The organism is Streptomyces sp. NPDC102462, assembly GCF_044765425.1.
Lineage (GTDB): Bacteria > Actinomycetota > Actinomycetes > Streptomycetales > Streptomycetaceae > Streptomyces.
Genome location: NZ_JBIWKB010000007.1, coordinates 1 through 55,617, shown reverse-complemented (window position 1 = coordinate 55,617; position 55,617 = coordinate 1). Strand labels below are relative to the sequence as shown.

Genomic DNA, 55,617 nt, shown 5'->3' with positions numbered 1-55,617 from the left:
CCGATGCGCCGTGGGCCGGGAGCCGGAGTGGCGCGGCTCCGCAACAGCCCCGGAACCGGAAGCCATGGCACCGCAATGACCCGGACCCGATGCGCCGTGGTCGACAGCCGCGGTACCGGTGCGCCGTGCCCCGGGTCTCCCCGGGCACCGTGGGCCGGGAGCCGGAGCGGCGCGGCTCCGCAACAACCCCGGAACACGAAGCCATGGCACCGCAATGACCCGGACCCGATGCGCCGTGGTCGACAGCCGCGGTACCGGTGCGCCGTGCCCCGGGTCTGCCCGGGCGGCGTGGCTCTGGAGCCTTTGGTGCATGTCGTCGCGCGGCTGGTGTCGTGGTCGGGTGGGCCGGGGGCGGGGCCTAACCGCGGGGGCGGCCGGTGGCCACCGCGTAGAAGGCCACCGCTGCCGCCGCGCCCACGTTCAGCGAGTCGACGCCGTGCGACATGGGGATGCGGACCCATGCGTCGGCGGCGACCAGGGCCTGGGTGGACAGTCCGTCGCCCTCGGCGCCGAGCATCAGGGCCACCCGCTCCATCCGGTGCGGGGCGGCCTCGTCGAGGGAGTCGGCCTTCTCGTCGGGGGTGAGCGCGAGGAGCGTGAAGCCCGCCTCGCGGACCGACTCCAGGCCCTTGGGCCAGGTGTCGAGGCGGGCGTACGGCACGGAGAACACCGCGCCCATGGAGACCTTGACGCTGCGGCGGTAGAGCGGGTCGGCGCAGTCCGGGGAAAGCAGGACGGCGTCCATGCCGAGGGCGGCGGCCGAGCGGAAGATCGCGCCGATGTTGGTGTGGTCGTTGACGGACTCCATGACCACCACCCGGCGTGCGGAGCGCAGGAGTTCGGCCGCCGTGGGCAGGGGCTTGCGCTGCATGGAGGCGAGGGCGCCGCGGTGCACGTGGTAGCCGGTGACCTGCTCGGCGAGTTCGGGGCTGACGGCGTAGACGGGGGCGGGCAGTTCGTCGATCACGTCGCGCATGACGTCGATCCACTTGGCCGAGAGCAGCATCGAGCGCATCTCGTAGCCCGCTTCCTTGGCCCGTCTGATGACCTTCTCGCCCTCGGCGATGAACAGTCCCTCGGCCGGCTCGCGCTTGCGGCGCAGTTCGACGTCGGTCAGGCCCGTGTAGTCGCTCAGGCGGGGGTCGTCGGGGTCCTCGACGGTGATGAGATCGGCCACAGAGTGATACTGCCTTGTCCTGGGTGCGCTGCCAACGGCTCGGGAAGGGTTCTGTTACCCGCGGTTACTCGGGAGGTGCGGTCACCGGGCGCCCGGGCTCACCCGGCGGGCTCCGCGGCGGGGCGCGGGCCGACGGCGACGACCTCGCCGATGACGATGACCGCCGGCGGCTTCACGTCCTCGGCGCGGACGGTCTCGGCGACGGTGGCGAGCGTCGCGTCGACCCGGCGCTGCGCGGCCGTCGTGCCCTCCTGGACCAGGGCGACCGGGGTGCGGGGGGACCTGCCGTGGGCGATGAGCGTCGCGGCGATCTGCCCGATCTTGTCGACGCCCATGAGGACCACGAGCGTGCCGGTGAGCCTCGCCAGCGCCGGCCAGTCGACCAGGGAGCGCTTGTCGTCCGGGGCGACATGGCCGCTGACCACGGTGAACTCATGGGCGACGCCCCGGTGGGTGACCGGGATGCCGGCCGCGCCGGGCACCGAGATCGAGCTGGAGATGCCGGGGACGACCGTGCAGGGGATGCCGGCCTCGGCGAGCGCCTGGACCTCCTCCATGCCGCGGCCGAAGACGAACGGGTCGCCGCCCTTGAGGCGGACCACCGACCTGCCCTGCCGGGCGTGCTGGATCAGGGCGTCGTTGATGGCCTCCTGGGCCATGGCGCGGCCGTAGGGGATCTTCGCCGCGTCGATCACCTCGACGTGCGGCGGGAGTTCGGCGAGCAGGTCGCGCGGGCCGAGACGGTCGGCGATGACCACGTCGGCCTCGGCGAGCAGCCGGCGCCCGCGCACGGTGATCAGGTCGGGGTCACCGGGTCCGCCGCCGACCAGGGCGACGCCCGGGACGCGGGTGCGGTGGTGCGGGGCGACCAGCGTGCCGTCGCGCAGGCCCTCGACGACCGCGTCGCGGATGGCGGCGGTGTGCCGGGGGTCGCGCCCGCGGGCGTCGGTGGTGAGGACCGCGACCGTGACGCCCGCACTGTGGCCGGTGGCCGGGGTCCAGGCGGTGGCGGCGTCCGCGTCGTCGGAACGGACGCACCAGACGCGGTGCCGCTCCGCCTCGGCAGAGGCTGCGGTGTTGGCCTCCGGGTCGCTGGTGGCGATGAGCGCGTACCAGGCGTCCGCGAGGTCACCCTCCTCGTAGCGGCGCCGCACCCAGGTGATCGTCCCGGCGTCCGCCATGGCCTCGACGGAAGGGGTCGCCTCGGGCGACACGAGGAGGACGTCCGCGCCCGCCGCGACGAGCGCCGGCAGCCGGCGCTGGGCGACCTGGCCGCCGCCGAGGGCGACCACGCGACGGCCGGCGAGGCGGAGTCCTACGGGATAGGCGGGGTGTTCGGCCATGAGGGGCGGCTCCTGGTGCGGGCGGTGCGGTGGGCGCGCTACGGCTCCGGAGCGACCCTGACGTGCGGATTTTAGGACGCGGACGGGGCAGGCCGCACGGGTGGTCCGGCAGCTGAACCCCGGACCACCGCGGTCGGCGGTGCCCGCCTCCCGGCCGTCCCCGCCGCGCCTACTTCTCGGTCACTCCGGCCGAGTCGAACGTCGCCACCTCGTGCATCGCCCGTGCCGTGCTCTGCACCAGCGGCAGGGCGAGCAGCGCACCCGTGCCCTCGCCGAGCCGCAGATCGAGGTCGACCAGGGGGCGCAGGCCCAGCTTGTTCAGGGCGGCCACATGGCCGGGCTCGGCGCTGCGGTGGCCCGCGATGCAGGCCGCAAGCACCTCCGGGGCGATGGCGCGGGCCACCAGGGCGGCGGCGCCCGCGCTGACCCCGTCCAGGATCACCGGCGTACGCAGCGAGGCGCCGCCGAGGAGCAGGCCGACCATGGCGGCGTGCTCCAGACCGCCGACCGCGGCGAGCACCCCGATCGGGTCGGCCGGGTCCGGCTGGTGCAGTTCCAGGGCGCGCCGGACGACCTCGGTCTTGCGGGCCAGCGTCTCGTCGTTGATGCCGGTGCCGCGGCCGGTCACCTCGGCGGGGTCGGCGCCGGTGAAGACGGCGATCAGGGCGGCGGACGCCGTGGTGTTGGCGATGCCCATCTCGCCGGTGAGCAGCGCCTTGTTGCCCGCCGCGACCAGGTCGCGGGCGGTTTCGATGCCGACCTCGATGGCCTGCTTGACCTCCTCGCGGCTCATCGCCGGGCCGGTGGTCATGTCGGACGTCCCGGCCCGTACCTTGCGGGGCAGCAGACCGGGGGTGGCCGGCAGGTCGGTGGCGACGCCCACGTCGACCACGCAGACCTCGGCGCCCACCTGGCCCGCGAACGCGTTGCAGACCGCTCCCCCGCCGAGGAAGTTGGCCACCATCTGAGCGGTGACCTCCTGCGGCCACGGGGTGACGCCCTGGGCGTGCACGCCGTGGTCACCGGCGAAGACCGCGACGGCGGCGGGTTCCGGGATCGGCGGGGGGCACTGCCGGGACAGGCCGGACAGCTGGGCCGAGATGATCTCCAGCATGCCGAGCGCGCCCGCGGGCTTGGTCATGCGCTTCTGCCGCTCCCATGCCTCGCCGAGCGCCTTGGCGTCCAGCGGGCGGATGCCGGCGACGGTCTCGGCGAGCAGGTCGTGCGGGTCCTCGCCGGGCAGCGCGCGACGGCCGTAGGTCTCCTCGTGCACGACCCAGGACAGCGGGCGGCGCTTGGACCAGCCGGCCTGCGCCAGTTCGGGCTCGTCCGGGAACTCGTCGACGTAGCCCACGCACAGGTAGGCGACGACCTCCAGGTGCTCGGGCAGGCCGAGGGCGCGGACCATCTCCCGCTCGTCGAAGAAGCTGACCCAGCCGACGCCCAGCCCCTCGGCCCGTGCGGCGAGCCACAGGTTCTCCACGGCGAGCGCGGAGGAGTACGGCGCCATCTGCGGCTGGGTGTGCCGGCCGAGGGTGTGCCGGCCGCCGCGGGTCGGGTCGGCGGTGACGACGATGTTCACCGGGGTGTCGAGGATGGCCTCGATCTTCAGTTCCTTGAACTGCTTCGCCCGGCCCTTGGGCAGCGACTTGGCGTAGGCGTCGCGCTGGCGCATGGCCAGTTCGTGCATGGTGCGGCGGGTCTCGGGGGACCGGATGACGACGAAGTCCCAGGGCTGTGAGTGGCCGACGGAGGGCGCGGTGTGGGCGGCCTCCAGGACCCGCAGCAGCACCTCGTGCGGGATGGGGTCGCTGCGGAAGCCGTTGCGGATGTCGCGCCGCTCGCGCATCACCTTGAGCACGGCCTCGCGTTCGGCGTCCTCGTAGCCGGGCGCGGCCGGTCCTGCGGGCCGCCGTGTCTCCTCGCCCGTGGCGTCCTCCTGGTCGGCGGCCCTGGTCTGCAGGTCCTCAGCCTGCTGGACGACGTCGGGGGCGTCCTGCGCGGGTTCGGCCTCCCGGGGCCCTGGGACCGTGGCGACGGGCTGCTGGGGGGCCGCCGGGGCGGGCTGCGGCTCGCCCTGGTCCTGTGCGGGCAGGACGAGGGGCTGGGGCGGGGTGGGGGCGAGGTGCGGGGTCGTGGGCACCGTGCCGTCGACCGGCACGAAGTGTCCCAGGGACTGGTCGCCGTCCGGGACGGCCACGACGGTGCCGGGCAGGGGGGTCTGCTCGCCGGGGGCGTCGCCCGCGGGCGTGACGGCGCCGGGAGCGTCGTCACCGGGAGCCCCTTCGACGGGAGTGCCCTCGGCAGGCGTGCCATCGGCGGGAATGCCTTCGGTGGGGGCAGCGCCGTCGGACGCGTCGATGCCGGGACCCACGGGGCCGGATGTGTCGTTGCCCGGGGTTAGGGCCGGCGCCTCCGCCGTGGGTGGTTCCTCCGGCCGGACGGCCTCGGCGGGCGCGGGCGCAGGTTCGGTGCCGGGCGCGGCCTGGGCGTCGGACAGGGCCACAGCGCCCGGCCCGGCCTTGGCGCCGGGCCCGTTCTGCGGCTCGGCGGTTTCGGGACGGTGCGGGGCGAACTGCGGCCCGGCGGCCTCGGCCGCCGCGGCGGCGGGCACGGACCCGTCGTCGGCCACCGAATCCTCCGGGGCGAGGTGTGCTCCCTCGACCGGTACGGCGGGGTCCGGCTCGGCGTACTGCGGGGCGGCGGGTGCCGGGGTGCCGGCCACGGGCGTCGGGGTGCCGTCGCCGGTGGATGCCGCCGGCACCGGGCCTGCCACGGACGGCGCGGGCTCGGCCGGCGGCACGGGGACGGCTCCTTGGGAACCGGCGGGGACCGCCTGCTGGAGCCCGTCGGGCCCGGGGAGGTGCGCGACCGGCTGGGCCGGGTCGCTGTGCGGGGCGCCCTCGGGCGCGAACCCGGCCTGCGGGGCGAGCGGCGCCTCGGGGGACGCGGCCTGCACGCCGTCCTCGGGCCCGGCCTGCGCTCCCAGGGCGCCCTCGGCGGTCGGCGTTCCCTCGGCGAGCGGCGCGTCCGGCGCCGTGAGGGCGGTCTGCGCACCGAGCGTCCCGTCCGCACCGGTGGCGGCCGTGCCGGTCGGCGCAGGGTCCGGCACCGGGCCGTCCTCCGGGTCGTATCCGCTCTCGGGGCCGCCCGGCGCCGCCGTGCCGTGGGGGGCTTCGACGGCCGGAGTGCCGGCCACCGCGTACGCCCCGTCGTGGCCGTGCCCGGGGTGCGTGTCCGCCGCTCCGTGCGGCTCCTGCCCGGTCTCCGGCTCCTGCGCGATCACCGGCTCCTGCGCCGTCGCCGGAGCCGCCGCCCGGGCCGCGTGGTCCGTCAGGTCGGTGCCGTCCGCCACGACCGCGCCCGGGGCGAGCCGGGGCACGACGCTCTGCGCGGCGCCGACGAGGCCGGGTCCGGCCGGAGCAACCGCTTCCGCGGTCGCGGGCAGGCCGACCGCCTGGGGCACCGGCATCTGGGGCGCGCCCCACGGCGCCGCGCTCTGCGGGGCCAGGTCGCGCAGCGGCTGGACGTCGAGGTATTCGGGGCCGGTCGTGGGCGGCCCCGGGTGCCGCACCGGGGCGCCCGCGGGACCGCGGTCGGCCAGGGAGCGGACCGGGCTGGCTGAGGCGTCCGGGATCGGCGGGCCGAGGTGCAGCGGCCGGCGCGGGGCCGCGGTCGCGGCCTGGTCGTGCGGGGCCGACAGGATGGGGGACGCGGCGGCGGACACGGGGGCGGGTTCGGGCGGCCGGACGCCGCTGAGGTCGACGGAGCCGCTGTCCCGGCCGGCCGTCTCGTGCGGGCCGGGTTCGTGGACGGCCTCGACGACGGGCTCCGGGGCGGGCGGGGGCACCTCGTTGCCCCAGGCGCCCTGGGCGCCCGGCAGCAGCAGCTCCTCGTCTTCGGCGGGGGCGTCGGAGAGGTAGTGGTACGCGCCGTGCGCGGGGACGCCCGGCTGCTCCACCATGCCTGCGCTCTCCGGCAGCCCCTCGCCCGGGACCTGGCCGGTGTCCGTCATGCGTACCCCTCGCCCATCGGTTAGTGCTCCTACGACCAGCTCGCCCGGAGCGGCGCACCGACCGCCCGCAGTGAAGAACGAGCGTGCGTGCCCAGCGGCACGAACGACCGCCCGGAAAAGGCGACAAAGCCATTCGGTGGCATTGTCCCGGCCGTTCCGCCGTCGCGACAGCGTGATCCGCGACAGCCCGCTGTGGACTGCGCCACGTTGCGCGTCCTCCGGTTCTGCCGTACCACACCCGCCCCAAAAGGGGCGTGTTTTCCGGACATTGACGAACGAATATCCGGGCCGCCCGGTGCGGTACAACGATCGGCCAGCCTACCGCGCGCAGTACGACAACAGGATCACGGGGCGCGACCGGCAGGGGTCGCGGGCCGTCTCTCAGCGCGGCGTTTCGCGCGCCGGAAGCTCCCCGGTGAGCAGGAACACGACGCTCCGTTCCGTCTCCGTCCAGGCCCTGGTGTCGAGTTCGACGGACTGCAGGAGGGCGCACCCGACCCGGTATCCGTGTTCGGTCAGGTCGCGGCCGACGAGTTCGGCGGCGTCCCGGGTCGCGGCGTGTGTGACGATGCGCTGCGGGCGGCGGTCGGCCACCGCCGAGACCACGGCGGCTCCGCCGCCGCCGACCCGTACGACGTCCGGTTCGGGAAGGTTCTCCAGGACGTGCGGGGCCGTGCCGTGCACGATCTGGAGCTGGACCCCGAAGGCGCGGGCGGCGTTCTCGGTGCGGGCGCACGCCCCGAGGTCCCGGTCGACGGCGATGACGGCGGCGCCGGCCCGCGCGGCCTCGGTGGCGAACGCCCCGCCGGCACAGCCGATGTCCCACACCAGGTCGCCGACGCGCGGTCCCAGACGGGCCAGTTGGGCGGCCCGGAGCAGATCGGTCTCGCCCTCGCCGAGTCCGCCGCCGTACGCCTCGTCGGGCTGGACCCAGCCGCGCGGGCCCTGGCCCGGGTCGCGGCCGGCGATCCAGCCGCCGCTGTCCGCGGCGCCGGCCGGTCCGGCCGGGCCGCCGATGACGATCACGAGGTTGGGGTCGCGCCAGGCGTGGTCGGCGGCCTTGTCGGAGGTGACGACGGTGACCCGCTCGCGTTCGGTGCCCAGTTCCTCGCAGATGACGAAGGTGCGGTGCACTCCGTCGAGCAGCAGGCCGAGTTCGGCGGGGCCCGCGCCGGGTGAGGTGAGCACGGCGACCTTGGTGTGGGCGCGGCATACGTTCACCGCGCGGCGCAGGGTGCGCCGGTGTGCGACGACCACCTGGGCGTCGTCCCAGGGCATGCCGGCGCGTGCGAAGGCCGCGGCCACCGCGGAGACGGCCGGGACGACCTCGACCTCAAGGCCGAACTCGGGGGCGCGCAGGGTCCGTACGACTCCGAAGAAGCCGGGGTCGCCGTCGGCGAGCACGACCGCGCTGCCGCGGTGCGCGGCGATGCGCCGGGCGGCCAGGGCGACGCTGCCGAGACGGATGCGTTCGGCGGTGGGCGGCACCTCGGGCAGGGCCAGGTGGTGGGCCGCGCCCGCGACGAGGGTGGCGGCGCCCAGCGCGGAGCGCGCCGCCGCGGTCAGCGGCGAGCCGTCCCAGCCGATCACCGTGACCCGGTCGGCCATCGTCGTCAGTCTCCAGAGTCTTCGCAGGTCGTCAGGGAGCGGGCGCCCGTACGGGGGCTTGGTGAGAGTACCCGGTGGCGCCGTCGGGCGCGCGAGGGGGCGCGGGCCGTGGTCCCGTGCGGGTCAGTTCCAGTCGGAGTACGACGTGAAACCGCCGGTGTCGGCCAGTTGCTCGCCCGTGCCCTCCAGGTCCTCCGGGAGGAGGCTCCACACGATGAAGTCGGTGCGCAGATCGGACCAGCCGCCGTCCTCGGCGCGGACCCGGGCTATGCAGGCGTTGCGCAGCACGCCCTCGCTGATGCAGCCGATCTTCTGGGCGACCTGCTGGGAGGCGGTGTTGCCGGCCGCGGTGCGCAGCTCGATCCGCTCGAACTCCTGGTCGCGGAAGAGCCATTGGGCGGTGGCCAGCGCGGCCTCGGCGGCATAGCCCTCGCCGCGCGCCCAGGGGGCGATGATGTACGACAGTTCGGTGGCCCGGATGCGCCAGTCGGTCCTGGTCAGCTGGATGACGCCGACCAGGCGCTGGGTGAGGAACTCGGTGACCGCGAAGTCGAGGCCGCGGCCGGCGGCCCGCTCGGTGGGCGCGTACTCGGTGATCCAGGTGCGGGCGCTGTCCTCGGTGAACGGCTGCGGGACGTCCGTCCAGGCCACGACCTGCTCGTCGTTCATCATCTCGGCAAGGGCGGGCACGTCGTCCTCGTCGAGGGGCCGCAGCACCAACCGCTCCGTGCTGATGGAGATGGTGGGGAAGGTGCCAGTCATGCGCCGCTCCGTAACCTTGGGACGAGCCCTCAGGGCCTGCTGAACTGCCCAGCATGCAGCATGCGGGCAGCGCGTCGCACCACGGGGTCCGCACCCGGTGCGGGTGCGGACCCCGTGCGGGGCGAAACGCCGTGTACGCGCCCTCAGCCGGAGCCGGCCGGCAGCACCGAGCCCTGGTACTTGTCCTCAATGAACTTCTTCACGTCCGAGGAGACGAGGAGCCCCGCCAGCTTGCGCACCCGGGGGTCGTCCTCGTTGCCGCGTTTGACGGCGAGGATGTTGGCGTAGGGGTTGTCCCGGGCCGACTCCAGGAGGATGGCGTCCCTGGTGGGGCTGAGGCCCGCGTCCTGGGCGTAGTTGTTGTTGATGACGGCCGCGGCGACGTCGTCGAGGGAGCGCGGCAGTTGAGCGGCCTCCAGTTCCCTGAACCGGAGGTGTTTCGGGTTGGCCGTGACGTCCTGCGGGGACGCGTCGGTGCCCGCTCCCTCCTTGAGCGTGATGACACCCTTGGCGGCGAGGAGTTTGAGGGCGCGCCCCTCGTTGGTGGTGTCGTTGGGCACGGCGACGGTGGCTCCGTCGGCGAGCTCGGTGACGTCGTCGGTCTTCTTCGAGTAGACGCCCATGGGCGGCAGATAGGCCCGCACGACCGGCACCAGGTCGGTGCCCTTGGACGCGTTGAAGTCGTCGAGGTAGGGCTGGTTCTGGTACAGGTTCGCGTCGAGCGAGCCCTCCTGGAGCGCGGTGTTCGGCAGGACGTAGTCCGTGAACTCCTTGATCTCCAGCTTGAGGCCGGCGTCGGCGGCGAGGTGGTCCTTGATGTACGTCAGGACCTCGCCGGCCGGGACGGCGGTGGCGCCGACGACGAGGGTGTCGCCGTGGCCGCCGCCCGCGGCGGAGCCGGAGCCCGAACCACAGGCGGTCAGGGCGAGGCCGAGGGCCGCGGCGGTGGCCGCCGCGGCGAGGGTGGACGTGCGCATCGGTTCGCTTCCCGGTCCGGCTCAGAAGGACGGGATGACGGAGCCCTGGTACTTGTCCTCGATGAACTTCTTGACCTCGGGCGAGGTGAGGAGCTTGGCGAGCTTCAGCACCCGCGGGTCCTTCTCGTTGCCCTCCTTGACGGCGAGGAAGTTGCCGTACGGGCTGTTCGTCGCGGACTCCAGGACGAGGGCGTCCCCGGCGGGCTTGAGGCCGGCGGAGATGGCGTAGTTGCCGTTGATGACCGCGGCGTCCACGTCGTCCAGGGAGCGCGGGGTCTGGGCCGCCTCGACCTCCTTGAACTTGAGGTTCTTGGGGTTGTCGGCGATGTCCTGCGGGGTGGCCTCGCTGCCGGTGCCGTCCTTGAGGGTGATGAGCTTGTTGGCGGCGAGCAGCTTCAGGGCGCGGGCCTCGTTGACGGCGTCGTTCGGGACGGCGACGGTCGCACCGCTCTTGAGGGCGTCGGCGCTCTTGACCTTGTGGGAGTAGAGGCCGAGCGGTTCCAGGTGCACCGTGACGACGGGCACGATGTGGGTGCCGCGCTTCTTGTTGAAGTCGTCGAGGTAGGGCTGGTTCTGGAAGTAGTTGGCGTCCACCGAGCCGTCCTCGGTCGCGGTGTTCGGGACGATGTAGTCCTGGAACTCCTTGACCTCCAGGTCGAGTCCGGCCTTCTTCGCCAGGTTGTCCTTGACGAAGTTCAGGATCTCGGCGTGCGGGGTCGGGCTCGCGGCGACGATCAGCGGCTTGCCGGTGTCGGCGGAGGACGTGGAGTCGTCCTTGTCGGAGCCGCAGGCGGTGAGCCCGAGGGTGAGGGCTGCGGCGGCGAGGACGGCGGCGGTGGTCTTGGCGGTGTTACGCACGAAAAGTGCCTTTCCTTAAGGGCGGAGCGGTCCCGCGGTCGGTGGTGCGGGAGTTCTGGGGATGCGGGGTGCGGTCAGGCGGCCTTGCCGGTGGGCGTGGACGCCTTGAGCAGCCGCAGCCTGGGGGCCGGCCCGGACCGGCCGGCGCGCCGGTGCAGGGCGCGGGCCGCGTAGTCGCCGGCGAACTGGATGACCGAGATGACGACGGCGAGGACGCCGACCGTGATCCACATCAGCTCGGTCTCGAAGCGCTGGTAGCCGTAGCGGATGGCGATGTCGCCGAGGCCGCCGGCGCCGACCGTGCCGGCCATGGCGGAGTAGCCGATGAGGGCGACGATCGTGGTGGTGGTGCTGGAGATGAGCGAGGGCAGGGACTCGGGCACGAGGACCTTGCGCACGACGGTCCAGGTGTTGCCGCCCATCGACTGCACGGCCTCGACCAGTCCGCCGTCCACTTCGCGGACGGCCGTCTCGACGAGGCGGGCGAAGAACGGGATCGCGCCGATGGCCAGCGGCACGATGGCGGCCTCGCGGCCGATGGTCGTGCCGGTGATCCAGCGGGTGAAGCCCATCAGCGCGACCATCAGGATGATGAAGGGCATGGAGCGTGCGATGTTCACGATCTGCCCGATCACCTTGTTGGCGACGACGTTCTGCAGCAGTCCGCCGCGGTCGGTGAGGACGAGCAGCACGCCGAGCGGAAGCCCGCCGACGACGGCGATGAGCGTGGACCAGCCGACCATGTAGAGGGTGTCCCAACACGCCTGGGACAGCAGGGGCTGCATCGCAGACCAATCAGACCAGGTCACTTGGCACCGTCCTTCACCAGCGCGGACTCTTCGGCGGGGCCGGCGGGCCGGCCGACGACGTCGATCTGCAGGCCCTGTTCGCGCAGGAAGCCGATCGGTACGACGTTGTCCTCGTAGCGGCCGGGCAGTTCGATGCGCATCCGGCCGATCTGGAGGCCGCCGACGGTGTCGATGGCGGCGCCGAGGATCGAGATGTCGATGTTGTAGGTGCGCGACAGCTGGGAGACGACGGGCTGGGTGGCGGCCTCGCCGTGGAAGGTGACGTCGAGCACGGTGCGGTCGCTGCCGGATGCCTCCCCACCCACCGGGAAGAGCGCGGCGGCCAGTTCGGAGCCCGGCGTCGCCAGGATCTCGCTGACCGTGCCGGACTCGACGATGCGGCCCCGGTCCATGAGGGCGGCCGAGTCGCAGATCGACTTGACGACGTCCATCTCGTGGGTGATGAGCAGGACGGTGAGGCCGAGCTGCTGGTTCAGGTCGCGCAGCAGGTGCAGGATCGAGCGCGTGGTCTCCGGGTCGAGGGCGCTGGTGGCCTCGTCGGACAGCAGCACCTTGGGGTCGCCGGCCAGGGCGCGGGCGATGCCGACGCGCTGCTTCTGGCCACCGGAGAGCTGGGCGGGGTAGGCCCCGGCCTTGTCGGCGAGGCCGACCAGGTCGAGCAGTCCGAGCGCCTTGCGGGAACGTTCTTTCCCTGACATGCCGAGGATTTCCAGCGGCAGCTCGACGTTGTCCTTGACGGTTCGTGAGGACAGCAGGTTGAAGTGCTGGAAGACCATGCCGATCCGGCTGCGTGCCCGGCGCAGTTCCTTGCCGGCGCGGGAGCCGCGCCCCGCCAGGGCGGTGAGGTCCTGTCCGGCGACGGTGACCGTTCCGGATGTCGGACGCTCCAGCAGGTTGACGCAGCGGATGAGCGAGGACTTGCCGGCGCCGGACTGGCCGATGACGCCGTACACCTCGCCCTCGCGGACGTGGAGATCGACGCCGTCGAGGGCGGTGACCTCGCGGCCGCGGGTGCGGTAGACCTTGGTCAGGCCCGATGTGGTGATCACGTGGGTTTCCGTCACTGTCGGGGGGTGGGCGCGGGTGTGCCCGGCGGATGCGTTCGGGCGGGGCGCGGCACGGTTCTCGCGGTGGCGTGGTGACCGGGAGGAACGGGATGCGGGGCCGGCGTCGGTCGCGTGGGTCGCGCGGCGGCGCACGGACATGCCGCGACGTCTCGCTTCGGGGCGCGGGACTCAGGCGGTGCGGGGGCCCTCTAGCAGGCGCACATTCGACACATACAACGAGCACCGGGCGTCATGGTCGCCTCGGTCGCAAGGGCGCGGCTGCTCGTCGTGGTCATGCGGTCAGTAAACCAGACGTACGGTGCTGACAGACCGTCGCTGTCCGCATGCTGGACAGCGACGGACAGGGTTCAGCCGCGGACGGAGATCTCCACTCCCCCGTCGGTGACCAGCGCCGACAGGGCCGAGAGGTCCTTGACCACCAGGTCGGCGACCAGCTCGTGCGCCGGATGGGTTGTGGCCAACGCCACGGTGGCCGTGCCGGCGGCGCGGCCCGCCCGCAGCCCCGCCGGCGCGTCCTCGAAGACGACGCAGCGGGCCGGGTCGACGCCCAGGCGCCGGGCGGCGAGCAGATAGGGCTCGGGGTCGGGCTTGCCGCGCGTGACGTCGTCGGCGGTCATCAGCGTCTTGGGCCGGATGCCGACGGCGTCGAGCCGGGCCTCGGCGAGCCGCCGGGTGGCGGAGGTCACCACCGCCCACCGGTCGGCCGGCAGCGAGTCGAGGAAGTCGCGGGTCCCGGGCAGCAGTCGTACCCCTCCCCCGGTCACGTCCTCGACTTCCAGCTGCTCGATGCGGGCGACGGCCGCGGGCACCGTCTCGGCGGGCAGCAGATCGGCGACGATCTCCGCGGCGGTCCGCCCGTGCAGTTCCACCCGCCCGAACTCCGCCTCCGTCAGCCCGTACTCCCGCGCCCAGCGCGTCCAGCAGCGCCGGACGGATTCGAGCGAGGAGACGAGGGTGCCGTCGTTGTCGAACAGGAGGGCTTGTGCACGGATCGTCATGGCCTCGACCCTACGGCGCCGGGCCCGGACGCGGCCGGGCACCCCGGGCGTAATAGGGTCACCGCATGCTCAATCCCCTGACGCTGGTGACCGGGGTCGCCGCGCTGCTGCTCGCCGCCTGGTGCGGCTGGGCGGCCCGTCGTGACCAGCCCACCAAGGACTGGCACTTCATCGGGATGGCCGTGGTGTCGCTGCTGGCCGTCGTGCAGTTGGCGGTCGGCATCGTGCGGCTGGCCCGGGGCGAGGACCCGGAACAGGGGAAGACGATCTTCGTGGCCTATCTGCTGGGCGCGTTCGCGTGCATTCCGGCGGCGGGCTTCATGTCGCTGGCCGAGCGCACCCGGTGGGGCTCGGTGACGGTCGCCGCGGGCGGCGTCGTCCTCGCCGTCCTGGAGGTGCGGCTCTATGACATCTGGGGAGGGTGAGGTGACCACCACGGAGGGCGGGCCGCCGCGGACCCGGCTGATCGGCGGTCCCGGGATGCTGCTCGTCTGGCTCTACGGCGTGATGGTCGTCGGGGCCGTGTCGCGGTCCGTCTACCAGATCGCGACCGAGTTCGACCGGGCGCCGCTCGCCTACTCGCTGTCGGCGGTGGCCGGCGTCGTCTACGGGTTCATCACGTACTCGCTGGTGCGCGGCGGCGAACGGGCCCGCAGGGCGGCGCTGGTGTGCTGCGCCGCCGAACTCGCGGGTGTCCTCGTCGTCGGGACCTGGACGCTGGTCGAACCGTCCGCCTTCCCGGACTCGACGGTCTGGTCCGACTACGGCATGGGGTACGTCTTCATCCCCGTGCTGCTGCCCGTGACGGCGCTGTACTGGCTGCGCCGGGGCCGGGCCGGCGTCACGCCGTAGCCGCGTACGTCCCGGCCGCCTTCTCCAGGACGATCATGGGGACGCCGTCCTCGCCCTCCAAGGTGCCCACCGTCTGGTAGCCGACCCGGCGGTACAGCCGCAGGTTGCCCTCGCTGCGGCGGCCGGTGCGCAGCCGGAAGGTGGTGGCGCCGCGCTCCTCGGCGAGCGCGGCCTCGGCGGCGCGCAGCAGCCGGGCGCCGATGCCGTGCCCCTGCAGCCGCGGGTGGACGCAGAGTTTGCCGATGGATGCCGCGCCGTCCTCGGTGACCGTGCCGCGGACGGAGCCGACCACCTCGTCGCCGAGCCGGGCGACGAAGACGCAGTCGGCCGCGACCTCCGCGCGGACCGAGTCGAGGCTCTGGACGAGCGGATCGATGCGGTAGTTGCCGTACAGCGCCGCCTCGCTCTGGAAGCACAGGTACTGAAGCCTGAAGATCTGCTCCGCATCCTGTTCGGTCGCCGCCGAGATGGTCACGCTCATGCCCATGTGCGCATGCCTCCCGCTCACCTGATCGCCTGTGGTTCCTCACTCCTATCCCCGCGCTCAGCCGGCCGCAACCTCCGCCGCCAGCAATCGCCGTAGACATCCCAGACATTTGGAGCGTTCCGGCCCGAGACTGCCCTGTGAGATACCCAACTCCCCCGCGATTTCCCGATAGGTGAGGTCCCTCGGGGACAACAGCGCCTCCAGCAGCCGCGGACAGCGGCCCGGCAGCCGGCGCACCGCCTCACGCAGCGCCCGCTGCCGCGCCGCGGCCAGCACGGCCTGTTCGGGCCCGCGGCCCCCGTCGTCGGCGGGCTCGGTCTCGTACGGCCGCTCGGTGCGGGCCCGGCGCCGGCTGCGCCGGGCCTCGGCGCGCACCGCACGGCGCAGCCAGCCCTCCGGGTCGGCCGGCGGGCCCGCCGTGGCCAGGCGCTCCAGGAGGCGCAGCCAGACCGCCTGCTCCAGATCGGCCGGTTCGGCCCCCGCGGCATGCGCCTCGGCGCCCGCCTCGGCGGTGAGCAGCGGGCGCAGGGCGGCAACAAGGTCGTGCGTCATATGCCGAACGACGTGGCCGCCCCGGCGCGGGTTGCCGGGGCGGCCATGTCTCAACCCGAACGGGCGTGGGGCACTCAGCCGTTGACGAAGTCCTCACGGGCGAGCAGACCGGTGTCCGTGTTGTCGGTGAACACGCCGTCGATGCCGGTCGCGAAGTACGCCCGGAACGCGCCGAAGGCGTCCCCGTAGGCGTCCGCGTCGGTGCCCTTGCGGAACTCCTTCGGCAGGAAGGGGTTCTCGTTGCGCATGGTGTAGGGGTGCAGGATCAGGCCCACCTTGTGCGCGTCCGCGACGAGCGTGGTCGGCGCGTCCAGGCTGCCGTCGGCCTTTTTCGTGATGACGAGGTCGAGGGTGGGCCCGATGCCCTGCGCGTAACCGGCGATCTCCCGCAGGCCCTTGGGCGTGATGAGGTCGGCCACGGTGCGCGGGTCGCCCGCCTCGACGAAGTCCCAGGGGCGGGTGCCGGCCGAGGAGAGCAGGACGACCAGCGGGTTGTCGACCAGCGTGTTCAGCCGCTGGATGCTGCCCGGCTCGAAGGACTGCAGGATGACCGGCGAGTTCCGCTTGTCCTTGCCGTACTTGCGCAGCAGCTTGGCGACCCGCTCCTCCAGGCCCAGGCCGAGCTTGCGGAAGTACGTGGGGTGCTTGGTCTCCGGGTAGATCCAGACCTGCTTGCCGCGCTTGCGGGTCTGCTCGTCCTGCCACTTCAGGACCTCTTCGAACGTGGGGATCTCCCAGCGTCCGTTGTAGAGGTTGTTGTGCGGGCGGTTGGCCGGGATGCGCTCGACGGCACGCAGGGTCTTCAGCTCGGCGAGCGTGAAGTCCTCGGTGAACCAGCCGGTCGTGGAGACGCCGTCGAGGACCTTGGTCGTCCTGCGGGACGCGAACTCGGGGTGGTCCGCGACATCGGTGGTGCCGCCGATCTCCGGCTCGTGCCGGCACACCAGGTGGCCGTCCCTGGTCGGCACCAGGTCACCGGCCTCGACGATGTCGGCGCCCATGTCGAGAGCCAGCTGGTAGGAGCCGAAGGTGTGCTCGGGGCGGTAGCCGCTGGCGCCCCGGTGGCCGATGATCGTCGGCACGGGCAGGCTCTTCAGACCGCCGCCGCCCTGCCCCTTCGACCGGGACTCCGCAGCCCGTGCGGCGCCGGGCAGTCCGAGGACCGCTCCGCCCGCGCCGAGCACCGCGGCGCCGAGGAGCGCCCGCCGTCCGGTTCCCTGCGTCTGCTCGTTCGACTCGTGCCTGTCCATGAGGGCCTTCCTGCCATCCGGCCGCCGTGCCCGGCGCCCCCTCCGGGCGCCCCGGCCGGTCTCCTCTTGTGTCTTCTGTGTCGTCGTCCGTCTACGTCGATGCGGGCCGATCGTAGGGGCGTGGACATGACGGACGGGAGACTCGGGACCCAACACGGGGGTGATGTCAGATGTCGCGCGCGAAGCACGGGGTGACGGCGGGTCCGGGGCGGCGCGCGCGGGACGGGCGGGCGGCCGGCGGGTGTCCGGGCGATGTCCGTCACACCGTCGCGCCCGTGTCGCACGGCGGCCCCGGCACGCCACCGCAGGTAAACCCACGTCAATAGTGAGTAAGACATCGGTGAACCGGACGCACCCGGTGTGCGTATCCCCCCTGGCCGCGAGTATCGTCCTCACCTGCACAGACTCATACCGCCCCTCGACATCGGAGGACCCGTTGTCCCGCTTCGCGCTCATCAAGGCAGTGCTCGGACCGATCATGCGCCTGATGTTCCGCCCACGGGTGGAGGGCGCGGAGCACATCCCGGGAGACGGTCCGGTCATCATGGCGGGCAACCACCTCACGTTCATCGACTCGATCGTGCTGCCGCTGGTGTGCAAGCGGCAGGTGTTCTTCATCGGCAAGGACGAGTACGTCACCGGCAAGGGCTTCAAGGGCCGCCTGATGGCCTGGTTCTTCACCGGCGTCGGCATGATCCCGGTGGACCGGGACGGGGCGAGCGGGGGCGTGGCCGCGCTGATGACCGGACGGCGGATCCTGGAGGAGGGGAAGGTCTTCGGCATCTACCCCGAGGGCACGCGGTCGCCCGACGGGCGGCTCTACCGCGGCCGCACCGGCATCGCCCGCCTCACGCTGATGACGGGCGCGCCGGTGGTGCCGTTCGCCATGATCGGCACGGACAAGTTGCAGCCGGGTGGGCGGGGCATTCCGCGTCCTGGCCGGGTGACCGTGCGCTTCGGTGAGGCGATGGAGTTCTCCCGGTACGAGGGGATGGACCGGGACCGCTATGTGCTGCGGGCCGTGACGGATTCCGTGATGGCCGAGGTGATGCGGTTGTCGGGGCAGGAGTATGTGGACATGTACGCCACCAAGGCGAAGGTCGCCTGACGGGTTGGCGGTTGTGTCGGTGCGGGTGCGCTGCCGCGCGGTGTGCCGGGATCTGGCGTTGTGCTGGTGCGGGTGGGTTGTAGCTAGGTGCGCGGTTCCTCGCGCCCCTAGGTTTGCTGCCCTGACGGAGTCTGTTGGGTGCTGCTTTCTGAGCTGGAGAAATCTTCCAGGGTCTGGTGTTTGAGGAGGTACCAGGCTGTTGTTGCTGTGGTGAGTAGGACTGCTGCTCCTGCTGCGGAGGCCAGGTGGAGGCCGTGGACGAAGGAGTCGCGGGCCGCGTTCAGCAGGGCGTCCGCGGTGGGGGCCGGCAGGGTCGCCGCCGACTCCACCGCGCCGCCCAGTGACTCATGGGCCGCGGCCGGGGTGCCCGCCGGGCCCGTGAAACCGCGGTAGGCGCCCGTCACGATCGAGCCCAGCAGGGCGATACCCAGGGCGGCCCCCAGTTCGTACGCCGTTTCGGAGACCGCGGAGGCGGAGCCCGCCCGCTCCTTGGGCACGCTGGAGAGGATCACGTCGGCGGTCACCGTGAAGGAGAAGCCCGCGCCCACGCCGACGACCAGCAGCGCGGCACCGAGCAGCGGATACCCCGTCGTCCGGCTCAGCATCGTCAGCGCGGCCAGCGCCAGCCCCACCGCGGCGAGGCCACCGGAGACCACGGCCCGCACCGAGAAGCGGCGGGCCGCGCGGCCCGCGAGCAGACCGGCCGCCACCGCGCCGACCGCGGCGGGCAGTTCGGCAAGGCCCGCCTCGAAGGGACGCATGCCCTGGACGAGTTGCAGGTACTGCGAGAGGAAGAACACCAGGCCGGACATGCCGAGCACGGTCAGCAGGTCGGCGAGGACCGCGCCGCTGAACCCGCGCCGCCGAAACAGCCGCATGTCCAGCAGCGGGACCGGCAGGGTGAACTGGCGGCGCACGAAGCCGTACAGCGCCGCCGCGCCCAGCACGCCGATGCCGAGGGCGGCCGGGGCGAAGCCGTGCGAGGCGGCCTCCTTGATCGCGTAGACGACGCCGATCATGCCGACCAGCGACAGGACGACGCTGACGAGGTCCCACGGGCCCGGGTGCGGGTTGCGGGACTCGGGCAGGGTCCGGGCGCCGACGAGCACGAGCACCGCCATCACCGGCAGGTTGATCAGGAAGACCGAACCCCACCAGAAGTGCTCCAGCAGGAAACCGCCCACTATCGGTCCGACGGCCGTACCGGCGGAGGCCGTCGCGCCCCAGATGCCGACGGCGAGGCTGCGCTCGCGCGGATCGTTGAAGAGGTTGCGGATCAGGGCCAGCGTGGCGGGCATCAGGGTCGCGCCCGCGACCCCGAGGAGCGCCCGCGCCAGGATCATCAGCTCGGGGGTGGTGGCATAGGCGTTGAGCACGGAGATCGCGCCGAACGTCGTGGCGCCGACCAGCAGGATCCGCTTGCGGCCGATGCGGTCGCCGAGGCTGCCCATGGAGACGAGCAGACCGGCGATGACGAACGAGTACACGTCGCCGATCCACAGCAGCTGATTGCCGGAGGGCCGCAGGTCCTCGCTGATGAAGGGGGTCGCGAGGCCGAGGACGGTCGCGTCGACGGCCACCAGCAGCACGGCCAGCACGAGGACCGCGAGCGCGAGCCAGCGTCCCGGGCGCCGACCCGTCTCCGCCGCCGGGGCCGACCGCAGGGTGCCGCTCATGATTCCTCTCTCCGTACGGCGCCGCCGAGCAGCAGCTCGACGATCATGTGGGTGAAGTCCTTGGGTGCGACGCGGCCCTCCGTGACCGCCCAGGCGGCGGAGGCCAGTAGGCCGTACAGCGCCTCGGTGAGCCAGGCGGGCGTCAGGTCGATGCGGAACTCGCCCGCCGCCTGGCCCCTGCGGAACAGGGTCGCGATGCGCTCGTCGATCCGGGCCCAGCCCTCGTTCTGCTCGTCGCCCTCGAACAGCTGGTTCTCGGTGTAGAGGAAGGCCAGCAGGCCGGCCGCGGGTTCGATCTCCCGCACCAGCCGCCGTACCGCCTCGCTCGCCGGGCCCTCGTCCGTACGGGCCGCGTCGAGCGCGGCCAGGCACTCCTCGATGCCGAGCGTTTCCAGCGCCCGCACGAGCGCGTCGCGCCCGGCGAAGTGGCGGTGCAGGGTGGCCCGGCTGATCCCGGCGGCCTTGGCGACCTCGTCCATGGTCGCGGTGGATTTGCGGGTCAGCAGGGCGGCTGCGCTGCGCAGCACGTGGTCACGGTCCAGGGCCATGAGACAACCATAGACCGTATGAGACATTCTTGTCTCATGGCGGGCATGTGTGTATCAGCGGGCGTGCTCGGCGGGGTGGCTCAGTGCCAGGGGAGCCGCCCGCGCCGCTCCCAGTACGCGGCGGGTTCCTCGGCGAGCGTCGCGAGCCGGGCCAGTTGCTCCTCGTCCAGGTCGACGGCCGCGGCATGCAGATTGGAGGCGAGCTGGCCGGTGGTCGCGGCGCCGGACAGCACCACACCCGCCCACGGGCGGCGCAGGATCATTGCGAGGGCGACCGCGTCGCAGCCCAGGGACGTCTCCTCCGCCACGGCCCGCAGCGCCTTCGGCGCCTGCGCGGCGGACAGCCGCCCGTTGGCCATGCCCTCCTTCACGATCACCGTGACCCCGGCGTCGTACGCCTCGGCGAGCGCCGGCTCGGCCGAGGTCTCCAGGAGGTTGTACGTCGACTGCACGGTATGGAAGAGGGGTTCGCCGTCGACCGTGACGGCGAGGGCGGCGCGGACCGCGTCCGCCTGGGCCGGGCCGCTGGTGGAGAAGCCGACGGTCAGGCCCCCTGCGGCGGCCTCCGCGAGTTTCGCGTGCAGTTCCTTGTCGGCGAGGGCGGGGCTGTCCGGGGTCACCGAGTGGATCTGATAGAGGTCGAGCCGGTCGCCGAGCAGCCCGTCGGTCTCGGCGCGCTGACGCTCGTACGTGCGCAGGCTGTGGTCCTTGACCTCGTGCTGCTCGGCCTCGGTGGACCAGCCGGCGGTGTAGGTGTAGCCCCACTTGCTGCCGACGACCACGTCGGTGGCGTCCGGGCGGGCGCGCAGCCAGTCGGCCAGGAACTCCTCGGAGCGGCCGTAGGAGCGGGCCACGTCGACGTAGCGCACGCCCTGGGCGTAGGCGGCGTCGAGGAGTGCGTGGGTGCGGGTGCGCAGCGTCTCGACGCTGCGGTCTTCTCCCAGGTCGTGTTCTCGGCCCAGGTTGATGTAGCCGGGGCGGCCGACGGCGGCGAGACCGAGTCCGATGTGGCAGGTCGGGGTGGTGGCGGTCGCGAGACGGGCGAAGGGCATCGCGGGCTCCGTTCGGTCGGCTGACTCCGACCAACGTTAACCTGCGGCGCGGGGGCCTCGCGGCCTTCACGAACTCGCCGTACAGCTCGGGGCCTGCGGTGGGCGTCGGCGGGTGCGGGTTGGTTGTGGTTGCTCGCGCCGTTCCCCGCGCCCCTTTTGGGGCGCCTTTGCTCCCGCCCGCTCGCAGTGCGACCGTCTCTGCGAACGCCCTGCCGCCGTGGGCTGCGGCACGTCCGCGAGTGCCGGTTGGTTGTGGTTGCTCGCGCCGTTCCCCGCGCCCCCTACGGGGCGCCTTCGCCTCGGGCATTCGCACTGCGGCCACGTCTGCGGTCGCCGTACCAGTCGCGGGCTACGGTGCGTCGGCGGGTGCGGGTTGGTTGTGGTTGCTCGCGCCGTTCCCCGCGCCCCTTGCGGGGCTGTTAGCGCGTCGACCAGTCGTGTTGGGTACGTACGTTTGCCTTGAGTTCTGTTAGTTGGGTGGCTACTGCGGTGGGGGCCGTGCCGCCTCGGCCGTTGCGGGAGGCCAGGGCGCCGGGGACGTTGAGGACCGTGCGGACCTCGGGGGTGAGGCGGGCGGAGATCTTCGCGAACTGCTCGTCCGTCAGCTCGTCCAGTTCCTTGCCCTCGGCCTCGGCGGCCTTCACGCACTCGCCGGCCACCTCGTGCGCGACCCGGAAGGGCACGCCCTGCTTGACCAGCCACTCGGCGATGTCCGTGGCGAGCGAGAAACCGGCCGGGGCCAGCTCCTCCATGCGCTCGCGGTGGACCGTGAGCGTGGCCATCATGCCGGTGAAGGCGGGCAGGAGGACTTCGAGCTGGTCACAGGAGTCAAAGACCGGCTCCTTGTCCTCCTGGAGGTCGCGGTTGTACGCCAGCGGAAGCGCCTTGAGGGTGGCGAGGAGCCCGGTCAGGTTGCCGATCAGCCGGCCGGACTTGCCCCGGGCCAGCTCGGCGATGTCAGGGTTCTTCTTCTGCGGCATGATCGACGAGCCCGTCGAGAACGCGTCGTGCAGCGTCACGAAGGAGAACTCCTTCGTGTTCCAGATGATGACCTCCTCCGCGATCCGGGAGAGGTCCACCCCGATCATCGCGGTGATGAAGGCGAACTCGGCCACGAAGTCACGGGATGCCGTGCCGTCGATGGAGTTGCCGACGCTGCCGTGCTCGAAGCCCAGGTCCTTCGCCACCGCCTGCGGGTCAAGGCCCAGCGAGGAGCCCGCCAGGGCCCCCGAGCCGTACGGCGACACGGCCGTCCGCTCGTCCCACTGGCGCAGCCGCTCGGCGTCCCGGGACAGCGCCTGGACGTGTGCGAGGACATGGTGGGCGAAGAGCACCGGCTGGGCGTGCTGGAGGTGGGTGCGGCCGGGCATCGCCACGTCCGGGTGGGCCTCGGCGAGGCCGATCAGCGCGTCCTGGAGGTCGGCGATCAGGCCGCCGATGATCCGGGCGTGGTCGCGCAGGTACATCCTGAAGAGCGTGGCGACCTGGTCGTTGCGCGAGCGGCCCGCGCGGAGCTTGCCGCCGAGGTCCGGGCCCAGCCGCTCCAGCAGGCCGCGCTCCAGGGCGGTGTGGACGTCCTCGTCGGCGACGGTGCCGACGAAGGAGCCGTCCGCCACGTCCGCCTCCAGCCGGTCGAGACCGGCGATCATCCGGGTCAGTTCGTCGTCGGTGAGGAGCCCCGCCTTGTGCAGCACGCGCGCGTGGGCGCGCGAACCGGCGATGTCGTAGGGGGCGAGCCGCCAGTCGAAGTGGACGGACGCGGACAGCTTCGCCAGGGCCTCGGCGGGACCGTCCGCGAACCGGCCGCCCCAGAGCCGTACGTCACCGCTGTTGCTGCTCACTTGCGTTGCTCCTAGGAGAGTTACGGATGTGCCGCCGCCTCCCCGCTCGCAGGCGAGCGGGGAGGCGGTTGTCAGGCTAGTGCGGGTGCCGCCGTCCGGCGGTCAGGCCAGGTCGCGCTTGGCGGCGATCTTCGACGACAGGCTGTAGATGTCGATGAAGCCCTTGGCCGCGGCCTGGTCGAACGTGTCCCCCGTGTCGTAGGTGGCGAGGTTGAAGTCGTACAGCGACTGCTCGGAGCGCCGGCCGGTGACCACCGCGCGACCGCCGTGCAGGGTCATCCGGATGTCGCCGGAGACGCTCTGGTTGGCCTCGTTGACGAAGCCGTCCAGGGCGCGCTTGAGCGGGGAGAACCACTGGCCGTCGTAGACCAGTTCGCCCCAGCGCTGCTCGACCTGCCGCTTGTAGCGGGCCAGTTCGCGCTCGACGGTGACGTTCTCCAGCTCCTGGTGGGCGGTGATCAGGGCGATCGCGCCCGGGGCCTCGTACACCTCGCGGGACTTGATGCCCACGAGCCGGTCCTCGACCATGTCGATCCGGCCGATGCCCTGGGCCCCGGCGCGCTCGTTGAGCTGCTGGATGGCCTGCAGCACGGTGACGGGCTTGCCGTCGATGGCGACCGGGACGCCCTCCTTGAAGGTGACGATCACCTCGTCGGCCTCGCGGGGCTCGGCCGGGTTGGAGGTGTACTCGTAGATGTCCTCGATCGGGGCGTTCCAGATGTCCTCCAGGAAGCCCGTCTCGACGGCGCGTCCGAAGACGTTCTGGTCGATGGAGTACGGGGACTTCTTGGTGGTGGCGATCGGAAGCTGCTTCTGCTCGCAGAAGGCGATCGCCTTGTCCCGGGTCATCGCGTAGTCACGGACCGGGGCGATGCACTTGAGGTCGGGGGCGAGGGCGACGATGCCGGCCTCGAAGCGGACCTGGTCGTTGCCCTTGCCGGTGCAGCCGTGGGCGACGGTGGTGGCGCCGTGCTTCTTGGCGGCGGCGACCAGGTGCTTGACGATCGTCGGACGGGAGAGCGCGGAGACCAGCGGGTAGCGGTCCATGTAGAGGGCGTTGGCCTTGATCGCCGGGAGGCAGTACTCCTCGGCGAACTCGTCCTTGGCGTCCGCGACCTCGGCCTCGACGGCGCCGCACGCGAGGGCGCGCTTGCGGATGACGTCCAGGTCCTCGCCGCCCTGGCCGACGTCGACCGCAACGGCGATGACCTCGGCGCCCGTCTCCTCGGCGATCCAGCCGATGGCGACGGAGGTGTCCAGACCGCCTGAGTAGGCGAGTACGACGCGCTCGGTCACGGGTTTCTCCTCACAGTGCACTGGCTGACATGCATGAGTATGCAGCACTCTGCATGATTCGTCAATCTGCGGGGGAATCGGCGGCGCGTTGAACGCTCGAAACCGCTTTCCCGTATGTCTCGGTGACGTCGGCGCCGCGTCCGTGAACCCACCCCTGACCCAAGTGAGGCATCCCCATGTCCAGGGCACTTCCCAAGTACGACAAGCGTCGCGTGACCTTGATCGGCGGCGCCGCCGCCCTGGTGCTGTCCGGCGCGGTGATCGCCGGCTCCGCGCTCGCCGGGGAGAGCTCCGAGGCCGGTGGCACCGACGCCCGCACGCTCGCGGCACCGGGAACGATCAGCTGCCCCGACGTCGCCTCGCGGCTGCCCGCGGTCCCCGCCTCCGCACAGGCCGAGGTCGACCGCAACCTCACCCTGCTCCAGACCCAGATCCAAGAAGCGAACAAACGCCTCACCGACAGCGTCGGCCAAGGCGGACCCAACTTCGTCGACAACGCCATCCTCGGCCCTCTCAAGGACAAACGGGTGGCGACCGTCAACCGCATCGCGACGGCGATCGGCCGTACGGCGGCACGGCCGGCCGGGCTTGAGGCGCTGGCGCCGTGCACGCTTGGCGCGGGCGGCGCGGACACGGGGGCCGGGGAGGCGGGCGCCGGCGAGACAGGTGCCGGGCAGGCGGGAGAGGCCGGTGCGGGCGGGGCCGCAGCCGGTGACGCCGGCGCGGACGGCTCCGGGGTGCCGCAACAGCCGGCCGACGGCGCCGCCGCGGGAACGATCAGCTGCCCCGACGTCGCCTCGCAGCTGCCCGCGGTCCCCGCCTCCGCACAGGCCGAGGTCGACCGCAACCTCACCCTGCTCCAGACCCAGATCCAGGAAGCGAACAAACGCCTCACCGACACCGTCGGCCAAGGCGGACCCAACTTCGTCGACAACGCCATCCTCGGCCCTCTCAAGGACAAACGGGCCTCGACCATCGAGCGCATCGCCATCTCCATCGGGCGCACGGCCGAGAAGCCGGCCGGCCTCGACTCCCTGGCCGCCTGCACGCTCACTCAGTGAGGTGACAGGCAGCCGTGTCCGCCCCGTGTCAGCGCCGGCCGGGGCGGCCACGGTGGAAGCCGGATCCGTCCCCACCGGATCCGGCTTCTCCTTCGGCGTGCGGCTTCCCCTGCCTTCTCCTTCGGTGGACGCGTTCTCCTTCGACGGCCACGCGGATTGCGGCGATACTCGGCAGACATGGGAAAGACTTATGAGCGCATCGACGGCAGACTCCGCACGTTCATCGAGGAACAGCCCCTCTTCTTCACCGCCACCGCTCCCCTCTCCGGCGACGGCACCGTCAACCTCTCCCCCAAGGGGCTCAAGGGCTCCTTCGCGGTGCTCGACGAACACACCGTCGCCTACCTCGACTTCGCCGGCTCCAACGCCGAGACGATCGCCCACCTGCGGGAGAACGGCCGCATCACGCTGATGTGGTGCGCCTTCCAGGGGCCGCCGAACATCGTCCGGGTGCACGGGCGGGGCGAGCCGGTCTTCCGCGACGACCCGCGCTTTCGCGCACTGCTCGCCCACTTCCCCGGCATCGACCCGACCCCGCACGGCCTGCGCGCCGTCATCGTCGTCCACGCCGAACTCGTCCGGGACACCTGCGGGTACGCGGTGCCCTTCATGGCGTACGAGACGGACCGGGATCTGCACGAGCGGCGCTTCGCGCGGGAGGACGACGCCTCGCTGAGCGACTACTTCACCAAGAAGGACCACGTGGCGACGAGCCTGGACGGCCTGCCGGGACTGCCGTTGCCGCTGCCGCCGTCTACCGTCTGAGCATGCGCCCAGGTGTCGTCGTCACCCTCGTGTCCGCGTCCCTCCTCCTGCCCGGTACGGCGCCCGCCGCCGCCGGGACGCCCCCGCTGCCGGCGCGGATGGCCGACACCGGGGGCGGCAGCCAGCTGATCACCGCCGAGGCGCCGCGGGCCGGCGCGACGTCGGGCACCGTCACCTGGTGGGACCGGCGGGGCGGGCGGTGGGTGCGGGCCGGTTCGGCGCAGGCCCGGTTCGGGGCGAAGGGGCTCGTCGAGGGCACCGTGCGCAAGCAGGGCACCAACACCACCCCGACCGGGCTGTACGACCTGCCGTTCGCCTTCGGCGTGCGGCCCGCACCGGCGGGCACGACGGTCCGGTACCGGCCGGTGCGCGAGAACTCCTGGTGGTGCCAGGACACCGGGTCCCGGTCCTACAACCGCTGGACCGAACCCCGGCCGGCCGACTGCCGCGCCGCCGAGTCGGAGCACCTGATCGGGTACCGCACCCAGTACGCGCACGCGCTCATCATCGGCTTCAACTACCACCGGCCCGTGCGGGGTCGCGGCGCCGGGATCTTCCTGCACGTCAACGGGTCCGGCGCGACGGCCGGTTGCGTGTCGGTCCCGGCCGACGCCATGCGCCGCATCCTGCGCTGGAGCGACCCGAAGGCACGACCGCACATCGCCATCGGCACGACAGGCGGACCGACCGCGATCACCCGTTACTGACCCCGCCCCGGAAGGGCTTGCCGCGGACGGGCGGGCACGGGCCTCCGGCCCCGGATGAGCAGTCTCCCGCCGGGAAGGGCAGACCCCAACGCCGCACGAGCAGGCTCCCGCCGGGGAGGGCAGGCTTCGGGGCCGCATGACCGGGCTCATGGCGCGGGCTGGCTGGGTCGCGGGATATATGGGCTCAGGTCCCGGACAAGCGGGCTCCAGCCCGGGAGGGACAGGCTTCGCGGCCCGCATGACCGGGCTCATGGCGCGGGCTGACAGGGGTCGCGGGATTCGGACTCCGATCCCGGACAAGCGGGCTCCCGCCCGGAAGGGGCAGAATCCGCCCCAGCGACAAACCCCGAACACACGGGACCCGCCTACGGACGCACAGCGCCAGGCTCGGGACGCCCGGTGGCGGGTCACCGCCGGGCAGAGGCCGCCTCCGAGCCGACAGCGACAAACCCCGAACACACGGGACCCGGCTACGGACGCACAGCGCCGGGCTCCGAGCCCGGAGCGGCAGGCCCCGGCCCCTCAGACCCAGCCCCCTCCCGCAGAGCCCCGCTGCAGCGGACTCCGAACGCACGGGAACCAGCTCCGACCCCGGATCGCCAGGCCCCCCTCCCGCACCACCCCGCTCCGGGCCCCTGCGGCGGGCTCCGGGCGCCTCGCGGCGGGTTACCGCTGGGGAGGGGCGGGTGTCCGTGTCGGGTGGTCGGGCTCGGGGGGCGGAGCCGCTGGGGTGGTTGTGGGGAGGCGGACCGTGAAGGTCGTGGTGCCTGGGCGGCTTTCCAGGCCGACGGTCCCCCCGTGTGCCTCCGCCACCGCCGCCACGATCGAGAGTCCGAGCCCCGCCCCGCCGCCCGCGGCCTCCGTGCGGCGGCGGTGCTCGGCGCGGGTGAAGCGTTCGAAGACGCCGGGCCTGACCTCCTCGGGAACGCCCGGCCCGGTGTCGTGGACGTCCAGCCGGACGGTGTCGCCGTCGGTCTCCAGGGACACCGTCACCTTCGTGCCGGCGGGCGTGTGCGACCGCGCGTTGGCCAGCAGGTTGGCCAGCACCTGTTGCAGGCGGTGGGCGTCGCCGGTCACCGTCACCGGCTCCTCGGGCAGTTCCAGCGCCCACCCGTGGCCGGGCCCCGCGGCCCGTGCGTCCGTGACGGCGTCCAGCACGAGCCGGGTGAGGTCGACGGGCCGCCGCTCCAGGGGGCGTCCGGCGTCCAGCCGGGCGAGCAGCAGCATCTCGTCGACCATCTCGCCCATGCGCGCGGACTCGGCGGCGATCCGTTCCAGGGCCCGCGTCACCTCCGGCGGCACCGGCCCGGGATGCAGCAGGGCGAGTTCGGCGTGGCCGCGTACCGAGGCGACCGGGGTGCGCAGCTCGTGGCTGGCGTCGGCGGCGAAGCCACGCAGCCGTTCCTCGCTCGCCTGCCGCTTGGTCAGCGCGTTCTCGACGTGCCCGAGCATCCGGTTGAACGCGGCGGCCACCTGCCCCACCTCGCCGCGCGGGTCGCCCTGCGGGGCCCGCGCGGGCAGCACGACGTCCCCGCTGGCCAGCGGGAGTTCGCTGACCCGGGTGGCGGTCGCGGCGACCCGGCTCAGCGGGCGCAGCGACCAGCGCACCCACAGGGCCCCGGCGACACCGGCGATCACCAGGGCGGCGCCGAAGACGATCCCGGCGACCAGTTCGAGCCGGTGCACGGCGGCCTCCACCGGCTCCAGCGGCAGCCCGGTGATCAGCACGTCGCCGTCCTGGCCCCGGTAGGCGGCGGCCCGGTAGGCGGCGTGCAGCGAGTCCAGCTCGACGGTGCGGGCCCGGCCGTCGGCCGGCAGGGCGGCGAGCCGCGCCTGGTCCCCGGCGGGCAGGGTGACGTCGCGCAGATTGGCGGCGGCGCTGCCGGACGGCACGACGGCCGCGTTGGTGACCCGGTCGTCGACCAGTCGGGCGCCGAACGTGCCGGTCACCTGGCGCCTGGTGTCGCCGTGCTCGTCACCGTCGTGGTCGCTCGGCACGAGGGCCTGGTGTTCCAGGCTGGCCGGGAGCCGGCTGCCGACGTCGGCCAGCTGCTGGTCGAGGCGGCGGGTGAGGAAGCCGTCCAGCTCGACAACGGCGGCCACGCCCACGGCGGCGCAGCTGACAGCGAGCAGCACGACCAGTCCCGCGCAGAGCCGGGCCCGTAGCGTGCGCGGCCACGGCAACCGCCGCAGCCCCCGCGCCACGCCCGGCGGTACCGCCCTCATGAGAGCGCCGGCTTGAGCAGATAGCCGGCCCCGCGCACGGTGTGGATCATGGGCGCGCGGCCCGCGTCGACCTTCTTGCGCAGGTAGGAGATGTACAGCTCGACCACATGGGCCTGGCCGCCGAAGTCGTAGGACCAGACGCGGTCGAGGATCTGTGCCTTGCTGAGCACCCGACGCGGGTTGCGCATCAGGAAGCGCAGCAGCTCGAACTCGGTCGGGGACAGCTCGACCAGTTCGCCGGCCCGGGTCACCTCGCGGGCCTCCTCGTCCATGACCAGGTCGCCCACGACCAGCCGCGGCCCCTCCTCCTGCTGCCGGGCCATGCCCGCGCGGCGCAGCAGTCCGCGCAGCCGGGCGACGACCTCCTCCAGGCTGAACGGCTTGGTGACGTAGTCGTCGCCGCCCGCGGTGATCCCGGCGATGCGGTCCTCGACGGCGTCCCGCGCGGTGAGGAAGAGCACACAGACATCGGGCTTCACCTCGTGCAGCCGGCGCAGCACGGCGAAGCCGTCGGTGTCCGGCAGCAGCACGTCGAGGACGACCGCGTCGGGCAGCAGCTCGCGGGCCGCCGCGAGCGCCGAGGCGCCGTCGCCGGCCGCGCGGACCTGCCAGCCCTCGTAGCGCAGGGCGCCGGTGAGCACCTCGGCGAGGTCGGGGTCGTCGTCGACGACGAGGACGCGCAGCGGGGTCCCGTCGGGGCGGGTCAGGGCGGGGCGGCCGGAGCGGGTGGTGTTCATCTCGTCCTCCAGCATCACCCATCCCGGGCGTGGCCGGGCCGCGGGAACGCTCTGAGGTTCCTCTGAGTCCGCTCGGCGCGGCTGCCCTCAGAGCCGGTTCAGAGGTTGCGGCGGCACAGTGGCGGCTCCGGCGGCAGCGCGCGGTGCGGATCCGCCGGGAGAGAGGACGTGATCATGGCCGCGGTGCATGAGCGGCGGACGGCACGCGCCGCTCCGCCCGCCTCCCGGTGGTCCCCGGCGCTCTGGCTGCCGGTGTCGCTGTGGGCGGGCGCGGCGGCCGTGCTCGCCCTGTGGTGGACGGACACGGGTACGGTCGTCGGCGCGGCGGGCTGGCTGACCGGGGCCGGGCGGATCGCCGGTCTGCTGTGCGGGTACGCCTGCGCGGTGCTGGTGGGGCTGATGGCGCGGGTTCCGCTGCTGGAGGTGCGGATCGGCTCGGACCGGGTGGCCCGCTGGCATGCGATGGCGGGCCGGTACACGGTCTGTCTGCTGGTCGCGCACATCGTGCTGATCCTGGCCGGGTACGCCGCGCAGGACCACGCCTCGCTCGTCCGTGAGACGGTCACCGTGGTCCTCGACTACCCGGAGATGCTGAAGGCGACCGCGGGCGGGGTGCTGCTGTGCGCGGTGGGGGCCGCCTCCGCGCGCGCCGTGCGCCGTCGTACCAGCTACGAGTTCTGGTACTACACGCACCTGCTGACGTACGCGGCCGTCTTCCTCGCCTTCTCGCACCAGTTGGCGCTGGGCAACGACTTCGCCGGCAAGTCCGCGGCCACCGCCGCCTGGTACGCGCTCTATCTGGGCGTGGCGGCCCTGGTGGTCTGGTACCGGATCGTGGTGCCGGCCCGGCTGAACCTGCGCCACCGGCTGCGCGTGGAGTCGGTGCACAGGGAGGCGCCGGGTGTGTACTCGGTCGTCGTGTGCGGTCGTCGGCTGGACGAGCTGGACGTGCGGCCCGGGCAGTTCTTCCGCTGGCGGTTCCTCGGCGCGGGCCTGGGCTGGACGTCGACGCCGTACTCGCTGTCGGCGCCGCCGCGCGGGGACCGGCTGCGGATCACGGTCAAGGCGCTCGGCGGTCACAGCGCGGCCGTGGCGCTGCTGCGGCCGGGCACCCGGGTGTGGGCGGAGGGCCCGTACGGCTCCCTGACGGCGGACCGGCGCACCGCGCACAGGACGCTGCTGATCGCGGGCGGCGTCGGCATCACCCCGCTGCGGGCGCTGTTCGAGACGCTGCCCGGCGATGTGACGCTGCTCTACCGGGCGCGGACGGCACAGGACCTGGCGCTGGGCGGCGAGTTGGAGGCCATCGCGCGCCGGCGCGGAGCGACGGTGCGCTATGCCCTCAACGGGGCGGACGGCGAGCGCCCGGCGCTGACCGCCGGTGCGCTGCGCGCCGCCTTCCCCGGACTCGCCGGGTACGACGTGTACCTGTGCGGTCCGCGGGGCTTCGCCGAGGACGTGTACGCGCAGTTGCGGGCCGCGGGTGTGCCGGACCGCCGTATCCACCACGAGTCGTTCGAGCTGTGAGAACCCCGCTGTGAGAACCCTGGGAAAGGTGTGAGGCCGTCGTGCACGCGTTGAGGAAGGTTCGTCCGCTGCGCCGCGTCGTACTGGCGAGCGCCGCGACCGTCTGCGGGACGGTTCTGCTGCTGGCCCTGAAGCCGCACGCGACCCCGTCGGTGGCCGCCGGTGCGCCGGCGCCCGCTTCGTCCGCGCCGGCGCCCGCTTCGTCCGCGGGGGCGAGCGCGTCGGCCACGGCTCCGGCCACCGGCAGCAAGACCGTCACGGGTGACACGGCACAGACCCGCTGGGGCCCGGTGCAGGTGCGCGTCACGGTACGGGGCGGCCGGCTCACCGACGTCACGGCCGTCGTCTCTCCGCAGGACAATCCGCGCGACCAGCAGCTCAGTGCCTACGCCCTGCCCCGGCTGCGCCAGGAGGCGCTGGCCGCGCAGAGCGCGCAGATAGACACCGTGTCGGGCGCCACCTACACCAGCGACGGTTACCGGCAGTCACTCCAGTCCGCACTGGACTCCGCGGGCCTGTGAACACTCGGGAGCCGTGACACGTATCTGTGGGCCAAGGGTCCCGTCCACCCGGAGGAACCGTGACCACCACCCTCGCAGGCGGACGTGCCGCCCGCCGCCAGACGATGCGCCGCATCCGCCCGCGCCGCTCCCCGGCCGTCCCGCTGCTGCTCGCCGTCGCCGCGGGCGCGGCGGGTGTGCTGTGGCTGTGGTGGCACAACACGCCGTCCGTCGCCGACGACAACAGCAGGATCCTCAACGCGGGCCGGATCACGGGTCTGCTCGCCGGCTACCTCATGGCGCTGGTCGTGCTCCAGATGGCGCGGGTCCCCGCGCTGGAGCGGCGGGTCGGTTCGGACCGGGTGGCCCGCTGGCACGCGATGAGCGGCCGCTACACGCTGTGCCTGGTCCTCGCCCATGTCTTCCTCATCATGTGGGGCTACGCGCTGCAGGCGGGCAAGTCGCTCGGCGACATCGTCCAGCAGACCGTCGACTCCATCAACCAGCTGCCGGACATGGGCAAGGCCGCCATCGGCACGGGCCTGCTGGTGCTCATCGGGCTGACCTCGGTCGGCGCGGTCCGCCGCCGGCTGCCGTACGACACCTGGTACCACGTCCACCTGATGACGTACGCGGCGGTGTTCCTGACGTTCTGGCACCAGATCACCGCCGGCAACGACTTCGCCCTCGAACCCGCCGCGAAGACCTTCTGGTACGCCCTGTACGGCTCGGTGACCGCGCTGCTCCTGTGGTACCGGGTCCTCACCCCGATCCGGCTCAACCTGCGGCACCGGATGCGGGTCGAGGCGGTGATCGAGGAGACCCCGGGCATCGTCTCGGTGCTGATCGGCGGGCGCAGGCTGCACCGGATGGGCGCGGAGGCCGGGCAGTTCTTCCGGTGGCGGTTCCTGGCGCCGGGCATGCGGTTCAGCTCGCACCCGTACTCGCTGTCGGCGGCGCCCCGGCCGGACATGCTGCGGATCACGGTGAAGGCGATCGGCGACCACAGCGCCCTACTGCGCGAACTGCGGCCGGGCACCCGGGTGTGGGCCGAGGGCCCGTACGGCGCGCTCACCGCGTCCCGGCGCAGCCGCGGCAAGGTGCTGCTGGTCGCGGGCGGCGTCGGCATCACGCCGATGCGGGCGCTGTTCGAGACGCTGCCCGGCGCGGCCGGCGACCTGACCCTGCTGTACCGGGCCAACAGCACGCAGGATCTGGCGCTGTGGGACGAACTGGCGTCGATCGCCGAGGAACGCGGCGCCCGGCTGATGTACGCGGTGAACAGCCCGGAGGGGGAACGGCCGGACATCTCGGCGGACAACCTCCGGCGGAAGATCCCGGACATCGACCGGCACGACGTGTTCATGTGCGGTCCGCCCGGGTTCGCGCAGTCGGTGTACGAGGCGCTGCGCGGCGCGGGGGTTCCCGCCCGCCGCATCCATCACGAGTCGTTCGAGATGTGAGCGACGGACTCTCAGCGGAACCCGACGGGAAATCAGGAGTGCACACAAGATGCGGAAGAGCCACCCCATACGGCGCGTCGTGCTGGCCACGGCGGCCACCGTGTCCGGTGTCGTCCTGCTGCTGACGCTGAAGCCGGCCTCGGACCCGGCCTCCGCGTCGGCGGCGGGCGCGGCGCCCCAGCAGACGGCGGCGGCGCAGGAGTCGCCGCAGGGCGGAGCGCAGGCCGCCGGATCCGGCACGGTGACCGGTGACGCGGCCCGGACCCAGTACGGGGACGTGCAGGTACGCCTGACCGTCACGGGCGGCAGGATCACCCGGGCGGAGGCGGTGCAGGCGCCCAAGGGCGGCACCAGCGACCAGAAGACGGCACTCGCCGTACCGAAACTGAACCAGGCCGCCGTCGCCGCACAGAGCGCCCGGATCGACACCGTCTCCGGCGCCACCTACACCAGCAACGGCTACAAGCAGTCACTCCAGTCGGCACTGGACAAGATGAAGGCGCCGGGTTCCTCGCCCGCTTCGCCCGCCGCGCCGTCCTCCGGCGCCGCGCAGACCGGTTCCCGCACCCTCACCGGCGGGGCCGCCCAGACCCCGTACGGTCCGGTCCAGGTGCGGATCACCGTCACCGACGGGAAGATCACCGAGGCGGAGGCGGTACAGGCCCCCAAGGGCGGCACCAGCGACCAGAAGACGGCACTCGCCGTACCGAAACTGAACCAGGCCGCCGTCGCCGCACAGAGCGCCCGGATCGACACCGTCTCCGGCGCCACCTACACCAGCAACGGCTACAAGCAGTCACTCCAGTCGGCACTGGACCAGGCCGGTGGCTGACGTGGCGGCGGAGCCGGCTGAGACTCCCGCCGCGGTGCGGCACGCGGAGGAGGTCATGGGGACGGTCTTCTCCTTCGACGTCCGCGGCGGGGAACCGGATGCCGTGCGGGCGGCGCTGGACGAGGCGGTCGCCGGGCTGCACCGGGTCGACGAGGTGTTCAGCACGTACCGCGAGGACAGTCAGGTCTCCCGGCTGGCCCGGGGCGAGCTGGCCGTCGCGGACTGCGATCCCGAGGTGGCCGAGGTGCTGGAGCTGGGAGCCGAGGCGGAGCGGCTGAGCGAGGGGTGGTTCAGCACGGCCTACCGGGGCCGGCTCGATCCGACCGGGATCGTCAAGGGCTGGGCCGCCGAGCGGGCCGCGCTGCGGATCGCCGCGGCCGGGGTGAGCGGGGTGAGCGTGAACGGCGGCGGCGACGTGCAGATGTTCGGCGTGCCCGAGCCGCACCGGCCGTGGCGGGTCGGGGTGGCGGATCCGCTGCGGCCGGGCGGGCTTGCGGCGGTGGTGTCCGCGGCCGGGGTGGACCGACTGGCCGTGGCGACGTCCGGGACGGCGGAGCGCGGGGCGCACATCGTGGACCCGCGGACCGGGCGGACAGCGGTCACGGACCTGGTGGCGGTGACCGTGATCGCTCCCCGGCTGACCTGGGCGGACTGCTGGGCCACGGCCGCGTTCGCGATGGGCTCACGGGCCGGCCTCGCCTGGCTGGAGTCCCTGCCGGACGTGGAGGCCCTACTGATCACAGCAGGCGACGAGGTCCGCTGCACAGAAGGCCTGGCAGCCCGCCTGGGCTGAAGCCAAGCGACGCCTCAGGCGCGCGAGGAACTGCGCGACCGGCCCCCAACAACCCGCACCCAACCACACACAGCCACCCACCCAAGGGGCGCGGGGAACTGCGCGACCAGCCACACACCACCTGCACCCAACCACACACCCGCACCACCCCAAGGGGAGCGAGGAACTGCGCGACCAGCCACACACCACCTGCACCCAACCACACACCCGCACCACCCCAAGGGGAGCGAGGAACTGCGCGACCGGCCACGTGCCGCCCGCACCCGACCACACACCCGCACCCCCTCAGGGGCGCGGGGAACTGCGCGAACAGCCACAACGGCGCCGCACCCAACCGACCACAGCACCCACCCCCAGGGGCGCGGGGAACTGCGCAACCGGCCGAATACCACCCGCACCCGAGAGCGCGCCCCACCCCCCGGCCCCCACCCCCGAATACCGTCAGTGACCGTTCTGGGCCAAGCGCAGCAGGTGATCCGCCAGGGCCTGCCCCCCACTGGGCTCCCGGCTGATCAACAGCACCGTGTCGTCACCCGCGATCGTCCCGAGGATGTCGTGCAGTTCCGCCTGATCGATGGCGGACGCGAGGAACTGCGCGGCCCCCGGAGGGGTCCGCAGCACCACCAGGTTCGCCGAAGCCTCCGCGGAGATCAGCAACTCCTGGGAGAGGCGCCGCATGCGCTCCTCCTTCGCCGACTCCCCGAGCGGGGCCCGCGGCGTACGGAATCCGCCCTCGCTCGGCACCGCGTAGATCAGGTCACCGTCGGTGTTGCGGATCTTGACCGCGTTCAGCTCGTCCAGGTCCCGGGAGAGCGTCGCCTGGGTGACGCTCAGCCCGTCGTCGGACAGGAGCTTCGCCAGCTGGCTCTGCGACCGCACCGGCTGCCGGTTGAGGATGTCCACGATCCGGCGGTGGCGTGCGGTCCGGGTCTGCGGCACGGCGGGCCCGGCGGCCTGCTCGTTGTCCTGCCCGTGGTCCTGCTCCAGACTCATCGTCGTCTCATTCTCCGGATCGTCCGTCCCCGTTGACTGCGTCGAGGATGCCGGGCAGGGCCCTCAGGAACGCCTCCGTCTCGTCGTCGCCGACGTTCAGCGGCGGCATCAGCCGCAGCACGTCGGGAGCGGGCGCGTTCACCAGGAAACCGGCTTCCTGAGCCGCCTGCTGGGCCTGCGGCGCGAGCGGCTCGGTGAGCACGATACCCAGGAGCAGGCCGGCACCCCGGACATGGGCGACCAACGGGTGGCCCAGCGCCTCGATCCCGTCCCGCAGCCGTTCGCTCTGCCGTTTGACGTTCTCCAGCAATCCGTCGTTCGCGATGGTGTCGAGGACCGCGAGGCCCGCGGCGCAGGCCACCGGGTTGCCGCCGAAGGTCGTCCCGTGCTGGCCGGGCCCGAGCAGTTCGGCGGCCCGGCCGAAGGCGACCGTGGCGCCCAGCGGCAGCCCGCCGCCGAGGCCCTTGGCGAGGGTGACGATGTCCGGCAGGACGCCCTCGTGGGCCTGGTACTCGAACCAGTTCCCGGTGCGGCCGACACCGGTCTGCACCTCGTCCAGGACCAGCAGCGAACCGGTGGCCGCGGTGATCGCGCGGGCCGCCTTCAGATAGCCGGCGGGCGGCACGACGACGCCGTTCTCGCCCTGGATGGGCTCGATGACGACGAGGGCGGTCTCCTCGGTGACCGCGGCGGCCAGCGCCTGCGCGTCGCCGTAGGGCACGTGGGTGACGTCGCCGGGCAGCGGCCGGAAGGGCTCCTGCTTGCCGGGCTGGCCGGTGAGCGCGAGGGCGCCCATGGTCCGGCCGTGGAAGCCGCCCTCGGTGGCGACCATGTGGGTCCGCCCGGTGCGCCGGCCGATCTTGAAGGCGCCCTCGTTGGCCTCGGCGCCCGAGTTGCAGAAGTACACCCGGCCGTCGCGGCCGAAGAGCTGGAGGAGCCGTTCGGCGAGGGCGACGGGCGGCTCGGCGATGAACAGGTTGGAGACGTGGCCGAGGGCGGCGATCTGCCGGCTCACGGCCTCCACGACCGCCGGGTGGGCGTGGCCGAGCGCGTTGACCGCGATGCCGCCGACGAAGTCGAGGTACTTGGTGCCGTCGGCGTCCCACAGCGTGGTGCCGGCGCCGCGCACCAGCGGCAGCCGGGGGGTGCCGTAGTTGTTCATGAGCGCGCCCTGCCACCGCGCCGTCAGTTCCTGATTGCCCGTCATGGGGCGTCCCCCTCCTGCTCGTCGGGCACGACCATGGTGCCGATGCCCTCGTCGGTGAAGATCTCCAGCAGGATCGAGTGCTGGACCCGGCCGTCGATGACGCGGGCGGTGCGCACGCCGCCGCGCACGGCGTGCAGGCAGCCCTGCATCTTCGGCACCATGCCGGCGGACAGATCCGGCAGCAGTTTCTCCAGTTGGGAAGCGGTGAGGCGGCTGATCACCTCGTCGGAGTGCGGCCAGTCCTCGTACAGCCCCTCGACGTCCGTGAGGACCATGAGGGTTTCGGCGCCCAGTGCGGCGGCGAGTGCCGCGGCCGCCGTGTCCGCGTTGACGTTGTAGACGTGTCCGTCGTCCTGGCTGCGGGCGATGGAGGAGATGACCGGGATGCGGCCGTCGGCGAGCAGGGCCTCGATCGCGCCCGTATCGATGGCGGTGATCTCGCCCACCCGTCCGATGTCGACCGGTTCGCCGTCGATCTCGGGCAGGTGTTTGGTGGCGGTCATGGTGTGCGCGTCCTCGCCGGTGATGCCCACGGCGAGCGGCCCGTGCCGGTTGAGCAGCCCCACCAGTTCGCGCTGCACCTGCCCGGCGAGCACCATGCGTACGACGTCCATGGCGTCCTCGGTGGTGACCCTGAGGCCGGCCTTGAACTCGCTGACGATGCCGTGCCGGTCCAGCGCGGCGCTGATCTGCGGGCCGCCGCCGTGTACCACGACCGGTCTGAGGCCGGCGTGCCGCAGGAAGACCACGTCCTGGGCGAAGGCGGCCTTCAGCTCGTCGTCCACCATGGCGTTCCCGCCGAACTTGATGACGACGGTCTTGCCGTGGTGCCGGGTCAGCCAGGGCAGTGCCTCGACCAGGATCCGGGCCTTGGGCAGCGCGGTGTGTTTACGCGTGGTTCCGGTGCTCATGAGCTGTAGGCGCTGTTCTCGTGGACGTAGTCGGCGGTCAGGTCGTTGGTCCAGATGGTGGCGGTCTCGGTGCCGGCCGACAGGTCGGCGACGATGTGCACCTCGCGGTAGCGCATGTCGACCAGGTCGCGGTCCTCGCCGACGCCGCCGTTCTTGCACACCCAGACGCCGTTGATGGCGACGCTCAGCCGGTCGGGTTCGAAGGCGGCGCCGGTGGTGCCGATGGCGGACAGGACGCGGCCCCAGTTGGGGTCCTCGCCGTGGATGGCGCACTTGAGGAGGTTGTTGCGGGCGATGGAGCGGCCCACCTCGACGGCGTCGTCCTCGGTGGCGGCGCCGATCACCTCGATCTTGATGTCCTTGCTGGCGCCCTCGGCGTCCTGGATGAGCTGCCGGCCGAGGTCGTCGCAGACCCGCCGTACGGCCTCGGCGAACTCCGGGTAGTCGGGAGTGATGCCGGAGGCGCCGGAGGCGAGCAGCAGCACGGTGTCGTTGGTGGACATGCAGCCGTCGGAGTCGACCCGGTCGAAGGTGACCCGGGTGGCGGCGCGCAGCGCCCGGTCCAGCGTCTCGTCGTCGGCGACGGCGTCCGTGGTGAGGACGACCAGCATGGTGGCGAGGCCGGGGGCGAGCATGCCGGCGCCCTTGGCCATGCCGCCGACGGTCCACCCCTGTCCGGTGGCGACGGACGTCTTGTGCACGGTGTCGGTGGTCTTGATGGCGATGGCGGCCTTCTCACCGCCGTGCTCGGAGAGCTGGGCGGCGGCGGCCTCGACACCCGGCAGGACCTTGTCCATGGGCAGCAGGACACCGATCAGGCCGGTGGAGCAGACGGCCACCTCGACGGCGCCCCGGCCAAGGACCTCGGCCGCCTTCTCGGCGGTGGCGTGCGTGTCCTGGAAGCCCTGGGGGCCGGTGCAGGCGTTGGCGCCGCCGGAGTTGAGGACGACGGCGGAGACCTGGCCGCTCTTGACGACCTGCTCGGACCAGAGCACCGGGGCGGCCTTCACGCGGTTGGAGGTGAAGACGCCCGCGGCGGCCCGGCGGGGCCCGTCGTTGACCACGAGGGCCAGGTCCGGGTTGCCGTTCTGCTTGATCCCGGCGGCGATGCCCGCCGCCGTGAATCCCTTGGCTGCCGTGACGCTCACTGCATCTCCTTGTTCGCTTCTGCGCCCGTGCGGCGCGGCGGTGCGGCCTTCGTCGTCTGCAGCCCGGCGGCTGCACGGTCGTCGGTCACGGTGCGACTCCGATCGTGGAGAGCCCCGTGGTCTCGTCGAGCCCGAGGGCGATGTTCATGCTCTGGACGGCGCCGCCCGCGGTGCCCTTGGTCAGGTTGTCGATGGCGCTGATCGCGATGATGCGTCCGACGGCGGCGTCGTACGCGACCTGCACCTGAACGGCGTTGGAACCGTGGACGGACGCCGTGGCGGGCCACTGTCCGGCGGGCAGCAGGTGGACGAACGGCTCGTCGGCGTAGGCCTTCTCGTAGGCGGCGCGCACCGACTCGGCGGTGACCTGCCCGCGTGCCTTTACGCTGCACGTGGCGAGGATGCCGCGGGGCATCGGCGCGAGGGTCGGGGTGAAGGAGACGGCGACCCGCTCGCCCGCCGCGGCGCTGAGGTTCTGGATCATCTCGGGGGTGTGCCGGTGGCCGCCGCCGACGCCGTACGGCGACATGGATCCCATGACCTCGCTGCCCAGCAGGTGCGGCTTGGGCGCCTTGCCCGCGCCGGAGGTGCCGGAGGCGGCGACGATCACGGCCTCGCGCTCGGCGAGGCCCGCCGTGTACGCGGGGAAGAGGGCGAGCGAGACGGCGGTCGGATAGCAACCGGGTACCGCGATGCGCTTGGACCCCTCCAGCGCGGCGCGGGCACCCGGCAGTTCGGGAAGGCCGTAGGGCCAGGTCCCGGCGTGCCCGGAACCGTAGAACCGCTCCCAGTCGGCGGCGTTCTTGAGCCGGAAGTCGGCGCCCATGTCGATGACGAGGACGTCGGGGCCCAGTTGCTCGGCGACGGCGGCGGACTGCCCGTGGGGCAGGGCGAGGAAGACCACGTCGTGCCCGGCGAGGGCGGCGGGGGTGGTCTCGGCCAGCACCCGGTCGGCCAGCGGCGGCAGATGCGGCTGGAGCGCGCCGAGCCGCTGGCCGGCGTTGGAGTTGCCGGTCAGGGCACCGATCTCGATCTCGGGGTGTGCGAGGAGCAGCCGCAGGACCTCTCCGCCCGCGTATCCGCTCGCTCCGGCCACCGCCGCACGTACCGCCATGTCACCCTCCTCCTGGATGGCATGACTATACGTTTCGCTGCACGTTTATGCAATCCTATCCGGCCTCCCCCTCGGCGACCCGGGGCAGCATCACCCAGCGGGAGACCACGAAGGTCACCGGAATCGCCGCCGCGGACGCGAGCAGGGGCGCGAACCGGCTGCCCGCGTGCAGCACGCCGACGATCACATACACACCCGCCGTGGTGATCACGAAATTGGTGGCGTTGGTCAGCGGGAACAGCAGGAATTTCCGCCAGGTGGGCCGCGTCCGATAGGTGAAACGGGCGTTGAGGAAAAAGGACCCGGTCATACTCAGCAGGAATGCCAGAACATGCGCGAAAAGATAGGGCAAACGCATCAGGAACAGCAGGTAGAGACCGTAATACGTGCCCGTGTTCACGACACCGACGACGGCGAAGGTGGCCATCTGCCGCGGCAGCGGCCGCATCGCCGGTCGGGGCGTCGGACTGGTCGTCGCGGTGCGCATCAGGGAATGAGGTCTTTCGTCCGTTCCACGTTGGTCGCCTTCACCAGGAAGTGCGGGCGCCCCTTGACCTCGTAGTAGATCCGGCCGGTGTACTCGCCGATGACCCCGAGCATGATCATCTGCACCCCGGCGAGGGCGGTGACCGCGGTGATGATGGTGACATAGCCGGGCGTGTCCACGCCGTTGACGAGCGCGGCGCCCACGATCCACGCCGTGTACACGCCGGCGCACAGCAGCAGTCCCAGGCCCAGGTACAGGGCGGCGCGCAGCGGCCGGTTGTTGAAGGAGAGCAGCCCGTCGAGGCCGTAGTTGAGCAGGCTGCGCAGGGTCCAGGAGCTGCGGCCGTGCTCGCGCACCGTGTTCGTGTACTCGAAGGTGGTGCTGGGAAAGCCGACCCAGGCGAACAGGCCCTTGGAGAAGCGGTTGTACTCGGTGAGGTCGAGGACCGCGTCCACCACGCGCCGCGACAACAGCCGGAAGTCGCCGACGCCGTCGACGAGTTCCACGTCCACCAGCCGGTTGACCGTCCGGTAGTACAGGCGGGCGGTGAGGGTGCGGGCGATGCCCTCGCCGGTCCTGGTGCGCCTGGCTATGACCTGGTCGTAGCCCTGCTCGCGCAGTTCGACCATGCGCTTGATCAGTTCCGGCGGGTGCTGGAGGTCGGCGTCCATGACGATCACGCAGTCCCCCGTGGCGTGCCGCAGACCGGCGAGCAGGGCGGCCTCCTTGCCGAAGTTGCGGCTGAAGGAGACGTAGCGCACCCGTGCGTCGAGGTCGGCGAGTTCCTTCAGGACGACCAGCGTCCGGTCACGGCTGCCGTCGTCGACGTACACGAACTGCATGTCGTGTCCGAGCGGCAGCAGTTCATCGGCGACCTTCTGCACCGCTTCGTGGAAGCGTCCGAGGACGTCCTCCTCGTTGTAACAGGGCGCGACGATCGAGATGAGCATGGGTTCTTCCCCCTGGGGCGGTCACAGAGCATGGGTGAGGCGCTCGGATTGTTCGGTCGTGGTCGTCGGTGCCGCGGCCCGTCGGCGGCGGACGGCGCCGAGGACGCAGAGCAGGATCAGGGTCAGCAGCGCGGCGCCCCCCGCCGCCGCGCCCAGCCGCAGTCCCGGCGGGTGGAACGTGCAGCTCAGACTGGTCGCGAAGCCGTCAAGGGGCACCGCGATCAGCCCGTAGTACTCCCCCGCCGGCTTCTCCTCGGCGCCGCCCGCGGCGCACCGCCAGCCGGCGATCCGCGGTGCCGCGACGACGGCGGTCCCCCTGCTGCCGGCGGGGAGTTCCGCCCGCAGCGTGCCGTCGTCGACACTCACCGCGGTGGCCGCGCCGGCCCGCAGCCCGTCGACGGCGGTGCGCAGCGCGGCGGTGTCCAGACAGCCGACCGCGCCGCGTTCCGGTACCCGGCCGGGCCGGTCCGGGGTCAGCTCGATGCGCAGCCGCCCGGCGGCCGGCACCGTGCCGAGCGGCTGCATGGCCGCGATCTTGGCGCCCTCGGCATCGGACCGGAACCGGGCGAGGGGCCCGCCGCCGGCGAGCCGCGCGGTGCCCGAGAAGTGCGGCGCCCACAGGAAGACCCGGTCGCCGGCCGTGCAGCGCGCCGTGATCGTGGGCAGGTCCGTGCCGCGGGCGGGCACGGTGACGAGCAGCCCCGGATGCCGGGCGTCGCCACGCCGCGGGGGCCCGCCGGCGCCGGTGCGCACCGTCGCGCGGGGCAGGGTGTAGACGCGGCTGCCCAGCAGTCGTTCCTGGTTGCGGTACGGCGACGGCCCGAAGGCCGCGACGCCGGTGTGCGCCGGGGTGCCGGGCGGGCGCACGGTCACCAGGGGCGGCACCTGCGCGCGGGACACGGTGACCGGGCCGCCGTCCTTCGGCAGCCACGACTGGTGCGGGTCCGGCGGGGAGTGCACCCGCGCGCCGACGGAGAAGACCGCGTCAGTGACGGGGTTGTCCAGGCTCTGCAGGCTCCGGCCCCGCGAGGTCCAGCCGCCGCCGACGGCGGTCAGGGTGCGGCTGAGGACGTCGGAGGTGAGGCTGCTGTAGTACTGGACGCCCTGGCCGCCCACCATCAGCGGGTCGTTGGAGACGGTCTGGTCCCGGCCCGGTTCGGTGCGGTAGCGGGGCCAGTCGTCGGCGCTTTCGATGGCGTCGGCCTGCCGCTGCTGCCGGTCGCCCCAGGGCGCGTAGTCGTCCATGTGGGCGAGGCGCAGCCGGCTGGCCACCGCGGAGGTCGCGGCGGTCTCGCCGAACTGCCCGCCGAAGAGCAGCGCGACGGCGCAGCCGGCCAGTACGGCGCGTCGGCGCCCGGCGGCCGGCCGGTCCTGCCCCTGCCCCTGCCCCTGCCCCTGCCACACGAGGAGGGCGAGCCCGCCGAGCGCGCCCACGACGGCGAGCAGGAACACCGCCCACGTGTAGCCGTGCACCAGCGCGCTGCGGCTCGCGACGGCGGCGATCAGCGCGAGCAGCGCGCTCGCCGCGCCCAGCGCGCGCCAGTCGGGCAGGCCGTGGGACAGGGTCTGCCAGGCGGCGATGACCAGAACCGCGCACAGCACGAACGCCTCCCGGTAGGCGCTGCCCTGCGGGGTGGCGAAGGCGTGCCAGACCAGTTGCGTCGGCGCCCACTGCAGCGACAGGGTCACCGCGATCACCAGCAGCGTCCAGCCCGCGCGCACCCGCCGGGGCACCGCCCGGTGGAACGGCAGGGCGAGCGCGAGCAGCAGCGCGGTGACGCCCACGTACAGGGCCGGGGTGCCGAAGCTGTACGTCGTCGGCAGCAGCCGGGCCAGCAGGTCGTCCGTGGCCACCGGGACGAAGTGCCCCTCGCGGCCGGGGTAGGCGTGCTTGGTGCCGAAGTACACGACCGCCACCAGCGGTGCGGCCAGGCCCATGCCGAGCGCGACGGTGCCGACGGCCCGGCCGGCCACGGCCCACGCCTGCCGGCGCGGGAGCCCGGAGAGCAGCAGCCGGAGCAGCAGCACGAGTCCGGCGGCGAGGGTGGCCATGTACGCGGTGTAGAAGTTGGCGATCCAGGCGAGCGCGACGATCAGCACGCCGAGGACCGGCCGCCTGCGCCGCAGGGTCCACTCGCCGACCAGGCACAGCAGGGGCAGGGCGATGAGCCCGTCGATCCACATCGGGTTGTAGATGGCGACGGCCACGCCCCAGCCGCACAGGGCGTAGGAGGCGCCCAGCAGACCGGCCGCCCACCAGCGGCCGGGGCGCAGGGCGAGCAGCAGACAGGCCATGGCGGCGCCGGCGGCCGCCGTCTTCAGCACGGTGACGACGTACACCGCGAGGTCGATCTCGTCCCGTGGGAAGACCGCGACGAGCAGGGCGAACGGGCTGCCGAGGTAGGTGCCGACGTCGGGCAGGAAGCTCGCGCCGTAACCGGACTGCCAGTTGACGAGGAGACCGCCGTCGGCGCGGCCGTGCAGCAGGTCCCACAGGTGGGCGTGGAAGGGTACGTACTGGTTGCCGAGGTCGTTGACGCTGCGGGTGCGGGGGCCGAACGGGTAGCAGCGGGCGATCGCGTCGGCCGCGCACAGTGCGGTGACGGTGATGGCCGCGGCGAGCAGGGCTGCGGTTCGCCCGGTGACGCGGCTGTCACCGGGCGGGGTCGGGCGGTGCATTCTCGGGAGGCCCCCAGGGGAATTCGGAACGCGCGGCGTTCCGGCCGGGGATGTCAATCCCCGCGCTTCGCTGTTTCGCCGGGTTAGACGGGCCTGGTTTCCGGTTGGTTGTGTCACCGACCCGATCTGATGCCCAGAATTCCGAATACCTGCGTGTTTCAGGAATGCTCGTTGACCATGGGGAAAACGGCAGCTTTACAGAACATGTGGGAAAGGTGAATTCGATCGGGTCCGGCTCTTGGGGCGGCGGCCGGCGCCGGCCGCCCCCTCCGAGGACATCTGCGGTCCGTCGGCTGCGGCGCCGTCGTGGCTGACCACGCGGATCCCTTCGGGGAATCTGCCGTCCGTTGACTGCGGCGCCGTCGTGGGTGATCACGCCGATCCCTTCGGGGAATCTGCCGTCCGTTGGCTGCAGCGCCGTCGTGGCTGATCGCGCAGTTCCCCGCGCCCCCAACGGGGGCACCTGCCGGCCGGTGACTGCTGCGCCGTCGTGGCTGATCGCGCAGTTCCGCGCGCCCCCAGCGGGGGCACCTGTCGGCCGTCGGCTGCTGCGCCGTCGTGGTTGATCGCGCCGGTGGGGGCTTGGGTGTGGGTGGGGACGTAGGGTCGGTGTCATGGATGCGCTGCTGCCGTACCCGGCCCTGGCGGGGGGCCTCGTCGTCGTCCTGGGGTTCTTCACCTGGCTGGCTCGGCTGATCCGGCGCCGTGGCGCGGCCGGCGCGGGGATCGGCGCCGCCCTGGCCGCGTACGAGGAGGCCTTCCGCGCCACGAGCCATGCCGCGCACTACGAGGTCCGGGCCCAGGCGCGGCGCAAGGCGCCCACCGGCTCCCCGGACGGCCCGCGACCCGGGACGGGGAAGGCATGAACATGTGGGGCGTGCCGGATGTGTTCGCTTATCTGGCCGGGCGCTGGCGCGTCGAGCGCGCCGTGCGGGATCTGGCGAGCGGTGACGAGGGCCGGTTCACGGGCGGCACCGTCTTCAGCCCGCTGCCCGGCGGCGGGCTGCTGCACGAGGAGTCCGGCACGTTCACCTGGCGTGGGGTGCCGCGGCCCGCCGAGCGGACCCTGCGCTTTCTGCCGGGCGCCGTCGCGGGCACGGCGGACGTCCGCTTCGCCGACGGGCGGCCCTTCCACGACCTGGACCTCACCACGGGCCGCCATGTCGCCGACCACCCGTGCGCGGCGGACCTCTACCGGGGCGAGTTCACCGTCCAGGACGCGGACCACTGGCGGACGGTGTGGCAGGTGGGCGGCCCCGCGAAGGACCTCCTCCTCGTCACCGACTACGAGCGCGCGGACTGAGCCGGCGCGCCGTCGACACGCAGGTTCCAGCGGCCCGCCCGGCCAGTGACCGTGGCCGCGGACAGCGGACGGACGTCGATGTTCCAGTACGTCGCGGGGGGCGCCTTCAGCACGTAGACGAGGGCCGCGCGGATCACCGACGGCTCGGCCACGGCGACGATACGGCCGCCGTCGTCGGCGGGGCGGGTGTCCAGCCAGCCGCCGACCCGGGAGATGAAGACCATCAGCGACTCACCGCCGTGCGGGGTGGAGCGCGGGTCGGCGAGCCAGGCGTCCACCGACTCCGGCTCCCGGGCCATCGCCTCGCCCAGCGTGAGCCCACGCCAGCGTCCCATGTCGCAGTCACGCAGGGCGAGTTGCACCAACGGCGCATACCCGAGGGCGTCACCGGTCGCCCGGCTGCGGGGAGTCGGCGAGCAGTAGCGCAGGTCGGCCGCCGCCAGCGGCCGCAGCTCCCCCGCGACCCGCAGGACCTCGTCCCAGCCCGCCTGGTCCAGCGGCCGGTCGTCCTGGAAGCGTTCGGCGAGCAGCGGTGAGCTGCGCGCGGCGGCGACGAACGTCACCCGAAGTGGCATGCGGTGATGGTGTGCCGCCCGGGTACCCAGGTCAAGGGGGACCGCCGGGGAGATACCGAGGGGTCCCGGGAGATTACTCGAAGACGTGCACCATCCACTGGTCCGGCCGGTGCAGCGGGGTGAAGCCGTGCTTCGCGTAGACGCCGTGCGCGTCGTCGGTGGCCAGCAGGAGGCGGCGCAGGCCGAACGGCCGAAGGTGCTCGACCACGGCCCCGACCAGCGCCGTGCCGATGCCCTTGCCGCGCGTTGCCGGCACGACGTAGACGTCGGCGAGCCAGGCGAACAGCGCCCGGTCGGTCACCACACGCGCGTACGCCACCTGCTCCCCCGACGCCGTGTCGTACACCCCGAAGTTGAGCGAGGAGGCGACCGCGGTCTCCTGCTTGTCGCGGGGGCGTCCCTTCGCCCAGTAGGCGTCGGTCGACAGCCATCCGTGCACGCGCTCGACGTCGATGCGCTCGCTGTCGGCGGAGAACTCGTATCCCTCGGGCAGTCCGAATGCGTCGCTCATGCGGCGATGCTGCCAGCCTCTCGGGCGCACGTCGATCAATTTCTGACCGCGGCGGTTGTCGCTCGCCCCGTTCAGAGGATCTCGTCGCAGGCCGTGCGCAGTCGGCGCAGGCCCTCGCTGATGTCGGCGGTCCCGGAGACCGCGGCGAAGCTCAACCGGACGTGCGGCGCGGGGGGTTCGGCGCTGAAGTAGGGGCGGCCGGGGGTGAGGGCGACGCCCGCGCGGAGCGCCGCGGCGGTCAGGGCGGCCTCGTCGGTGCCGTCGGGCAGCCGGAGCCAGAGGTGGTAGCCGCCGGACGGGACGTGCGGCAGGGCGAGTTCGGGCAGCCGCTGCCGCAGGCCCGTCGTCATGGCGGTACGGCGGGCTGTCAACTCGGCTGACAGGGCGCGCAGATGGCGCGGCCAGGCGGGCGAGCCGACCAGTTCGAGCGCGGCCTCCTGGAGCGGCCGGGGCACGAAGAACGTGTCGACGACCTGGATGGCGCGCAGCCGTTCCAGCACCGGCCCCCGCGCGGCCAGGGCGCCCACCCGGAGACTGGGCGAGGTCGCCTTGGTCAGCGAGCCGACGTGTACGACGACGCCGTCCACGTCGTCCGCGGCCAGCGGTCGCGGCAGCGGCCCCGCGTCGGTGTGCACCAGCCGCCGTACGAAGTCGTCCTCGACCACGAAGGCGCCGGCCTCCCGGGCGATCCGCAGCACCTCGGCCCGCCGGTCGGGGGCGAGGACGGCGCCGGTCGGGTTCTGGAACAGGGGCTGGCAGACGAAGACCCGGGCGCCGCTCGCCCGGAACGCGTCGGCGAGCAGCCGCGGCCGTACCCCGTCCGGGTCCACCGGCACGGGCACCGGGCGCAGCCCGGCCGCGCGGGCGAGCGCCAGCATGCCCGGGTAGGTCGGGGACTCGACGAGCACCGGCGCGCCCGGCGGGGCGAGCGCCCGCAGCGCGGTGGCCAGCGCGGTCTGCCCGCCCGCCGCGACCAGCACCTCGGCGGCCGTGACGCCGCCGCCGATGCCGCGCGCGAACCACTCCCGCAGTTCGGGCAGGCCCTCCAGGGGCGGGCGCCCCCAGGCGCCGGGCCGCCGCCCGGCGCGGGCGAGGGCCGCCGCCATGGCCCGCTCGGGCTGCAGCGAGGGATGCAGATAGCCGCCGTTGAACTCCAGCACGCCGGGCGGCGGCGCGGCGAGGCAGACCGTGACCCCGGAGGCGTCGACGGTGCGCGGTACGAGGTCGGCGGCGCCGTCGGCGCTCAGCGCGACCTCCTGCCAGGAGGTGTCGCCGTCGCGTGCGGCCGTGGTGCGGGGCCGCGCCCGGAACGCCCCGGCGCCGGGGCGGGTCACCACCAGCCCCTCGGCGGACAGCTGCGCCAGGGCCCGGGAGACCGTCACCGGACTCACCCGGAACCGCTCGACGAGGGACCTGCTCGACGGGAGCTTTCCACCCAGTGGGTAGCGGTCCATCTCCTGTCGCAGCCGTTCCGCCAGTTCACCGACGCTGCTACGCTCATGCATGAGAGTGAAGAGTAGCGCTACTAACGCCAGCCGGATAGCGGTCCCCGGTCCCCGCGAGGGCGTCGGCCTCGGCACCCTCCAGGCCGCCCTCGGCGTCGTCGCCTTCTCGCTCACCTTCCCGGCCACCGCATGGGGGCTGGAGGGCTTCGGGCCCTGGTCGCTGGTGGCCGTCCGCAGCGTGCTGGCCGCGGTGATCGCGGGCTGCTGTCTGTGCGCGGTGGGCGCGTCCCGGGAGCGCGGGCGGATGCGATGGCGGCTTGAGCTGCCCGAGGCCCGGCAGTTGCCGGGCCTCGCCGTGGTCGGCGCCGGGGTGGTGCTCGGCTTCCCGATGCTGACCACGCTCGCCCTCAAGACGTCCACCACCGCGCACGCCGCCGTCGTCGTCGGCCTGTTGCCGCTGACCACCGCGCTGCTGTCGGCCCTGCGCATGGGCGCCCGCCCCTCGCGCGCCTTCTGGGCGGCGGCGCTGGCGGGCGCGGCGGCGGTGCTCGGCTTCACCGTGCAGCAGAGCGGCGGATCGCTCACGGCCGCCGACGGCTATCTGTTCGCGGCCCTGCTGGTGTGCGCGGCCGGCTACACCGAGGGCGGCCGGCTGGCCCGGGTCATGCCGGGCTGGCAGGTCATCGGCTGGGCCCTGCTGCTGTGCCTGCCGCTGACGGTGCCGGCCGCCGCGCTGGCACTGTCGTACGAGCCCGTGCGGCTGACCGGGCACGGTGTGGCCGGGCTGCTGTGGGTCGCGGTGGGCTCGCAGTTCCTCGGCCTGGTCGTCTGGTACCGGGGCATGGCGGCCATCGGCATCCCCAAGGCCAGCCAGTTGCAGTTGGCCCAGCCGCTGCTCACACTGGTGTGGTCGGTGCTGCTGCTGGGCGAGCACCTCACGGCGGCTGCCCCGCTGACCGCCGCCGCGGTGCTCGTGTGCATCGCCGTCACCCAACGATCACGTTCGTGAGGAGGCCCGCAGATGCGTGCAACCGTGGGCGACCAGCTTGTCCAGCACGGCAGGGTGGTCGGCCAGCACGACCAGGTCTCGGAGGTCGTCGAAGTGATGGGCACCGAGGGCAACCCGCCCTACCGCGTGCGCTTCCCTGACGGCCACGAAGCCGTGATGGCTCCCGGCCCCGACTGCGAGATCCGTCACCGTCACCAGGAACCCCAGGCCCAGTAGTCAGCGCGGGGGATACGCCGGCCGCCGGTAGTGGTCGGCGACGACCCGCGCCATCGCCCCGATCGGATCCCGCGCCAGGTCCCGGGCGGAGAAGAAGACATGCCCGCGCACCTGTGCGTGCCCGGCGGCGAGGGTGAGGTGCCGGGACAGCTCGGCCGGGTCCTGCCACTCGGCGGGCTGCCCGGCGGCCCCCGCCTTGTACAGGGCCTCGCCGATGTACAGGCGGGTCCGGCTGCCCTCGGCGACCTCGGCCCACCAGCGCACGAGCCGTTCGTAGTCGGCGGCGGCGAAGCCGATGTTCCAGTACAGCTGCGGGACGATGTAGTCGATCCAGCCCTGTCCGACCCAGGTGCGGGTGTCCGCGTGCAGGTCGTCGTACGTCTGCACGCCCGCCCGGGTGTCCGAGCCGCGGCTGTCGCTGGACGCGTTGCGCCACACTCCGAACGGGCTGATCCCGAACTGGGTGCCGGGCCGGATCTGCCGGATCCGCGCGGCCGTCTCCCGCACCAGCTTGTCGATGTTGTCGCGGCGCCAGGCCGCCCGGTCGGTGAAGCCGCCGCCGTACGCGGCGTACGCGGCGTCGTCGTCAAAGCTCTGCCCGGCGACCGGGTAGGGGTAGAAGTAGTCGTCGAAGTGGACGGCGTCCACGGGGTACCTCGCCACCGCGTCCAGCATCGCGCCCTGCACGAAGGCGCGGACCTGCGGCAGGCCCGGGTTGTAGTACAGCCTGCCGCCGTGGCGCACCACCCAGTCCGGGTGCCTGCGGGCCGGGTGGGAGGCGGCCAGCCGGGCGGGGTCGGCGTGCAGCGCGATCCGGTACGGGTTGAACCAGGCGTGCAGCTGCAGCCCGCGGGCGTGCGCCTCGGTGACGGCCGTGCCCAGTGGATCCCAGCCCGGGGAGCCGCCCTGGGTGCCGGTGAGATACGCGGACCACGGCTCGTGGGGCGAGGGCCACAGCGCGTCCGCGGTCGGCCTGACCTGGAGGATGACCGTGTTGAGGCGGTCGCGGACGGCCCGGTCGAGGTGGGCGATCAGCTCCGTGCGCTGTGCGGCGGCGGTCAGGCCCGGACGCGAGGGCCAGTCGTGGTTGTCGACCGTCGCCAGCCACATGCCCCGCATCTCGGTGGAGGCCCGTCGCGGTGCCGCCGCGCCGCCCGGCGCCGGCGCACCGCCCGCGGTGGACGCACCACCCGGCGCGGACGCACCACCAGCCGCGGATGCACCACTTGCCGCGGGCGCACCACCACTTGCCGCTGGCGCGCCACCGGGTGCCGCCGCGGCGCCCGGTGCCGTCACCAGCGTCGACAGCGCCACCGCGAACGCCCGGCGTGAGACCGGCCTCATCTGCGCACCCCCATACACCGCGGATCCATGCCGTGGCCCGTCACGGATCGTCCCGGGGCCCAGGATGCCCCGCCCCGCGCGATCGATCATCGATACTTGGGAGTAACGTGCACGATCGGAGCAGGCGCGCGATCCGGAGGCGCCGCGCCGACCGTGGATCAGCGAAGGGGACGATGTGACGGGCAGCTCGGATATCGCACGTGTCGGGGTGGTCGGCTGCGGTCAGATGGGGGCGGGCATCGCCGAAGTCTGCGCCCGCGCCGGTCTGGAGGTCAAGGTCGCGGAGACCACCGGCGAGGCCCTGGAGTTCGGCCGCACCCGGCTGTTCAACTCCCTGGCCAAGGCTGCCGAGCGCGGCAAGATCAGTGAGGCGGAACGGGACGCTGCGCAGGCACGCCTCGGCTTCACCACCGACCTCGGCGAGTTCGCGGACCGCGACCTGGTCATCGAGGCCGTCGTCGAGAACGAGCAGGTCAAGACGGAGATCTTCCAGGTGCTCGACCAGGTGGTGACCCGGCCGGACGCGATCCTCGCCTCCAACACCTCCTCCATCCCGCTGGTGAAGCTGGCCGTCGCCACGGGCCGCCCCGACCAGGTCGTCGGCATCCACTTCTTCAACCCGGCCCCGGTGCAGCAGCTCGTCGAGCTGGTCCCGGCGCTCACCACCTCCGAGGGCACGCTCAGCCGTGCTCAGCTGTTCGCCGAGAAGGTGCTGGGCAAGCACGCCATCCGCGCCCAGGACCGGTCCGGCTTCGTGGTCAACGCGCTGCTCGTGCCGTATCTGCTGTCCGCGATCCGGATGTTCGAGTCCGGCATCGCGGGCCGCGAGGACATCGACAACGGCATGGAGCTTGGCTGCGCCCACCCGATGGGCCCGCTGAAGCTGTCCGATCTGATCGGCCTTGACACCATCGTCTCCATCGCCGACTCGATGTACCAGGAGTACAAGGAACCCCTGTACGCCGCTCCCCCGCTGCTCCAGCGCATGGTCGAAGCGGGCCGCCTCGGCCGCAAGTCCGGCTCGGGCTTCTACACCTACGGCTGACCCGCCCGCACACACGAGGGCCGTCACCGCTCGTCCCGGCAGCGGCCCTCGTTGACCGCCGCGAGACTCAGGCAGTTCTTGGGTTCTGGGGGGGGCGGCGCAAGATCACGTCACGTCGCGCCCTGCACCTCCACAACGTCGCACCGGCCGGGGCCACCAGCGCGCGCTACACCAACGGGGCCGCGTCCGCCCTCAACGCGGTGTGGAACGGCGACGCTTCCTTCCCGGCCGACCTGGCCATCTACTTCTACGAAGGCACCAACGGCCGGTACATCGAGCACTCGAAGACCATCCGGCCGGTGGCCGGCCTCGGGGCAGTTGCACCACGCCGGGCGCGGCCGGCATCGACGGAGTACACCTGTCCGACGCCGGGTTCCAGCACATGGCCGACACCGTGCTGCCCGTGCTGCTCGGCTGACCTGTTCAGGATCCGTTCCAGATCCCCAGCCGCCTGAGCCGACGCTGGCGCGCTCGCTCTGCGAGAGCCGTCAGGAAGAACACGAATCCGATGGCCAGCCCTCCCAACACCGCGATCGCCGGGTTGTACGGGTCCTCCTCATCGGACACGACCAGCAAGAAGAGCGTGAAGGGCACAGCCCCGAGCAAGCCGGCGACGACCGGGTGCCGGGCAGCCCACTTGTTGGTCCTCGTCGGACGCCGCTGCCCGCCCAGGGCACGGTCCACCGACCAGAACGCATCAGCCAGTGAGCGCTGCCAGTTCGCCATAACCCGGAGGATATGGCACCCCCTCTCTCGTCCGCCTCGCGCCGTCAGGCCGGGGTCTTCGTCATCTCCTTGGAGGCATCCATGCCCGCAGAGATCCATCCCGCCGTCGCCCGGCTGCTCGCACTACGAGGGCTCGTACGTCGCCAAGAGCCTGGCTGACGCCGCGTTTTCCAACGGGAGCCTCGCCGGTCAACGGCATCCCGCCTGCACAGTTCAAGCTTGTCCCAAGGTTGAGGCAAGGTCGACCGCGCATTCTCCCATCAGGTCGCTGGCGGCGAATGAACCAGGCCCGCCGCCGAACTAGTCGAGGGAGAAGTTGTGAAACGTGCACTGGCCAGTGCGGCTGCCGTAGTCGCCATAGCTGGAGGCGGTCTCGTCACCGCGACGACGAGCGCATCCGCAGCATCAGCCTCCCCCGCGGCGCTCAGCTGCCGACTCTCGTGGAGTGACGACAACACCGCCGGGATCACCTGCACCGGCGGGTACTTCCGGGGTTACGCGCTCTGCGTCAACGGGAGTGTGGCCGAAGGCGCGCGGACGGCCTCTGGCCGCACATCGTACGCATACTGCACACAGTACGGATCCAAGCTCCTCAAGCCGGTCGAATGGTTTGGGGTGGCGGCGTAGCGGCAAGTGAGCCGTCGGCACGGCCAGCGGTGTGCTCGCCCAGTACCTGCTCCGCTGACCATCGCGGCCCCGCTCCTGCTTCGGCAGGGGCGGGGCCGCTTTCGTGCGTTCAGGGTCAGGTCAGGGCTTCGATCGCCTTGCCCTCGCGCTGGCGTCCTGAGACGCCGCCCGCCCCTGGCCTGCGGGCGGCACCAGGCCCCGGCCGGACGCCGATCCGAGCAGCTGAGACCTGCGGCGAGGCACAGATCCTCTTCTGGGGGGCAAAGGCGACTGCGAACGTGAGGCGGATCACTGCGGTCCGGTTTTTGTTGAACCTTGAAGCGTCCATCGCCTATCTTCGTGTCGTCAGGCTATCCGGACCACGGTCCGGATTCGACCGGGATGCGACCTCCAGGAAGTTCAACCATGTCTCTCGTTCTCGACTCCGCCACTCAGGACCTGCTGTTCCGCGAGGCCCGCACCGCCAACGCGTTCACCGACGAGCCGGTGACGGACGAGCAGGTCCAGGCCATCTACGACCTGGTCAAGTTCGGCCCCACCTCCATGAACCAGTCGCCGCTGCGCATCGTCCTGGTCCGCTCTCCCGAGGCCCGTGAGCGCCTGGTGCAGCACATGGCCGAGGGCAACAAGAAGAAGACCGTGGCGGCACCGCTGGTCGCGATCCTCGCCGCGGACAACGAGTTCCACGAGGAGCTGCCGCGGCTCTTCCCACACTTCCCGCAGGCCAAGGACATCTTCGCCGGCGACCGCTCGGTGCGGGAGAAGAACGCCGCGCTGAACGCCGCCCTCCAGGCCGCCTACTTCATCATCGGCGTCCGTGCCGCCGGGCTCGCCGCGGGCCCGATGACCGGTCTCGACTTCGCGGGCGTCCAGAAGGAGTTCCTGGACGACGACCACACCCCGCTGATGGTGGTCAACATCGGCAAGCCGGGCCCGGACGCCTGGTTCCCGCGCGGCCCGCGCCTGGCGTACGACGACGTCGTCACGACCGTCTGAGCAGATACCGGCGGGACGGGTCATGACGGCTGCCCGTTCCGGGCGGAGCCGGTGGCGACGAGGCGCGCGAGCCGGACGCCGTCCACGACCTCGGGTGCCGTGTTCTCGGGCGAGGTGCAGGCGAGCCCCCGGGTGACGGCCGAGCCGAGCACGGCGACCGCGTCGTCACCCAGTGCGTCGCGCAGGGCATCCGGCTCGTGTTCCAGCAGCGACATGGCCAAGGACCAGTCCCTTGAGGCGGCTTCGTAGAACTGCTGCAGGGCTACCGTCGGAGCGCTGCGCAGCAGGACGGGAAACAGGCGGGTCCTGACATCGCTGAGATGGGATGCCCCGTGCTGCCACCCGAAGGAGGTGCGGGCGGCGTCGCGCAGGAGGGCGACGGGATCCACCAGGTCACCGAGGACGGGCGAGACCGCGAGCACGGACAGGGCGTCCGCGCCGGTCGCGGAACCGGGCTTGGCCCGCACGACGACCTCTGCGGCCAGTTCCCGCAGAGTGTCCCGGTTCTCCGGCCTGACGTCGACGGCGAAGGCGAGCAGTTGGGCCACCGCGGGCAGCGGACCCGCGTCGAGCATCTCCTTCAGCCGTCGTGCGAACGCGGGGCTCAGAGGGGATCCGGGGGCGGGTGTCACCAGGTCGACGGCGGCGGCGTAGACGGGATCCTCGATCCGTACGCGCGACGCGCGCACGCCGTGCCCCGGCACCTCCCGGGCGAGGCGGAACTCCTCGTACGCTGCCGCTGCCGCCGCGACCCTGGCCGGCACGCTGCTCTGGTCGATGTCGGCCGTGAGGTTCTCCCAGTGGATCGGCCCGAACACCTCGTCGCGCCGCCCGTTGTCGATCGCCAGGGTGACATGCACCGCGGACGCCCACGCGAGGAAGGACTCCCGGTGCGCGTGGGCCAGACAGCGCTGCCCCTGGATCGCCCGCATGTCGTCTTCCCGGCAGCCGAGGGCGCGCACCGCCAGCTCGAAGCGGACCCGGTGGTCGGGGCGCGCGTAGGCCAACGCCTCGTCCTCCGCCTGCTCCCGGCCGCCGGCCCGCAGCTGGAAGCCGGGGTCGTCCCCGGCCGTGCGCTCAAGAGCACCGCCGGCCGTCCACCGACAGCGCGGCAGGTCGGCGAGGGCGCGATCGACCTCCCTGGAGAACGCGTCCGCCTCGTGTCCATGACGAGAGGAGCTGATCGGGCCGTGCGCGGCCAGGTGCAGGTCCGCGTAACCGATGGCTCGCTCCCCGGGATCCGCGATCGAGCGCACGAGGGCGGTCGCCCGTCTCCGGTCCCGGTCTGCCAGGCGTTCCGCGAAGCGGCGCACCAGCCGGGCCATGGTGCCGTGGGGGGCGGGGGGGGGGGGGCGGCCCCCGGCGGCGGGGGCCCCGGGCGAGGGGGGGAGGCCGCCCGCCGCCCCCCGCGGCCCGCGCCACCGCGCCACACCCCACACCACAG

51 protein-coding genes are annotated in these 55,617 nt (G+C 72.8%); 17 read left to right on the top strand and 34 right to left on the bottom strand.

What is annotated here, in order from left to right; genetic code table 11:
• Positions 1-358: 358 nt before the first annotated feature.
• The 10 genes from ACIRFL_RS08495 to ACIRFL_RS08450 form a co-directional block, all read right to left on the bottom strand.
• Positions 359-1,177 carry a TrmH family RNA methyltransferase gene (locus ACIRFL_RS08495; protein ID WP_404025427.1) on the bottom strand — a complete coding sequence of 273 codons (819 nt, stop codon included), beginning with the start codon at positions 1,175-1,177 and terminating at the stop codon, positions 359-361.
• A 98-nt stretch (positions 1,178-1,275) separates the two neighbouring features.
• On the bottom strand, positions 1,276-2,520 hold the full coding sequence (cobA, locus tag ACIRFL_RS08490) for a uroporphyrinogen-III C-methyltransferase (RefSeq protein WP_404025424.1): 1,245 nt from the start codon (positions 2,518-2,520) through the stop codon (positions 1,276-1,278).
• 169 nt (positions 2,521-2,689) lie between these two features.
• Positions 2,690-6,535: a nicotinate-nucleotide--dimethylbenzimidazole phosphoribosyltransferase gene (cobT, locus tag ACIRFL_RS08485; protein ID WP_404025421.1), complete on the bottom strand. Its 3,846-nt coding sequence runs from the start codon at positions 6,533-6,535 to the stop codon at positions 2,690-2,692.
• A gap of 381 nt (positions 6,536-6,916) precedes the next feature.
• The gene (gene cbiE, locus ACIRFL_RS08480) at positions 6,917-8,143 is read right to left on the bottom strand and encodes a precorrin-6y C5,15-methyltransferase (decarboxylating) subunit CbiE (protein WP_404025419.1); all 1,227 of its coding nucleotides are present in this window, start codon (positions 8,141-8,143) and stop codon (positions 6,917-6,919) included.
• A 123-nt stretch (positions 8,144-8,266) separates the two neighbouring features.
• Positions 8,267-8,905 carry a GNAT family N-acetyltransferase gene (locus ACIRFL_RS08475; protein WP_404025417.1) on the bottom strand — a complete coding sequence of 213 codons (639 nt, stop codon included), beginning with the start codon at positions 8,903-8,905 and terminating at the stop codon, positions 8,267-8,269.
• A gap of 143 nt (positions 8,906-9,048) precedes the next feature.
• Positions 9,049-9,882: a MetQ/NlpA family ABC transporter substrate-binding protein gene (locus ACIRFL_RS08470; protein WP_404025415.1), complete on the bottom strand. Its 834-nt coding sequence runs from the start codon at positions 9,880-9,882 to the stop codon at positions 9,049-9,051.
• A gap of 21 nt (positions 9,883-9,903) precedes the next feature.
• Positions 9,904-10,740 (bottom strand): MetQ/NlpA family ABC transporter substrate-binding protein, encoded by an 837-nt coding sequence (locus ACIRFL_RS08465; protein WP_404025413.1) that lies wholly within the window; start codon positions 10,738-10,740, stop codon positions 9,904-9,906.
• A 74-nt stretch (positions 10,741-10,814) separates the two neighbouring features.
• A complete protein-coding gene (locus ACIRFL_RS08460) occupies positions 10,815-11,525 on the bottom strand; it encodes a methionine ABC transporter permease (RefSeq protein ID WP_404025739.1) in 711 nt (236 codons plus the stop codon).
• A 20-nt stretch (positions 11,526-11,545) separates the two neighbouring features.
• Positions 11,546-12,598, bottom strand: a complete 1,053-nt coding sequence (locus ACIRFL_RS08455) for a methionine ABC transporter ATP-binding protein (RefSeq protein ID WP_404025411.1) — start codon at positions 12,596-12,598, stop codon at positions 11,546-11,548.
• A 365-nt stretch (positions 12,599-12,963) separates the two neighbouring features.
• Positions 12,964-13,614 carry an HAD family hydrolase gene (locus ACIRFL_RS08450; protein ID WP_404025408.1) on the bottom strand — a complete coding sequence of 217 codons (651 nt, stop codon included), beginning with the start codon at positions 13,612-13,614 and terminating at the stop codon, positions 12,964-12,966.
• Between the two features lie 65 nt (positions 13,615-13,679).
• On the opposite strand from ACIRFL_RS08450, the gene ACIRFL_RS08445 reads away from it, so the two are divergent.
• Complete coding sequence (locus ACIRFL_RS08445; protein WP_404025405.1) at positions 13,680-14,039, top strand: hypothetical protein; 360 nt, start codon at positions 13,680-13,682, stop codon at positions 14,037-14,039.
• Entirely contained in the window at positions 14,020-14,466 is a 447-nt protein-coding gene (locus ACIRFL_RS08440; RefSeq protein WP_404025403.1) for a hypothetical protein, read from the top strand. Before ACIRFL_RS08445 ends, ACIRFL_RS08440 begins: the two co-directional genes overlap by 20 nt.
• Here the strand turns inward: ACIRFL_RS08440 and ACIRFL_RS08435 are convergent.
• The 3 genes from ACIRFL_RS08435 to ACIRFL_RS08425 all read right to left on the bottom strand — a co-directional run bounded on the left by ACIRFL_RS08435 (position 14,456) and on the right by ACIRFL_RS08425 (position 16,755).
• Positions 14,456-14,953, bottom strand: a complete 498-nt coding sequence (locus ACIRFL_RS08435; RefSeq protein ID WP_404025400.1) for a GNAT family N-acetyltransferase — start codon at positions 14,951-14,953, stop codon at positions 14,456-14,458. The genes ACIRFL_RS08440 and ACIRFL_RS08435 overlap by 11 nt on opposite strands.
• 57 nt (positions 14,954-15,010) lie before the next feature.
• Positions 15,011-15,505 (bottom strand): RNA polymerase sigma factor, encoded by a 495-nt coding sequence (locus ACIRFL_RS08430; protein WP_404025397.1) that lies wholly within the window; start codon positions 15,503-15,505, stop codon positions 15,011-15,013.
• A gap of 74 nt (positions 15,506-15,579) precedes the next feature.
• Complete coding sequence (locus tag ACIRFL_RS08425; RefSeq protein WP_404025396.1) at positions 15,580-16,755, bottom strand: glycerophosphodiester phosphodiesterase; 1,176 nt, start codon at positions 16,753-16,755, stop codon at positions 15,580-15,582.
• A 436-nt stretch (positions 16,756-17,191) separates the two neighbouring features.
• Here ACIRFL_RS08425 and ACIRFL_RS08420 point away from each other — a divergent pair, with 436 nt between their 5' ends.
• A complete protein-coding gene (locus ACIRFL_RS08420) occupies positions 17,192-17,863 on the top strand; it encodes a lysophospholipid acyltransferase family protein (protein ID WP_404025394.1) in 672 nt (223 codons plus the stop codon).
• A gap of 107 nt (positions 17,864-17,970) precedes the next feature.
• On the opposite strand, the gene ACIRFL_RS08415 is transcribed toward ACIRFL_RS08420, so the two are convergent.
• The 5 genes from ACIRFL_RS08415 to ACIRFL_RS08395 all read right to left on the bottom strand — a co-directional run bounded on the left by ACIRFL_RS08415 (position 17,971) and on the right by ACIRFL_RS08395 (position 24,276).
• The gene (locus ACIRFL_RS08415) at positions 17,971-19,539 is read right to left on the bottom strand and encodes an MFS transporter (RefSeq protein WP_404025393.1); all 1,569 of its coding nucleotides are present in this window, start codon (positions 19,537-19,539) and stop codon (positions 17,971-17,973) included.
• Positions 19,536-20,087 carry a TetR/AcrR family transcriptional regulator gene (locus tag ACIRFL_RS08410; protein ID WP_404025390.1) on the bottom strand — a complete coding sequence of 184 codons (552 nt, stop codon included), beginning with the start codon at positions 20,085-20,087 and terminating at the stop codon, positions 19,536-19,538. Before ACIRFL_RS08410 ends, ACIRFL_RS08415 begins: the two co-directional genes overlap by 4 nt.
• A gap of 80 nt (positions 20,088-20,167) precedes the next feature.
• On the bottom strand, positions 20,168-21,139 hold the full coding sequence (locus ACIRFL_RS08405) for an aldo/keto reductase (RefSeq protein WP_404025389.1): 972 nt from the start codon (positions 21,137-21,139) through the stop codon (positions 20,168-20,170).
• A 419-nt stretch (positions 21,140-21,558) separates the two neighbouring features.
• Positions 21,559-22,980 (bottom strand): argininosuccinate lyase, encoded by a 1,422-nt coding sequence (gene argH / locus ACIRFL_RS08400; protein WP_404025386.1) that lies wholly within the window; start codon positions 22,978-22,980, stop codon positions 21,559-21,561.
• Positions 22,981-23,082: 102 nt separating this feature from the next.
• Positions 23,083-24,276, bottom strand: coding sequence for an argininosuccinate synthase (locus ACIRFL_RS08395; protein ID WP_404025384.1), 1,194 nt, complete (start codon positions 24,274-24,276; stop codon positions 23,083-23,085).
• Positions 24,277-24,452: 176 nt separating this feature from the next.
• On the opposite strand from ACIRFL_RS08395, the gene ACIRFL_RS08390 reads away from it, so the two are divergent.
• The 3 genes from ACIRFL_RS08390 to ACIRFL_RS08380 all read left to right on the top strand — a co-directional run bounded on the left by ACIRFL_RS08390 (position 24,453) and on the right by ACIRFL_RS08380 (position 26,809).
• Positions 24,453-25,337, top strand: a complete 885-nt coding sequence (locus tag ACIRFL_RS08390) for a hypothetical protein (RefSeq protein ID WP_404025381.1) — start codon at positions 24,453-24,455, stop codon at positions 25,335-25,337.
• Positions 25,338-25,514: 177 nt separating this feature from the next.
• On the top strand, positions 25,515-26,102 hold the full coding sequence (locus ACIRFL_RS08385) for a pyridoxamine 5'-phosphate oxidase family protein (protein ID WP_404025379.1): 588 nt from the start codon (positions 25,515-25,517) through the stop codon (positions 26,100-26,102).
• Between the two features lie 2 nt (positions 26,103-26,104).
• Entirely contained in the window at positions 26,105-26,809 is a 705-nt protein-coding gene (locus ACIRFL_RS08380; protein WP_404025376.1) for a L,D-transpeptidase, read from the top strand.
• Between the two features lie 666 nt (positions 26,810-27,475).
• On the opposite strand, the gene ACIRFL_RS08375 is transcribed toward ACIRFL_RS08380, so the two are convergent.
• Positions 27,476-29,035, bottom strand: a complete 1,560-nt coding sequence (locus ACIRFL_RS08375; protein WP_404025375.1) for a sensor histidine kinase — start codon at positions 29,033-29,035, stop codon at positions 27,476-27,478.
• Positions 29,032-29,772 carry a response regulator transcription factor gene (locus ACIRFL_RS08370; protein ID WP_404025737.1) on the bottom strand — a complete coding sequence of 247 codons (741 nt, stop codon included), beginning with the start codon at positions 29,770-29,772 and terminating at the stop codon, positions 29,032-29,034. Before ACIRFL_RS08370 ends, ACIRFL_RS08375 begins: the two co-directional genes overlap by 4 nt.
• Before the next feature lie 174 nt (positions 29,773-29,946).
• On the opposite strand from ACIRFL_RS08370, the gene ACIRFL_RS08365 reads away from it, so the two are divergent.
• From ACIRFL_RS08365 to ACIRFL_RS08345, 5 genes are read left to right on the top strand one after another with little or no spacing between them, the layout of a single operon-like run.
• Positions 29,947-31,299, top strand: coding sequence for a ferric reductase-like transmembrane domain-containing protein (locus tag ACIRFL_RS08365; RefSeq protein WP_404025373.1), 1,353 nt, complete (start codon positions 29,947-29,949; stop codon positions 31,297-31,299).
• Positions 31,300-31,340: 41 nt separating this feature from the next.
• Entirely contained in the window at positions 31,341-31,820 is a 480-nt protein-coding gene (locus tag ACIRFL_RS08360; RefSeq protein WP_404025370.1) for an FMN-binding protein, read from the top strand.
• Positions 31,821-31,879: 59 nt separating this feature from the next.
• A complete protein-coding gene (locus ACIRFL_RS08355; RefSeq protein WP_404025367.1) occupies positions 31,880-33,262 on the top strand; it encodes a ferric reductase-like transmembrane domain-containing protein in 1,383 nt (460 codons plus the stop codon).
• 49 nt (positions 33,263-33,311) lie between these two features.
• Positions 33,312-34,094 carry an FMN-binding protein gene (locus ACIRFL_RS08350; protein ID WP_404025364.1) on the top strand — a complete coding sequence of 261 codons (783 nt, stop codon included), beginning with the start codon at positions 33,312-33,314 and terminating at the stop codon, positions 34,092-34,094.
• A 55-nt stretch (positions 34,095-34,149) separates the two neighbouring features.
• Complete coding sequence (locus tag ACIRFL_RS08345) at positions 34,150-34,887, top strand: FAD:protein FMN transferase (RefSeq protein WP_404025736.1); 738 nt, start codon at positions 34,150-34,152, stop codon at positions 34,885-34,887.
• 441 nt (positions 34,888-35,328) lie between these two features.
• On the opposite strand, the gene ACIRFL_RS08340 is transcribed toward ACIRFL_RS08345, so the two are convergent.
• The 8 genes from ACIRFL_RS08340 to ACIRFL_RS08305 form a co-directional block, all read right to left on the bottom strand.
• On the bottom strand, positions 35,329-35,880 hold the full coding sequence (locus ACIRFL_RS08340; RefSeq protein ID WP_404025362.1) for an arginine repressor: 552 nt from the start codon (positions 35,878-35,880) through the stop codon (positions 35,329-35,331).
• Positions 35,881-35,887: 7 nt separating this feature from the next.
• Positions 35,888-37,087 (bottom strand): acetylornithine transaminase, encoded by a 1,200-nt coding sequence (locus ACIRFL_RS08335; protein WP_404025359.1) that lies wholly within the window; start codon positions 37,085-37,087, stop codon positions 35,888-35,890.
• Complete coding sequence (gene argB / locus ACIRFL_RS08330; protein ID WP_404025358.1) at positions 37,084-37,998, bottom strand: acetylglutamate kinase; 915 nt, start codon at positions 37,996-37,998, stop codon at positions 37,084-37,086. The genes ACIRFL_RS08335 and argB overlap by 4 nt, the downstream gene beginning before the upstream one ends.
• The gene (gene argJ, locus ACIRFL_RS08325) at positions 37,995-39,146 is read right to left on the bottom strand and encodes a bifunctional glutamate N-acetyltransferase/amino-acid acetyltransferase ArgJ (RefSeq protein WP_404025355.1); all 1,152 of its coding nucleotides are present in this window, start codon (positions 39,144-39,146) and stop codon (positions 37,995-37,997) included. The genes argB and argJ overlap by 4 nt, the downstream gene beginning before the upstream one ends.
• An 85-nt stretch (positions 39,147-39,231) precedes the next feature.
• On the bottom strand, positions 39,232-40,260 hold the full coding sequence (gene argC, locus ACIRFL_RS08320; RefSeq protein ID WP_404025352.1) for an N-acetyl-gamma-glutamyl-phosphate reductase: 1,029 nt from the start codon (positions 40,258-40,260) through the stop codon (positions 39,232-39,234).
• 55 nt (positions 40,261-40,315) lie between these two features.
• Positions 40,316-40,747 (bottom strand): GtrA family protein, encoded by a 432-nt coding sequence (locus ACIRFL_RS08315; RefSeq protein ID WP_404025350.1) that lies wholly within the window; start codon positions 40,745-40,747, stop codon positions 40,316-40,318.
• Entirely contained in the window at positions 40,747-41,697 is a 951-nt protein-coding gene (locus ACIRFL_RS08310; RefSeq protein WP_404025347.1) for a glycosyltransferase family 2 protein, read from the bottom strand. Before ACIRFL_RS08310 ends, ACIRFL_RS08315 begins: the two co-directional genes overlap by 1 nt.
• Before the next feature lie 21 nt (positions 41,698-41,718).
• Positions 41,719-44,376 (bottom strand): YfhO family protein, encoded by a 2,658-nt coding sequence (locus ACIRFL_RS08305; protein ID WP_404025344.1) that lies wholly within the window; start codon positions 44,374-44,376, stop codon positions 41,719-41,721.
• 614 nt (positions 44,377-44,990) lie between these two features.
• On the opposite strand from ACIRFL_RS08305, the gene ACIRFL_RS08300 reads away from it, so the two are divergent.
• Positions 44,991-45,242, top strand: a complete 252-nt coding sequence (locus tag ACIRFL_RS08300; RefSeq protein WP_404025342.1) for a hypothetical protein — start codon at positions 44,991-44,993, stop codon at positions 45,240-45,242.
• Positions 45,239-45,679: a DUF6314 family protein gene (locus ACIRFL_RS08295; RefSeq protein WP_404025341.1), complete on the top strand. Its 441-nt coding sequence runs from the start codon at positions 45,239-45,241 to the stop codon at positions 45,677-45,679. Before ACIRFL_RS08300 ends, ACIRFL_RS08295 begins: the two co-directional genes overlap by 4 nt.
• Here ACIRFL_RS08295 and ACIRFL_RS08290 read toward each other — a convergent pair.
• The 3 genes from ACIRFL_RS08290 to ACIRFL_RS08280 all read right to left on the bottom strand — a co-directional run bounded on the left by ACIRFL_RS08290 (position 45,661) and on the right by ACIRFL_RS08280 (position 48,270).
• Positions 45,661-46,254 carry a histidine phosphatase family protein gene (locus ACIRFL_RS08290; RefSeq protein WP_404025339.1) on the bottom strand — a complete coding sequence of 198 codons (594 nt, stop codon included), beginning with the start codon at positions 46,252-46,254 and terminating at the stop codon, positions 45,661-45,663. The two genes, ACIRFL_RS08295 and ACIRFL_RS08290, sit on opposite strands and share 19 nt — an antisense overlap.
• 73 nt (positions 46,255-46,327) lie before the next feature.
• Positions 46,328-46,765, bottom strand: coding sequence for a GNAT family N-acetyltransferase (locus tag ACIRFL_RS08285; protein ID WP_404025337.1), 438 nt, complete (start codon positions 46,763-46,765; stop codon positions 46,328-46,330).
• A gap of 71 nt (positions 46,766-46,836) precedes the next feature.
• Positions 46,837-48,270 carry a PLP-dependent aminotransferase family protein gene (locus tag ACIRFL_RS08280; RefSeq protein WP_404025335.1) on the bottom strand — a complete coding sequence of 478 codons (1,434 nt, stop codon included), beginning with the start codon at positions 48,268-48,270 and terminating at the stop codon, positions 46,837-46,839.
• Here ACIRFL_RS08280 and ACIRFL_RS08275 point away from each other — a divergent pair.
• Positions 48,269-49,219: a DMT family transporter gene (locus ACIRFL_RS08275; RefSeq protein WP_404025333.1), complete on the top strand. Its 951-nt coding sequence runs from the start codon at positions 48,269-48,271 to the stop codon at positions 49,217-49,219. The two genes, ACIRFL_RS08280 and ACIRFL_RS08275, sit on opposite strands and share 2 nt — an antisense overlap.
• A 12-nt stretch (positions 49,220-49,231) precedes the next feature.
• Entirely contained in the window at positions 49,232-49,435 is a 204-nt protein-coding gene (locus ACIRFL_RS08270; RefSeq protein ID WP_404025330.1) for a DUF1918 domain-containing protein, read from the top strand.
• Here ACIRFL_RS08270 and ACIRFL_RS08265 read toward each other — a convergent pair whose 3' ends face one another.
• Positions 49,436-50,779, bottom strand: coding sequence for a glycoside hydrolase family 10 protein (locus tag ACIRFL_RS08265; RefSeq protein WP_404025327.1), 1,344 nt, complete (start codon positions 50,777-50,779; stop codon positions 49,436-49,438).
• A gap of 175 nt (positions 50,780-50,954) precedes the next feature.
• Here ACIRFL_RS08265 and ACIRFL_RS08260 point away from each other — a divergent pair, with 175 nt between their 5' ends.
• Positions 50,955-51,824, top strand: a complete 870-nt coding sequence (locus ACIRFL_RS08260; protein WP_404025324.1) for a 3-hydroxybutyryl-CoA dehydrogenase — start codon at positions 50,955-50,957, stop codon at positions 51,822-51,824.
• A gap of 423 nt (positions 51,825-52,247) precedes the next feature.
• Here ACIRFL_RS08260 and ACIRFL_RS08255 read toward each other — a convergent pair whose 3' ends face one another.
• Positions 52,248-52,550: a hypothetical protein gene (locus ACIRFL_RS08255; RefSeq protein ID WP_404025323.1), complete on the bottom strand. Its 303-nt coding sequence runs from the start codon at positions 52,548-52,550 to the stop codon at positions 52,248-52,250.
• Positions 52,551-53,582: 1,032 nt separating this feature from the next.
• On the opposite strand from ACIRFL_RS08255, the gene ACIRFL_RS08250 reads away from it, so the two are divergent.
• Entirely contained in the window at positions 53,583-54,173 is a 591-nt protein-coding gene (locus ACIRFL_RS08250) for a malonic semialdehyde reductase (RefSeq protein ID WP_404025321.1), read from the top strand.
• A 20-nt stretch (positions 54,174-54,193) separates the two neighbouring features.
• Here ACIRFL_RS08250 and ACIRFL_RS08245 read toward each other — a convergent pair whose 3' ends face one another.
• On the bottom strand, positions 54,194-55,498 hold the full coding sequence (locus ACIRFL_RS08245) for a hypothetical protein (RefSeq protein ID WP_404025319.1): 1,305 nt from the start codon (positions 55,496-55,498) through the stop codon (positions 54,194-54,196).
• Positions 55,499-55,617 lie beyond the last annotated feature (119 nt).

Bases quoted from the DNA above. Each gene is read 5' to 3' on its own strand.
- cobA (WP_404025424.1), bottom strand. From the start codon at position 2,520: ATGGCCGAACACCCCGCCTATCCCGTAGGACTCCGCCTCGCCGGCCGT.
- cobT (WP_404025421.1), bottom strand. From the start codon at position 6,535: ATGACGGACACCGGCCAGGTCCCGGGCGAGGGGCTGCCGGAGAGCGCA.
- cbiE (WP_404025419.1), bottom strand. From the start codon at position 8,143: ATGGCCGACCGGGTCACGGTGATCGGCTGGGACGGCTCGCCGCTGACC.
- ACIRFL_RS08475 (WP_404025417.1), bottom strand. From the start codon at position 8,905: ATGACTGGCACCTTCCCCACCATCTCCATCAGCACGGAGCGGTTGGTG.
- ACIRFL_RS08470 (WP_404025415.1), bottom strand. From the start codon at position 9,882: ATGCGCACGTCCACCCTCGCCGCGGCGGCCACCGCCGCGGCCCTCGGC.
- ACIRFL_RS08460 (WP_404025739.1), bottom strand. From the start codon at position 11,525: ATGCAGCCCCTGCTGTCCCAGGCGTGTTGGGACACCCTCTACATGGTC.
- ACIRFL_RS08450 (WP_404025408.1), bottom strand. From the start codon at position 13,614: ATGACGATCCGTGCACAAGCCCTCCTGTTCGACAACGACGGCACCCTC.
- ACIRFL_RS08445 (WP_404025405.1), top strand. From the start codon at position 13,680: ATGCTCAATCCCCTGACGCTGGTGACCGGGGTCGCCGCGCTGCTGCTC.
- ACIRFL_RS08440 (WP_404025403.1), top strand. From the start codon at position 14,020: ATGACATCTGGGGAGGGTGAGGTGACCACCACGGAGGGCGGGCCGCCG.
- ACIRFL_RS08435 (WP_404025400.1), bottom strand. From the start codon at position 14,953: ATGGGCATGAGCGTGACCATCTCGGCGGCGACCGAACAGGATGCGGAG.
- ACIRFL_RS08430 (WP_404025397.1), bottom strand. From the start codon at position 15,505: ATGACGCACGACCTTGTTGCCGCCCTGCGCCCGCTGCTCACCGCCGAG.
- ACIRFL_RS08425 (WP_404025396.1), bottom strand. From the start codon at position 16,755: ATGGACAGGCACGAGTCGAACGAGCAGACGCAGGGAACCGGACGGCGG.
- ACIRFL_RS08415 (WP_404025393.1), bottom strand. From the start codon at position 19,539: ATGAGCGGCACCCTGCGGTCGGCCCCGGCGGCGGAGACGGGTCGGCGC.
- ACIRFL_RS08410 (WP_404025390.1), bottom strand. From the start codon at position 20,087: ATGGCCCTGGACCGTGACCACGTGCTGCGCAGCGCAGCCGCCCTGCTG.
- ACIRFL_RS08405 (WP_404025389.1), bottom strand. From the start codon at position 21,139: ATGCCCTTCGCCCGTCTCGCGACCGCCACCACCCCGACCTGCCACATC.
- ACIRFL_RS08390 (WP_404025381.1), top strand. From the start codon at position 24,453: ATGTCCAGGGCACTTCCCAAGTACGACAAGCGTCGCGTGACCTTGATC.
- ACIRFL_RS08385 (WP_404025379.1), top strand. From the start codon at position 25,515: ATGGGAAAGACTTATGAGCGCATCGACGGCAGACTCCGCACGTTCATC.
- ACIRFL_RS08380 (WP_404025376.1), top strand. From the start codon at position 26,105: ATGCGCCCAGGTGTCGTCGTCACCCTCGTGTCCGCGTCCCTCCTCCTG.
- ACIRFL_RS08375 (WP_404025375.1), bottom strand. From the start codon at position 29,035: ATGAGGGCGGTACCGCCGGGCGTGGCGCGGGGGCTGCGGCGGTTGCCG.
- ACIRFL_RS08370 (WP_404025737.1), bottom strand. From the start codon at position 29,772: ATGAACACCACCCGCTCCGGCCGCCCCGCCCTGACCCGCCCCGACGGG.
- ACIRFL_RS08365 (WP_404025373.1), top strand. From the start codon at position 29,947: ATGGCCGCGGTGCATGAGCGGCGGACGGCACGCGCCGCTCCGCCCGCC.
- ACIRFL_RS08350 (WP_404025364.1), top strand. From the start codon at position 33,312: ATGCGGAAGAGCCACCCCATACGGCGCGTCGTGCTGGCCACGGCGGCC.
- ACIRFL_RS08345 (WP_404025736.1), top strand. From the start codon at position 34,150: ATGGGGACGGTCTTCTCCTTCGACGTCCGCGGCGGGGAACCGGATGCC.
- ACIRFL_RS08340 (WP_404025362.1), bottom strand. From the start codon at position 35,880: ATGAGTCTGGAGCAGGACCACGGGCAGGACAACGAGCAGGCCGCCGGG.
- ACIRFL_RS08335 (WP_404025359.1), bottom strand. From the start codon at position 37,087: ATGACGGGCAATCAGGAACTGACGGCGCGGTGGCAGGGCGCGCTCATG.
- argB (WP_404025358.1), bottom strand. From the start codon at position 37,998: ATGAGCACCGGAACCACGCGTAAACACACCGCGCTGCCCAAGGCCCGG.
- argC (WP_404025352.1), bottom strand. From the start codon at position 40,260: ATGGCGGTACGTGCGGCGGTGGCCGGAGCGAGCGGATACGCGGGCGGA.
- ACIRFL_RS08315 (WP_404025350.1), bottom strand. From the start codon at position 40,747: ATGCGCACCGCGACGACCAGTCCGACGCCCCGACCGGCGATGCGGCCG.
- ACIRFL_RS08310 (WP_404025347.1), bottom strand. From the start codon at position 41,697: ATGCTCATCTCGATCGTCGCGCCCTGTTACAACGAGGAGGACGTCCTC.
- ACIRFL_RS08305 (WP_404025344.1), bottom strand. From the start codon at position 44,376: ATGCACCGCCCGACCCCGCCCGGTGACAGCCGCGTCACCGGGCGAACC.
- ACIRFL_RS08300 (WP_404025342.1), top strand. From the start codon at position 44,991: ATGGATGCGCTGCTGCCGTACCCGGCCCTGGCGGGGGGCCTCGTCGTC.
- ACIRFL_RS08295 (WP_404025341.1), top strand. From the start codon at position 45,239: ATGAACATGTGGGGCGTGCCGGATGTGTTCGCTTATCTGGCCGGGCGC.
- ACIRFL_RS08290 (WP_404025339.1), bottom strand. From the start codon at position 46,254: ATGCCACTTCGGGTGACGTTCGTCGCCGCCGCGCGCAGCTCACCGCTG.
- ACIRFL_RS08285 (WP_404025337.1), bottom strand. From the start codon at position 46,765: ATGAGCGACGCATTCGGACTGCCCGAGGGATACGAGTTCTCCGCCGAC.
- ACIRFL_RS08275 (WP_404025333.1), top strand. From the start codon at position 48,269: ATGAGAGTGAAGAGTAGCGCTACTAACGCCAGCCGGATAGCGGTCCCC.
- ACIRFL_RS08280 (WP_404025335.1), bottom strand. From the start codon at position 48,270: ATGCATGAGCGTAGCAGCGTCGGTGAACTGGCGGAACGGCTGCGACAG.
- ACIRFL_RS08270 (WP_404025330.1), top strand. From the start codon at position 49,232: ATGCGTGCAACCGTGGGCGACCAGCTTGTCCAGCACGGCAGGGTGGTC.
- ACIRFL_RS08265 (WP_404025327.1), bottom strand. From the start codon at position 50,779: ATGAGGCCGGTCTCACGCCGGGCGTTCGCGGTGGCGCTGTCGACGCTG.
- ACIRFL_RS08255 (WP_404025323.1), bottom strand. From the start codon at position 52,550: ATGGCGAACTGGCAGCGCTCACTGGCTGATGCGTTCTGGTCGGTGGAC.
- ACIRFL_RS08250 (WP_404025321.1), top strand. From the start codon at position 53,583: ATGTCTCTCGTTCTCGACTCCGCCACTCAGGACCTGCTGTTCCGCGAG.
- ACIRFL_RS08245 (WP_404025319.1), bottom strand. From the start codon at position 55,498: ATGGCCCGGCTGGTGCGCCGCTTCGCGGAACGCCTGGCAGACCGGGAC.